The organism is Mesorhizobium cantuariense, from assembly GCF_042647205.1.
Classification (GTDB): Bacteria; Pseudomonadota; Alphaproteobacteria; order Rhizobiales; family Rhizobiaceae; genus Mesorhizobium; species Mesorhizobium cantuariense.
The window spans coordinates 6,237,158-6,294,828 of sequence record NZ_JBHRVD010000001.1 but is presented as its reverse complement, the minus strand read 5'-3'; the positions used below and the strand labels follow the sequence as shown (position 1 = coordinate 6,294,828).

Sequence of the window (57,671 nt, the reverse complement as noted above, 5' to 3'; positions counted from 1 at the left end):
GTTCGTTCGGGGCAAAAAGCACTCCTGATGGTGGAAACAAGCACATTAATTCCGGCGACCAATTCTTCATCCAAGATCGTCAGCGGCGGCATTAGCTTGATGACCTCGTCGGATGGCCCGCACAATTCAATGATGAGTTTCCGCTTGTATGCTTCGGCTTTCACCTGAGCAGCCAGCTTGTTGTCGACGATGTCAAGCCCAAGCATCAGACCGCTTCCTTTAACAAGGTAGCCGAGAGGAATAGCGAATTCCGACAACATTGCTCTGGCAATCCCGCCCTTGCGCCGAATCTCGTTCTCAAAGCATTTGTCACGCCAATACTCTTGTAGGGCCGCAGTGGCCGTGACGAAAGCATGATTATTACCACGGAATGTACCATTGTGTTCACCAGGACACCAAAGGTCGACGTTTGGAGCAAGCAAGACTAGAGACATCGGAAGGCCGAAGCCCGAAATTGATTTCGCCATCAAGACAATGTCCGGACGAATATCGAAGGCCTCGAAGGCAAAAAACGGTCCTGTGCGGCCGCAGCCGGTTTGGATCTCATCGACGATTAGGAGCGCGCCATGGCATCGGGCAATCTGCTCGATTTTTTTGATCCAGCGCTGTGTCGGCACATTTATCCCGCCTTCGCCTTGCACAATCTCGAGAATGATTGCGGCTGGTCGGTCTATCCCGCCGGACGGGTCACTCAACTGTTTTCGCAGCGATTCAGCCGTATCGCAGTTGGGCCCAAGATAGCCATCGTACAGCGCGCGATGAACGCCGTGGAGCATGGAAGCGGATGCTCCTCGGTGGTAAGAATTCGCCGTAATGGCTAACGCACCGAGCGAACAGCCATGAAAAGCGTTGGTAAACGCGATGATGTTGGTGCGACCGGTCACCTTGCGTGCGAGCTTGACGGCAGCCTCTACAGCATTGGCACCAGTGGGGCCGGTGAACTGAATGCGATATTCAAGCGATCTTGGGCGCAAAATCAAGTCTTCGAATGTGCCGATAAACTCCTGCTTGGCGCGTGTGCGGAGGTCGAGCCCAAGAGCAATGCCGTCGTTCGCGATATAGTCTTGAAGGGCAGCCTGCATCACCTGGTCATTGTGCCCATAGTTTAATGATCCACACCCGGCTAAAAAGTCGAGGTACTTGTCATCGGTTTCGGCGATCAAATAACTCCCCTTCGCCCCGGCGAACATTGCTGGGTAGGAGCGACAATAGCTCCGAGCTTCCGATTCAATGTCCTCCCTCATAGCATTTTCTCCATGGGAGGTTTTGATTCGAGCTCTGTCGACTCAGCCGCGAGTTGAAACAGAGAAACCGCATACCACTGGTTCGAATCCGTCCAATGCTGAACCGATCGGAAGTTATACTCGATGAACACGTCATGGAACGCATGCAGATCAACCTTCCGCATGATCTCCGTCCTAATCATCTCTCCCTGTTCGAGTTGGAAGGAGAATTTCAGCTTTTGGAGATTGATTAATTGATCCTGCATTGCTTCCAGGTGACTCTCCATGCGATGAAGCGATTTATTATGAAATGCCACGTGTCGAAATTTGAATAGATCGAAGTCTCCACTGAAACGCCAGTTCAAATGTTGAAGAACACAAAGGTTGGTCAGAATAGCGGTCTGATTGTTGTATGCCGCTTCCAGGATTTCTGTTTCTTTGTCCAAATCTATCCCGACCAAGAAATAATCGCCGGGAGACAAGGCCGAGCGAGCCTCTAGGAGGAGATTATGCAATTCGTCATCGTGCATGTTCCCCATAGTGCTGCCGAGGCAAACTAAAAGCTTTGGACCAATGAGGTTGGCGGCTTGCGCGAGTCCGGTTTGGTAGGTCCCAACAATTCCTAAAAAGTCCAAATCCGATGTCACGGAGAGAATGTTTTCAGCCGCCCTCTCCAAGATCGAGTGATTGATGTCGACGGCAGCGTAAGAAGTTTGGCCGTAGGCCTTCACGTATGCATCAATTAAAAGCCTTGTTTTCTCGGCGTTTCCAGATCCGAGTTCAACGAGAGGAATAGGACCCGTGATGTCGGCGATCGACGTTGCGTGCTGGGTTAGTATCTCCTTTTCTGTTCTGAACAAGTAATATGTTTCCTCTTCACACAGACGTTCAAATAACCGTGATCCTGTATCGTCGTAGTAATAAATGGAGTTCACGGTGCGCGGTGGGGCCGATAGGGACGCCACCAATAGATCGCCCTTGAATAACGTTTCATCCGGAACGTCCGCGCCGATGATGTTATATTCATTGCGTTTGGCCACTGCGGCAGTGCCAGGACGGTGTTGCACCATAGAGATAGCTCCAATCAATAACGGCGTACTGGCGATGCGTAAGAAATGGCATGCTTATCGACGTTGTCACCAACGACATGAATTTCGGTCGGCAGCTCCCGCCGTTTCACGAAGGAGCTTCAAGAGTCGTGCCGATTGCGCCGGGGGAGCGTTAGAAAGTCTTTTCTGAGTTTTGTTCAATGACTTAAACGGGAGTGCAGCGGGCAGCCAGGCCGAGAACATTGTGTCGCGGAGTCGACAGACCCGACAGTAGGTGTCGATTGCCCGGCGTTTTCCCAGGAAAGGCGACGGGGTTAACAACGGCAATGACCTGCTACGGGTAATTTCCTCCAACTGAGATTAGAGTCCGGCCTCGTTTGAGCCGATACAATTCTTTGGACCGCCGGAAGGTGAGCGTGCCGGCGTGCCAGCGGCGGCCTATCTCACCTGCGTATGGCCGAGAAGGCGCTGACAACTCTGTGGTCCAGAAAGGCTACATTCCGGGCCCGCTCGGTCGACGGCCCTGGTCAAGGGCATCTGGGTCGCTGTCATCATTGCCGTCACCGTCAAACACAGACGTCCGGCACCGGGTGTGTGGCGTGGAGGCGCGGCCGCGTGGCATCAAGCTCGTCGCCTCCGACTCCCTGAGGGCATAAGGCGGCGGTTTCCCAAGTTCTGTGCTTCACACGTGCTGGTGCACTCCGCAGGAGCGTCCGCCGCGTCGTTTCCGCCTTCATTGGCAATGCAAGAGTCGGTCGTTTGGATGGCCTGGTTCGTAAATTCCATCCTCATCGACGATGACCGCGCCAACCAGGCCACAAAATTCGATCAGCGTGTGCCAGTCGCGTCCGTTGCGCGCTAGACGTGACACTTCGATTGCGAACACAGCACCGACGTGGCCTTCGCAGATCGCTGTCAGCAGTTCCTCGAAGCCCGGATGCCTGACACCCGAACCCGAGCGGCCAAGGTCGTCATCGATGACTGTCACATCCGTCCAGCCAAGAGCGCGGGCGCGCTCCGCAAGGCCATATTGACGCCGCCGGCTCTCACGATTGTTGGCAAGCAGGTCGACAGTCGATTGGCGGATGTAGATGAAGGCCGCGCGCCAGGTGTCAGCTGTGGTCTTCATCGTCGGCCTCAGTCGCTGCGGCGATGCCCCAGTGCTTCCGACAGCAGCGCGCTTACCAGCGGCACCAGCTTCGTTCGGACGTAGCTATCGGCAACCGGTGGGATCTTGAATACGAAGAGATCCAGTTGCGGCGAGTGGGTTGGCGATGCTTCATGCTTGCCCCCTCCTTCGCGACGGGAATCGTCGCGCAGGAGGCTTAGACGGGCATCAAGCTCCAGACGAAGTTCGCGCAGATGCGCCGCGGCAGACGGGGACGCGCCATCACAATCATCGCCTCCGCCTATCTTCCATCATCCAGATCGGCAGATGCACCAGGGTGCCGTCAGGCTGGCGAATGATCAAAGAGATCTCGTCACCACGGCGATTGCGCCCAGCGACAACAACCGTTTCCCGTAACGCGGATGAAATCCGTAACGGATAATCGTCTCGCCCGACTGATAGCGGGCATTATGACGTTGTTGCACCAAACGCTGGGGATTGTCATCAACAGGCGGCAGATTTCATCGTCGCGTGCCAGATTCCAAAATCTTCTTGTGCAGCTTGGTGAACTCTTCGCGCAGCATACGCGCGGTCAGCAAAGGCTGCATGATTTCGAAAAAGGTCAGGCCTGTCTTCGACGAGATCGTCAATCCACTCCTCGAATTGACCTTCCCAACCAGCCCGACGTTCAGGCCGAAATTGCCGCAACAATCTGTGAATGTCATTCTCGATGGCAATCGCCTTTTCCTGCAAGAGCTTGCGCGCGGTCAGTACCGCCCGGCGTTTCTGGCTTGTCGGTGTCTTCACTTGTACGGCCAATAGAGATGAGCCGTATCATCTGTGCAATACCCGTCCATCATTGCGATCCGTCTTATTCGGCTGTGCTTTCAGGAACGCCTTGACATGCCTGGTCTCGATGCGGTTCATCGGCAAACCTGCTTTGGCAAGCCCCTCAAATAACCATTGTGACAGTGGCCCTGCTTCAAGGGCCACCCGTTCCATCTGCCACTGCGGATCCTCTTCAGAACCGCGGCCAGATCATCCCGGGTGCGTGGCTACCTTATTTCCCGACTTGTCTCCCATCCGTGTTCCCGGCGATGTGACGCTTCAAGCGAGCAACCGAATGGATAGACTCGTCTTCGTGTTCGACCCGAATGTTCTCTCCGAAAGGCTTTTCGTTTTGGAGGCAATCTTCGGCAACCCTTACTTTGCCCGTGGTGCTAGTAGTATCTAAGAAAGGAGGAAGAAGATGCATTTTCAATGCGCCCACAGCTTTATCCAAGCATCGGATTTTCGCCTGCGAGAACATGACAGGCTTTCTCGTGTTTAGGCCTTCCTCCTCCGGGCAACGCACGGAGACCACGTGCTCGCTATAGCTAGAGTTCCGGTAGACAGATCTCGTTGATGTTGACAGCCATGGAAGGGAGAACTCCACGGAACTCGTCAATCATTCACCAAATAGAAGAACATAGGGGAAAGGTAAAATCCATGAGCAAGAACTATCGCATTCTCGATCTCATCCGGCGCAACTGCTCGCCGCTCGAAAACCACGGAGGTTGAGATGCAGTATTTTACTAAGCATGGCAAGCCCACGCCAAAGGCCCTCGACAGTCTCGTCGAGGAAGCAAAAAGAGGCGGGATGGACAGGCGCGAATTCCTGGCGCTTGCTTCCATCTTCGGTGCATCGACAGCTACGGCGTATTTGATGCTTAATGCAACGCCGCCGGCGTATGCTGAAGAAGCGGCTAAGAAAGGCGGAACTCTGCGAATTGCAGCGCAGATTGCTGGTCCGAGAGATCCGCGCGTAAACGAATATACATCAATAAGTAACATTTATCGACAATTCCTTGAAACTTTGGTCAAATATACCGATCGATACACGTTCGAGCCGCGTCTTCTCGAGAACTGGGACGTCAACGAGGATGCCACCGAATACACGCTACTCGTTCGCAAGGGCGTACAATGGAACAACGGAGACGACTTCAATGCCGACGACGTGATGTTTAATCTGTTGCGCTGGTGTGAAAAGGGCGTGCCTGGAAACTCAATGGCCGCGCGCATGGCCACGCTAGTTGATGATAAGACAGGCAAGGCGCTAGAAGGCGCCATCACCAAAGTTGACGATTATACGATCAAACTCAAGCTGCCCAAGCCTGATATTACGATCATTCCAGGACTTGCCGATTATCCCGCGCTGATTGTTCACCGCGATTATGAAAAGAACGGGTCGGATATCATTGCTCATCCGGTAGGCACCGGACCGTTTGAGCTGGTGTCGTGGGATGTCGGCCAAAAGGCCGTCGTGAAGCGTCGAACAAACGGAAGCTGGTGGGGCGGTGAAGCCAATCTGGACGAAGTGCAATTCATTGACTATGGCAGCGATCCTTCCACTGTTCTGAGCGCTTTTGAATCAGGCGAGATAGACGCGAACGCTGGGACGGCTGCGAGTAATGTCGCGTTGTATGATAGCCTCGGTTTGGTAAAGTCTGAGGCGAAAACGGCAACAACGATTGTGTGCCGCACACACGTAGCAAATAAGCCGTATGATGATCAACGGGTGCGCAATGCACTGCAGTTGGCGGTCGATAACGATGCTGTCCTGCAAATTTCCTACAACGGCTACGGCACCGTTGCGGCGAACTATCATGTCGCGCCTCTACACCCTGAACACTACCCAGTCCCGCAAAAGAAGCGGAACGTCGAAGCTGCCAGGCGCCTCATGGCCGAAGCTGGTCAGATGGACTTCGAACATGAAGTCATCAGTAGCGACACCGAATGGCTTAGAAACACCGGCGATGCCATTGCCGCGCAGTTTCACGAGGCCGGTTTCAAGGTCAAGCGTACGACTATTCCCGAAGCCAGTTACTGGAATGGGTGGTTAAAGTATCCACTTTCGATAACTAACTGGACCATGCGGCCGCTTGGGGTCCAGACCTTAGTGCTTGCCTATCGCAGTGGCGCGGCATGGAACGAGACGGGGTGGTCGAACCCGGAATTCGACAAAATACTGGACAGCGCGGTGACGGTGCCAGATCCACAAAAGCGCCAGGCGCTGATGCAGGACATTGAAACGCTACTGCAGGACTCCGGCGTTATAATTCAGCCCTATTGGACTTCTTTGTTCAGTCACTCCACGAAGAAAGTCAGGGGCTATTCGGCGCACCCGACAAGCGAGATTGAACTCAGTAAGGTCTGGCTCGATCCAGCCGCATAGTTTTTGGGCGCGCTAGGGTCCAGCCAGACGCGCAATCACCGCTTACATCTGTGCGAGTGGCAGCAGTTTTGGCTGGACGCCTGCGATAAGAGCCCATCTAGGAATTCAAAGAAAATGAGAAGCCGAGAACCTATGGCAGAATACGGATTGCGTGCATCTCTCGACAACGTGACGGAGGGCGTGGTCGATTTTGGCGGACAGTGCTATCCCGACGGCCGCGCATCGGATCCATGTGCCCTGGGCTGGATGCGCGGTGTGCCGCCGCCGGCAGACAAGCTCGTCACGTTGGAGGGCGGCACTGCCTGGGCCTTTCCGCAGTTACGCTGGTCGCTGTCGCACATGCGCGAGCTACGGCCGACCGTGAACGTCTCGCGCGGGCGGGGTGCACCATCGCCGCTCGATCGCAACGACAAGTCCACCGATATTGACGCGCTCACCTTCGCCGACGCGGATGGCCGTACCCATCGCTTTGACGAGGCGCTGTTCGAAACTTACACCGACGGCATCGTGGTGCTGCATCGCGGGCATATCGTTTATGAGCGCTACTTCGGCGCGCTCGAGTCGCACCTACCGCATTCGTGCCAGTCGATCTCTAAGTCGTACACGGGCACGCTCGCCGCGGCGTTAGTACACGAAGGCGTACTCGATGAGTGGAAGATGATCCCCTATTACGTGCCCGAATTGCGAGGCACTGGATGGGAAGATGCAACTATGCGCCAAGTCATGGATATGCAGACTGGCTTGTCCCACCCGGAGGACCAAACAAAGGGAGCGGAGGCGTATGGGCTTAGGTATGACTACCTCCGCACGGTGCGTAAGCAGGGCGCGCACGGTGTGTTCAGCTACATGACCGTCAACACGGACGTGTTGGCTTGGGTCTTGGCGCGCGTAACGGGTCACTCGTTTGCACGCCTGCTGCACGAGCGCCTATGGGTACCGCTCGGTTGCGAGGAAGACGGCTATATCGAGATCGATCCGGCCGGCATGCCAAGGGTCGGCAGCGGCCTGAACGCGACCCTGCGCGATCTCGCGCGCTTCGGCGAATTAATGCGGTGCGAAGGCGCCTCGAACGGAAAGCAACTCATTCCCGCGTCCGTCGTATACGACTTTCAAAAGGGCGACCACCCGGCTAAGCTCCAGCTGCCCTTCGGCTACACGTACCGCAGCCAATGGTGGGTGTCGCACAACGACCTTGATGCTCTCGAAGCTCGCGGCATGCACGGTCAACGCCTGTATGTCGCGCCGAAAGCGGAGATGGTTATCGCGCGCTTCGCGTCGCACCCCGCCGTCGACCCGATTATTGAAGCACAGATGCTGGCCGTGGGGCGGGCGTTGCGGGCGTAGCCTTCGTTCGTGGAATGCACGCCTCTTGGCCTTGCCGCATCAATCAAAGGCAAAAATGGCAGGAATGCCGAGTTGAATGGTTGGCGCTAAAGCTTAACGCCCGGCGGACGCTTCCTCACATCGCTGTACGTCGAGTCCTCGCCTGACTGGGGCAAAGGTGATGTGTGGTTCGCACCCCTTCTAGCCTCGCGAAGCGTGCGGCACTGCTCGTTGAACGCATGTCCATAGACGGAAAAGATAATGTCTCGAAAAGTCACCATCGATCGCCGCAGTGTTAATAAGCTTGAGGACGAGGTCACGATCAACATTGATAGGTGGGGAGTTCCCCACATCAATGCACAAAGCTTGCACGACCTATTCTTCGCTCAAGGTTGGAATGCAGCCCGTGATCGCCTTTGGCAGATTGATATTGCGCGAAAACGAGGTCTCGGTCTCCTGTCACGGGACTTTGGTCCCGGCTATCTCGAGCAAGACAGGGCAGCGCGTCTTTTTCTGTTTCGCGGAGACATGAATGCAGAATGGGCGGCATACGGTTCTGATTCCGAGGAGATATGCTCCGCGTTCGCGGATGGTATAAATTCCTATATAGACAGCTGCAATGACGGTTTGCTTGCATTGCCGCCCGAGTTCGCCCTCCTCGGCCACAGACCGGACTATTGGAAACCGGAAGATGTCGTTCGCGTGCGAACGCATTCGCTTACTCGAAACGCGATTTCGGAGCTTCTACGCTGCAAGGTCATCGCATTGGCAGGTCTCGAACATGGCACTCGCCTAGACAGTTTGAGACAGGAATTGTCCCCTGCGATAGCGCCACGACTAGCTGAGGGCTTTGACCCAGCCGTTGTGACTGATCGAGTGCTGCGTGATTATCGCCTGGCAATCAGTCCAGTTTCATTCTCAAGGGAGCGCCTCGCAGCCGGTCTTCAAGAAGCGAACCTCTGGACCAACGTCACACCGTTTGATGAGATTGCGAAGGCGCCATTTGAACAGGGCTCAAACAATTGGGCAATATCCGCAACAAAAACCACAACTGGACGCCCAATCCTTGCGTTAGATCCGCACCGGAGACACGTTCTCCCTTCAATCAGATATGTTGTACACCTGAGCATGCCCGGCCTCAATGTCATTGGAGCAGGGGAACCTATGTTGCCAGGAATTTCGATGGGCCATAACGGAACCGCCGCGTTCGGCCTGACTATCTTCGGCGCTGATCAGGAAGATATCTATGTGTACGACATGGGTCACGCTGGGAAAAATGAATACCGCTATAAAGAGGCTTGGGAACAAGTAAAAATCGTTAAGGAGAGCATTCCAGTTCACGGCTACCCGGACCAGGAGGTCGATCTTCGATTTACGCGCCATGGGCCGATTCTTTACCAAGTCGCTGAAGCCGACCGTGCTTTCGCGTTGAGAACTGTGTGGCAGAATCCCGGCATGGCTCCTTACATGTCGAGCTTGGCCGTTATGCGCGCAAAGACTCATGCGGAATACATTTCCGCCTTAGCATCCTGGGGTTGCCCCTCGGTTAATCATATTTATGCGGACACTTCGAATACAATTGCTTGGAAGCCGTCAGGCGCGGCCCCGATTCGAAGAAACTGGGACGGCTTGCTACCAGTTCCTGGAGACGGCCGATTTGAATGGGACGGATATTTGCCGCCAGATAACAACCCCTTCGAGACAAACCCAGTAAAAGGTTTCGTTGCGACTGCCAATGCAATGAATGTGCCGGAAGAGTGGAGCAGATTGCAGCCTGCTTTTGGTTACGAGTGGTCCGACAGCAGCAGACATGATACCCTTCATTCAGCGCTTTCACAGCCAGAGAAAATCTCTCTTCAAGACTGTATGTCGCTGCAGTGTTCAGTTTATTCACCAATCGCAGCCCGTATTGTCGCGCGACTGCGAACCCTCCACTCGAGCCGGGAGACCCCCGAGGTTCAATTGCTTTCTAACTGGGACGGGCATTTAGGCGCGGGATCCGCGCCCGCTGCCTTTTTCGAAGTTTGGCTTAGCAAGTATCTTGGGCCGACAATAGCTCGATTGGAGGGTGCCGATGATCATATACTGGCGCTCCTGATGCCATTAGAGCCTTCAGCCGTAGCTTCTTGGCTCGAACAGGTACAGCCGAATGAAAGCCTGACTGACTCTATAAAGGCAAGCTTGGCTTCCGCCTGGAGTGAATGCATTGCAGTCATGGGGCATGACCCTGCAGAATGGTCATGGGGTAGAATTCATAGACTTACCTTACGCCACCCTCTACAAGACTTAACAACTGAAGAATGGTCATTGGAGCCAATCGCGGTTGGCGGTAGTGGCTCTACTCTGAATTATTCAAGTTATCGGCAGGACGAGTTCTCCGTCACCACAGGACCGTCGGTGCGTATGATTATAGATGTCGGAGCATGGGACAAAAGTGTTTTCATTAACAGTCCTGGCCAGTCCGGCGTTCCGCTCTCCAGCCATTATCAAGATCTAGCTCTAGACTGGCAGCGAGGTGACTATAAGCCGCTGCTGTATTCTGGAGAGCTAATTCAACGAGACCTTGACCATAGTATCATTATAACTCCGGCATAACATAACGGGGTGCATAAATGGGAGTGATTGTGTGCTGAGGGTTATTTCGCGCCGTTTCGGCGTCATGGCACTGACAATGGTTACTTTGACTATTGTCGTCTTCTACATGGTCAACTTGGGCCCGAACCTCAAGAAGCTTGCTCTGGAACAGACCAACAGTCGAGCCAGCGTCGCGGACGTGGAAAAATGGCTCCAAACCAACGGCTATCGCGAGCCGTTCTTCAAGCGCTACGCCGAATGGATCGGTATCTGGCCCAAGGATCCGACCCTCGATCCAAAGACGGGCAAGTCGACGCTCCAGTTCGGTTTCTGCCACGAACCTGAGACGCGCCAGTTGTCCGGCGTGCTCCAAGGCGACTTCGGTTGTTCGACTAGCTTCAGGACCGCGGTTTCCGCAAAAATTATTCCGGCACTGGCGGCCACCAGTAAGTTGATGTTCTGGGTGATGGTGGCGGTGGTGCCTATCTCGCTCCTGATCGGCATTCTTGCCGGCATGCGAGAGGGGACGCGAACTGACAGGACCCTTTCCGTTCTCTCGATTGCAACGACAGCCACGCCTGAATATGTTTCGGGCGTCATCTTCACTGTGATCTTCGCCTCTTGGCTCGGATGGTTGAACGGCTCGGCGGCCTCGGCGACGGGGCAGGGCCTTACCTTCTACAACTTCACCCTGCCTGTGATGACGATGGCTATCTACGATATCGGCTACATCGCCCGCATGACGCGCGCCTCGATGGTCGAAGTGATGACGCAGCAGTATATCCGTACTGCGCGACTGAAGGGTCTTTCCTTCTCGAGGGTGGTCGTCAAACACGCTCTGCGCAATGCACTGATTACACCCTTCACGGTGATTATGCTGCAGTTCCCGTGGTTGCTCACCGGCGTGGTAATCGTCGAGACGATGTTTCGCTACCAGGGATTCGGTTTTTTGTTGAACGTGGCGGCGGCCAACAATGACATCGACCTCCTGCTAGGCTGCTCGCTGGTGTCGGTCGTCGTCGTGCTGTTCACGCAGCTAATCTCGGACATAGGCTACGCCTATCTCAATCCGCGCATTCGAGTACAGTAGGGGACGACATGCAATTTGATACCATTGGGTGGTTCGGGATCGTTCTCGGCGTCTTCGGCCGGTTCTGGCCGGTCTGGATCGCGATGACGATCTGGCTGTCGCTCAGCTTCGGCTTCCGCAACAAGCTTGGGCTCTACGGCGACCTGTTCAAGACCGGCGTCGGGACCGCCGGCGTGGTCATCTGTGTATTCTGGCTGTCAACAGCTGCGTTCGCGCCCGTCATAGCGCCGTTTGATCCGATTAACCAGGTGGCGGTCATGAAGCACGCGCTGCCAGGGACCGTCATGCCCGACGGCAGCGGCATCTACTATTTCGGTGGCGACATGCTCGCGCGGGACGTGTTTAGTCGTATGGTCTACGGCTGCCGCATCGTGATGGTGATCGCGCCGTTCGCCACGGCCTGTGCACTGATTATGGGCATCGGGCTTGGCCTGCCGGCAGGCTACTACGGCGGTAGGATCGATTCCCTCCTGTCATTCCTTGCCAACTTGGTGTTGGCATTCCCCGTCATCCTGCTCTTCTACCTGCTGGTAACGCCGGAGATCCGCCAGTTGTCCTTCGACAATTGGTTGAGTGAGGTAACCGGCATCGGAGTGTCGATCCCGCGGCTGCTCGCGGCCTTCATCTTTCTATTCCCGATCATCTTCTCCCTTGCCCTGTTCCACACGCGCTTCGAGGGCCGGCCAGGCTGGCACCACCTGCTGATTGGGTTGACGATCTTGATTGGCGGCTGGATCTATGCCGGCCTCGTCTTCGATGCCGATCCGCTCGGGATCATGCATATCAGTCCGAACCTCCTCAACATCTTCATCGCGATGATGCTCAGCTCCTGGCCCGGCGTGTTCCGCATCGTGCGCGGCCTTGTCATGGACATCAAGACGCGCGATTACGTCGCGGCCGCCCAGACCCGCGGCGAGAGCCCGTGGTATATAATGATCTGGGAGATCCTGCCAAACGCTCGAGGCCCGTTGATCGTCGACGGTTGCCTGCGCGTCGGCTACGCCACAATCGCGCTCGGAGCGCTGGGCTATTTCGGGCTGGGGGTTCCGCCCGATAGTCCCGATTGGGGAACCGCCATCAAGGATGCGAGCCAGCTCCTGCGCGCCTATGTCCATCCCGCACTACCTCCGGCCATCGCTCTCATGTCTTTCGTGCTCGGGCTTAGTCTTCTAGCCGACGCGCTTCGCGAACAATCCCTGAAAGACTAAGAGGCCGGCTATGAAACAAGCTGTCGAAGCCACGAACGTGGCGAACGCTCGGCCCATCATCGAGATTGAAAACCTGTCGATCTCCTTCTTCACCAAGCGCGGTGAAATGCCGGCCGTGACGGATTTCTCTTGCACCGTCATGCCCGGTGAGGCCATGGGAATCGTGGGCGAGTCCGGTTGCGGCAAGTCCACCGTGTCGCTCGGTATAATGCGAGATCTCTCGAACGTCGGCAAGATCGTCGGCGGCCGGATCAGGTTCAAGGGCCGCGACATGGGCGAGATGAACGAGGAGGAACTGCGCTCGATCCGCGGCAATGAAATCGCTATGATTTATCAGGAGCCGACATCGTCGCTGAACCCGGCAATGAAGGTCGGCGAGCAACTCATGGAAGTGCCGCTGACCCACGGAAAGACTTCGAAGGAGGAGGCCTATAAGCGCGCGCTGGAGATGGTGCATGCGGTTAGGCTGCCGGATCCGGATCGCATCATGCGCGCCTATCCGCACCAGCTTTCCGGTGGCCAGCAGCAGCGCATCGTCATCGCCATGGCGTTGCTTTCCAACCCGGCGCTGCTGCTTCTCGACGAGCCTACCACCGCGCTCGACGTCACCGTCGAGGCGGGCATCGTCGAACTGGTGAAGGGGCTCGGCAAGAAGTTCGGCACCTCCATGATCTTCGTCTCGCACAATCTGGGTCTCATTTTGGAGACCTGCGACAGGATCACGGTCATGTATTCGGGCGAGGCGGTCGAGACCGGCAAGATAAAGGACGTGTTCGACCGCATGCGGCACCCCTACACGCAGGGTCTTTTCCGTTCGATCCCGCTGCCGGGCGCCGATAAGAACGAGCGGCCGCTCGTCGCCATTCCCGGCCAGTTGCCACTGCCGCAGGAGCGGCCGAAGGGCTGCAATTTCGGTCCGCGCTGTCATCACTTCGTCAAGGGCCTGTGCGACGCCGACGAGATCCCGATGATCCAGGTCGAGGGCCAAGAGGGTCATTTCTCGCGCTGCGTGCGCTTCAATGAGGTCGACTGGAACGCGCTGCCGCCAGGTGCCAAGGTGGCCAAGGAGCCGGTCAAGCCCGGAGCGCCCGTGCTGAAGGTGGACCGTCTGAAGAAGTACTATCACCTCGGTGCTAACGTGATCTACGGCGGCGGCGAGAAGTGCACTGTTAAGGCGATCGAGGAGATCACCTTCGAGGCGTGCGAATCGGAGACGGTCGCGATTGTGGGCGAATCGGGCTGCGGCAAATCCACCTTGGCAAAAGTGCTTTTGGGGCTGCAGACCGCAACTTCTGGCAAGGTTTCGCTCGACAACGCCGAGATACAGTCGAGACATGTCGAGGACCGGGACACTGAGGTGGTCTCGTCTATCCAAATGGTCTTCCAGAACCCGTTCGACACGCTCAATCCGAGCCACTCCGTCGGCTCGCAGATCATTCGCACGTTGGAAAAATTCCAGATCGGCAATACGGTCGAGGAGCGCAGGCAGCGCATGCTAGAGCTGCTCGACCTCGTCAAGCTGCCACGCGCCTTCGCTGGCCGCAAGCCGAAGCAGCTCTCGGGCGGGCAGAAGCAGCGCATCGGCATCGCGCGCGCCTTCGCCGGCCGTTCCAAGGTGGTGGTGGCGGACGAGCCGGTCTCGGCGCTCGACGTGTCGGTGCAGGCGGCCGTCATCGAGCTGCTGATGGATATCCAGCGGCAGAACAAGACGACGATGTTATTCATCAGCCACGATCTTTCGGTGGTGCACTACATCGCCGACCGAGTGGTGGTGATGTATCTCGGCCATATCGTCGAGCAGGGGACGACCGACCAGATATTCTCGCCGCCCTATCACCCCTATACGGAGGCGCTGCTTTCAGCGATTCCGATCGCCGACACGAGTGTGGCAAAGAAGCGTATCGTGCTAGAGGGCGATATCCCCTCGGCAATGAATCCGCCAACGGGCTGTCCTTTCCAGACGCGCTGCCGCTGGAAGAAACTCGTCCCCGAGAACCGCTGCGACAGGGAATTGCCGCCCTTCAGGGATCTCGGAAACAACCATGGCATCCTATGCTGGCTCGACGACGAACAACTCGCCACACAGGAGCCGGTGGTCAGCTTCACTGGGCCAGCAGTTCGATCCTGAGACGCATGGGCCATCGCGGCACCGCATAGGCAGCGGGCGAAAGGCAGGACGGTGCCTGGAGCGACCGGCTGGCAGTGCAGAAGCGGTATCGGCGATGGCGATGAAGGGACGGGCGCGGCCGAAGGTTTAGGTCTCCGAGAGCTATGTCACGGTAACGGGTTGTGAGGAGACATTGCGATAGACGCAGGTGGATGGGTCGATGAATACCTCGCCGATCAGCTACAAGCGCTATTGTCTCCCACCGCAGATCATCGCCGAAGCGGTTTGGCTCTACTTTTCGGTTTCCGCTCAGCCTGCGCCTTGTCGAAGAAATGCTGCTGGAACGCGGCATTGTCGCCTCCTACGAAACGATCCGCCGTTGGGCAAAGAAGTTCGGCCGCCGGCGCGAGAGGCCCGTTACCTCATCTAGATGCCGTAATGGGCCGGCCTTCGCGAGCATAGCCAGGTTGGGTGGCTGTCCCTCAGAATGATGGTGTTGAAACGGAGTCCGAGCGATCGGCTCCAAACATCATGAGAGGAACAGCCATGGAACATTATGCGGGAATCGATGTCTCTCTGGAAGAGAGCAGCGTGTGCATTGTTGACGCGACCGGAACGATCATGCGCGAGGTCAAGATCGCCAGCGAGCCGGAGGCGCTGGTCCGCTATTTCGACGAACGGGAATTGTCTGTTAGTCGCATTGGGCTCGAGGCCGGGCCATTGTCGCAATGGCTGCATGCCGGGCTTGTGGCCGCCGGACGCGATGCGGTTTTGCTCGAGACGCGGCACGTGAAGGCGGCGCTCTCGGCTATGACGGTGAAGACCGACCGGAAAGATGCACGCGGGATCGCCCAACTGCTGAGGATGGGATGGTACCGTCCGGTTCATGCCAAATCGGTGACTTGCAAGGATAGCCGAGCCCTTCTTGTTGGACGCAAGCTTCTGCAAGGCAAGCTTCTCGACGTCGAACTTAGCATCCGCGGGATCTTGCGCGGCTATGGGCTGAAGGTCGGAGAGGTCAGTCGTGGAAAGTTTGAGACGCGCATCCGGGAGCTGACAGCAGGCCACGTCACTTTGGAGACGGTGATTGGTGCGATGCTGGCGGCGCGGATGGCGTTGTGGTGCGAGTTCAGCAAGCTCCATCGCGAGATGCTGAAGATCGCGCGCGCTGATAAGGTCTGCCGGAGATTGATGAGCACACCTGGCGTTGGGGCCTTGGTCGCCCTGACCTATCGCTCGGCGGTGGACGACCCGATGCGGTTTGGAAAATCCAGTACGGTCGGAGCCTACTTCGGGCTTACGCCCAAAAAATATCAATCCGGTGAGACCGATCGGGACGGTGGTGTCAGCAAGGTCGGCGACGCCATGGTGCGAACTGCGCTCTTTGAAGCTGCGCACGTCATGCTGACGCGGGCGATCCGCTTCTCGAGCCTGAAGCACTGGGCGCTCGACGTGGCCAAACGTCGGGGCATGAAGCGCGCCAAGGTGGCCCTTGCCCGCAAGTTGGGCGTCGTGCTCCATCGCATGTGGGTGGATGCGACCGACTTCCGCTGGAGCAAGGCCGCAGCGATGGCATAGGAGATAGAGCGTTCGGAGCGAGCCGAAACGGCACCGCTCTCCTGAGGTCCCGTCGCCGGGACGAGGGCTTGGCAAGGTCGTGTGTAGTGCTGTGAATGCTTCGGCAAACCACGCTTCCTAGATTGACCTGTCAGCTCTGGATCTGATGGCATAGTGTGGCGGCCTTCGCGCTGACCACGGACAGAAGCATGATCCTGGCGACGAGATATCGTTCAGAGGGGACTTGACGAACGAAGGCCCATTACAGAAGCACTACAGTTGCGTATTTTGTTGATCTCTGAATCCATGGATCACCATGATTCTGAGATCATGGATGACGGGCGCATCGATCGAGACGACACTGGAGCTTTGGGCATCATCGTTGCGCGATGTGAAGGCACGGATCGCACCGTTGTTCACGCAGGCGCGGGTGGCGGCGTCGGCAGGCCTGTTTCTCGATGGCCTGCTGGGTGATGAGCGGCGCAAGACCGGCTGGATGCGGGCGGAGGCTGCCGGCGATCCTGGCCCCTGGCGCCAGCAGGCGCTTCTTGGACGGGGTCGCTGGGATGCCGATGCGTTGCGGGACATGGTGCGCGACTACGCAATGGAGACCTTGGCCGACCCGGACGCCGTGATGGTTGTGGACGAAACCGGGTTCCTGAAGCAGGGCAAGGCATCGTGCGGTGTGGGACGCCAGTACACAGGTTCGGCCGGCAAGATCACCAACTGCCAGATCGGCGTGTTCGCAGCCTATGTGTCGCGCCATGGCCATACCTTCATCGACAGGGCGCTTTATCTGCCCAAGGCCTGGACGGGCGACGCGGATCGGATGGCGGCCGCCCATGTGCCGACGGAGACAGCCTTCGCGACCAAGCCTGCTCTGGCCCTGGCCATGATCGACCGTGCGCTGGCCGCTGGTGTCCCGTTCGGTTGGGTCGCCGCCGACAGCGTTTATGGTGTCGGTGACATCGAGATGGCGCTGCGCCACGCCGGCAAGGGCCATGTGCTTGGCGTCAACGCCAATCATCATTTTGGCTCCTGGATCGGCAAGCCGCCAGTCGCCGGCACGGCCGAGGAGATCGCAGGCGCGCTTGATCCCGCGCTCTGGAAACGCCTGTCGGCGGGTGAAGGGACAAAGGGCGAGAGGCTTCACGACTGGGCCTATTGCGAACTCGCCGACCTCGACGCGGCCGAATACGACGAAAGCCGCTCGGGCCTTTGGACGCGGGGGTTTTTGGTCCGCAAAAATATCGCCGATGGCACCCGGCCTTCTTCTCGACATGGTGCCCGGCCGGAACCGACATGGCGACACTAGAGCAGTTTCTGGATAATCACGGTTAGGCATCGTAGCCGGCGTGGGCGAACAGGTTTTCGCATTCTTTGGGGTGGAAACGATCGATGGCGACGGCCACGGCGTCCCATAATTCCGGGATGGACCGGGCTGCTGCCTTTCGCAGTAAAGCCTTCAGCTTGGCGAAGGCCATCTCAATGGGGTTAAAGTCCGGGGAGTAGGGCGGAAGATAGCGAAGGGAAGCCCCCGCAGCCTCGATGATTTCGCGGACACCGACCACTTTATGAGCAGGCAGGTTGTCCATCACGACGACATCGTCGGGTTGAAGCGTCGGCACGAGGACGCGGCGCAAGTAGACCAGGAATGCTTCGCCATCCATGGCGCCGTCCAGGAGCCAGGGCGCGACGATCCCGTCGAGGCGCAGGCCGGCCGTGAAGGTCGTGGATTTCCAGTGCCCATGAGGAACAGCCGCCCGGCAACGCTGTCCACGCGCAGAGCGGCCTCGTAGCCGGGCCATCTTGGTATTGAGGCCACTTTCGTCGATGAAGATCAGGCGGCTCGGATCGAGATCGAGTTGGCCTTCGAACCACTCTTCCCGCGCTGCCAAAACATCCGGTCGCTGCTGTTCGGCCGCGTGCGCTGTCTTTTTTTGTACGTGATGCCACGCTTTGCGAAGAACGCATGGACCGTCGTCAGGCTGGCTTTGACCCCGCGCTCTGCCGCAAGGCGATCGACGATCTCGGCAAGCGTGATGTCCCGCTCATCGGTCTCGACCAAGGCGAGAATGAAAGTCTCGTGCGCGTCCAGCTTCGATACCTTCGGCTTGCCCTGCCGCCCAGGTTCCAGATTGCCGCTCGAACGCCAGGCCCGATACCATGCACCAGACGTCGATATCCCGATGGCAAACCGCCGTGCCGCTTCTCGGGTCGACAGGCCTGCCTCTATCGCCTCGATAACACGCGTCCGCAAATCCAGGCTGTAAGCTCGTGCCATGCCGCTGCTCCTTCCGCAAATCACTTCGATCAGGGAATCAGAACAAGCCGTTCACTGCAAACAAACGACTCCGATTAAGGGAAAACCGCTCTAGTCAAAGTCGAAGGCCACCGCTGGGCGATCGAAGACGGGTTCGAGACTGCCAAGAACGAACTTGGGCTTGACCACAACGAAACCCGTTCCTGGCATGGCTGGAACCGTCACGTCTCGCTCGTCATGCTCGCATTCGCCATGATGGCGGCCATCCGCCATCGCGCCAACGCCGCACCTCCCCAAAAAAGCACCCGAACCGTCCAACCGAAACTCATGCGGCCCTGATCCGCTGGTCGGTCCAGGAGATCCGGCGCATCGCCGTCAGGCTCGCCCAACGGCGCATCGAACCCGCACATATCATTGCATGGTCGCTCTGACGAAGAGCACATCAGGCCGTCGCACGACAAGCGCATATCAAGTCAAATACGCAACTGTAATGCTAGGCTTCAAAACTGTCCGGTATCTAATCAGAATCCCGGCCGGTAAATTGTCGGACTCTGCAGGAAAAACTCAGTGGCAGTTTCAAATGGCGTTTTTATGCCCGTGACGCGCTTAAAATCGCCGTCACCAGCTGGAGCCTTTTAATTGGAGCAACTCCAAAGAAAGGACTTTCTCAAACGGCGGCCGAAAACAAAAACACTTATTACTCCCAGTTTGCTAGAATCCATCCCTATAATGAGCACTCATGGAGAAGTTAAAAATATGCCAGCCACACTATATGAACCCACAACTGGCTACACGTTTCCCCAGAGGGGCATGATCCGCGACGAGATTGAACAAGAACTAGAGCAGCTGCGTTCACAGGACGCGGACCCGCGCTCGACGTTCCCAGATCGTTGGCTCAATGACCGCGGGCTCCTGCTTGATGATGGCACGTTCGAAGTTGCCAAGGCCGCGCACCTTGCCTTTTTTACAAAGGGCAACAACTATCCTACCGTGGTAAAGTTTGAACGCGATCTAATACAGATGGCGCTTAGTTTGTTCCACGCTGGAAAGGAAGCAACCGGGGCCGTGACCAGCGGCGGATCTGAGAGCCTCTTTCTCGCTACTGCCGCTGCTCTAGCGAATGCCAAAGAAAGACGGCCTGATATCGCCCGATTGGAAATAGTCATCCCGCAGACAGGCTATCCCACATTCGAGAAATATGAGCGGTATTTCGGATACTCCATTCGTCGCGTTCCAGTGGATGCAAATTTCCGCGCAAACGTCTCGGCGATGTCCGATGCAGTTAGCGAAAACACAGTCATGATGCTCGCGTCAATGCCATCCTGGTCGCATGGCGTTTGTGACCCAGTTCGAGAATTAGCAGAAATTGCCAACAAACACGGGATTTGGTTGCATGTGGACGCTTGCGTTGGCGGGTTTTTAGCGCCTTTTGTGCGCGAGCTCGGACGGGACGTTCCTGACTTCGATTTTCGAGTCCCCGGCGTAAGCTCGATTTCGGCGGATTTTCATAAGTACGGCTATAGTGGCAAGGGAGTTTCGGGCGTTTTCTATAGAAATAAGGATTTTGCCCGCCACCAACCCTTCGTCTTCGACACATGGGCAGCAGGACTTTATCGTTCACCGGTTCTTACTGGGACACGTAACGGTGGCGCAATCGCCTCGGCTTGGGCGGTCATGCGTTATCTAGGGCGGGACGGATACCTCTCTCGCGCAGCTCAAATCCTCAAGCTGAGAGAGGCCATACTGGCATTCGTTGAACGCTGCCCTGGCTTAAAAGTAGTCGGCGAAGCTGAGCTTAATGTGGTCGGAATAGGCAGCGAATACTCGGACATCTATTCAATTGCGAGTAAGTTGAAGGAGTGCGGGTGGAAAATAAATTTACTAAAGGAGCCTGATGCAATACAGTTTGTTCTTGGACCATTGCGAGATGAATATATTGCGTTGCTTGTGAATGACCTCGAAAAATCAGTTGATGATGTACGGCGAGAAGGTTTTATGGCTCCTTCGCCAACCGTGATCTATTCCGACGAATTCTTAGACTGAAACTCGGATTATTTGTCATATGTTTCTACAGGCTTATTTTACTATGGCGAAACCGAAATACCGGGTACTTGAGAGGCCTGCCGCCGGCCCCGTGGCGATCGATCAGCCTGGGGTGGTTGCTTGAGGTCACTCTCTTGGTTCTGCAATCTGCCCATCCATTAACAATACAATGTCCGCTAGAGCGCTAAGTTCTATCTCTGGTAGGATATACGGCGGCTCTTGGGCTCGCACCGATACGGGAGAAACAAATGTCACTTTCTGAAACAGTTCTAGCGAAGTTGAAAGACAAGTCGTTAGTGACTGATAAAGCTCTTGTAGGGACCAGGTGGGCAGCGGCAGGTTCAAGGGGCCTCACATTCGAGGTCACCAATCCCTCAACCGGCGAAGTCCTCGCAACCCTTCCAGATCTCGGTGAAGAGGAGGTCAGGTCAGCGATTGAAGCTGCCCATGTTGCCCAGAAGAACTGGGCGAAAAGGACGGGCAAGGAGCGCGCCGCAGTCCTGCGAAAGCTTTACGACCTCATAGTCGCGAATGCCGATGATCTTGCCACCATCCTCACCTTGGAGATGGGAAAACCATGGCCGGAGGCGAGGGGAGAGATCCTTTATGGTGCGTCCTACGTCGAGTGGTTCGGTGAGGAAGCAAAGCGAGTTTACGGCGACACCATTCCAGGTCATCAGCCGGACAAGCGCATCATCTTGATCAAGCAGCCCATCGGAGTTGTTGGGGCCATCACGCCGTGGAACTTCCCGAATGCGATGCTTGCCCGCAAGATGGCTCCCGCAATCGCTGCTGGCTGCAGCATGGTGTCAAAGCCCGCGGCTCAAACACCCCTATCCGCGCTCGCTCTGGCTCTCCTTGCCGAACGCGCCGGGCTGCCACCCGGTCTTTTTTCTGTGCTGACCACGACCGATGCGGCGATGGTCGGTCAGGAATTCTGCGGCAATGAGAAGATCCGGAAGGTCACGTTCACGGGCTCGACCAATGTCGGAAAAATGCTGATGCGGCAAGGCGCAGAGCAGGTCTTAAAGCTAGGCCTCGAGCTCGGGGGTAACGCGCCCTTCATCGTCTTCGATGACGCGGATCTCGATGCTGCGGTCGACGGCGCAATGATTTCCAAATACCGCAATGCTGGGCAAACCTGCGTCTGCGCAAATCGGCTATATATTCAGGAGGGTGTCTATGATTCCTTTGCCGCCAAGCTTGCCAAGCGCGTTCGCCAGATGAAGGTCGGCGATGGCTTTGCCGAAGGGGTCACGACAGGCCCTCTCATCGACCGGAATGCGCTGAAGAAGGTACTGGAGCACGTCACCGACGCCGTCGCCAAGGGGGCTACGGTGGAGGTCGGTGGCAAGCCTGCGAGCCAAGGCGGCCTCTTTTTCGAGCCCACTATCTTGACCGGCGCAACGGGGGATATGCGCCTCTCCAGCGAAGAGACGTTCGGCCCTATCGCGCCGCTGTTCAAGTTTTCGACCGAGGAACACGTCATCGAAATGGCGAACAACACCGAGTTTGGCCTGGCTTCCTACTTCTATTCCAGGGATGTCTCGAAAATCTTCCGGGTGGCGGAGGCTCTCGAATACGGCATGGTCGGTGTCAACACTGGGCTGATCTCCACGGAAATTGCGCCTTTTGGCGGCATCAAGCAATCTGGCCTTGGCCGCGAAGGGTCAAAATACGGAATCGATGATTATACAGAGATGAAATACATATGCCTGAGCGTGTGATCGGCCTGTGCTCCGCATGAGAAAGTCGCCTTTTTATCGTCAGACTGAGGCTGTGCCGCCGCCTCACCAGACAGGCCGCTACGGGCTCTGCCGGTCTCGTACTTCCAATCCCGTCGGCGCCCCAATTCGTAAGATGACTGTAGCGCGCAAACATTGGCGCGGCGATACGCTTTGTCCCCGCAGCAGCTGTTCGCCTGGTGTCGGGCCGCTCGTCAGCCGGTGGCGGAAGCAACGATGGCGTCCCTGCCCTCACGCATCGAAGCATCGAGCGCCCTGAACTGGTGCTGGAAGAGCTCACGCTCGGCGGGGAAGAGGCCCTGCGACACGAAGTCCGATATGTCGGTGATGAGCTGGGGCGAGACGATTCCGCCGAGGATGAGCCATTCCGGCTCCGGCAGCACCTGTGGTGCCGCGACGGCGGCGATGTCACGCGCTGGCTCATCACCCCGGTGCCCTCCAGTTTCAGCTTCCGCAGCCTGAGCCTGCTCCCCAGGCGCGTCTTGAGGGGCGTTGGCGGAGATGTGAGACTGCTCTGCGGCCGCATTCATGTACGCCTCCGAGGAGAGCCGCCTTGTGAAGGGCGGCGGTTGGAATGATTACAGGTCGTATGGACACCATTACGACCAAGAATGATTTCAAGCTTCTGGAGATCGTGGACACGGGCCGGCGTCGCCGGTTCAGCACTGAAGCGAAGCGTCAGATCGTCGAGGAGAGTTTTGTGTCGGGGGACGCGGTCTCTGCGGTAGCTCGGCGTCACGGCCTTTTCCCGGCGCAGTTGTTCGCCTGGCGCCGGGCGGCGCGGGCAGGTGCATTCGGCATCTGGAACGGCGCCGGTGCAGGTTTGGTAGAGGCGCGTGTCGTGCCGGCGGTCGATGTTGATGTGGGGCATTCACCTCTCTGCGCCACCAACGGAGGGGGTCGGCTGGAGATCGTGAGCGTGAATGGCCGCAGGGTCATCGTCGAGCCCGACGTGGACGTGGAAGCGCTGCTTCGGGTCATGCGCGGCCTGGAAACGCTGCGATGATCCCAATTCCGACGGGGGTTCGAGTGTGGCTGGCGACGGGTCACACCGACATGCGCCGTGGCTTCCCGGGCCTGTCGCTGCAGGTGCAGGAAGTGCTTCGCCGAGATCCGCTGAGCGGACATCTGTTCTGCTTTCGGGGTCGCAGAGGCAATCTTTTGAAAGTGATCTGGCATGACGGCCAGGGGGCGTGCCTGTTCACGAACTAACTGGCTTCATACTACAGCCCTTTCCTTGAGATCGGAGCATTTTGAGGAGTTGAGTCGGCGGATGGCTTCTGCCCGATGGGCAAGCTGGTTCCATCGGCTGCACTGCTTGGCTGGGACGTGCGGTCCTGGCAGTTCATAGAGGCCGATATAGCCGTTGTAGGCATGTCTTTTCACGATGCCGTATTTCGCCCATCTGACCAGGGTACATTCGGTGATTCCGAGTTTTGCGCAGGCTTCTGCTTTTGTCAGCATTCCCCGCTCGCGCAGCCGGTCGTAGCGCGAGCGCAGACCATATTGCTTGACAAGATAGATGACGCGCAAGTCGGTGAACTGGGCGTCAGCCTTGCCGCGCCGCGCTGAGCCGCCGGGGCGGATTCCCCTTGCATTCAGGATGTCAGCGATTTCAGCGCAGATATGATCGTCGAGAAGCTTGTCGACCAATTCGACCACCTCGGGCCGGGTCTTTACCTGCTGTGCGGACGATTTCGGGTTCTGAGTGGTCAATGTTTCGGTCCTTCCGCCTCTGAAGCGGATGTGGATCCGGGTCTCTCCCTCGGCCTGGAACTTGAGCAATGTGACGTCTTCGACGAGATAGGCAAGGAGTCGCTTGCGTTCTCGGTTCGGCAAGGTGGGGTCGCACCAGACCGTTTTGAAGTCGGCCGTCATGGCGATCAATCGATCACGGATTGCATCGTCGAGTGTCGCTCGGTCTTCGCGTAGAGCGCGCGCTCTTTCTTCTCGTAGATCAGCCAGCATGCGCAGTTTGTCGTTCCATTCGCGTTCAAGGGTGTCGGCAACCAGGCGGTTGTTCGGATCGACCAGCATAAACCGCCGCTGTGCAAGATCGGCATCGATTTGGGCGCGTTCGACGGCGCGGAGCCGGAGTTTGTCCGCTTCGTCATAGCGCGCTTCGATCTCTTTTCGGATCTCCAGAGCTAATTCCACGGCGGCGGGCGTCATTGCCGCGGCGATCAGTTCACCGATCGCCGCGTCGACGGGCCAGCCTGCGATCGACTGGCAGTGAGGCTCACCCCGAGAGACGTAGGCGCGGCTGCAGACGTACCAAGTGTCCACCTGACCGCGCCGGGTGACGTAACGGGCCCTCATGTGGCAGCCACACCGCCCGCATATGACGCGCCCCTGCAACAAAGCCGCGCCTTCGCGCGGTGGCGAGACCCGCGCGGTCTGGTAGCCTTGGCCATTGGCCTCGAGCGCCTTCAGGTTGTGCTGGAACTGCTCCCAACTGATATAGCCGGGATGGGCGTCCGGGATGCATGCGAGCCATTCATTGGGCTCACGTTTACGGACCTGTTTCTTTCCGTCGACGGTCCTGCGGTAAAGACGCTGGCCATAGGCATAGACGCCCGCGAAGCGAGGATTGTGCAGCGTGCGTAAGGCTGTCGATGTGGTCAGGGGTTGGAAGACCACCCGCTTGCTGTTGCGGAACCGGGATGGGAAGAGCAGACCTTCGCTGGCAAACGCCTTGACGGTCTGCGTAGCCGACCCGACCCGCGAGAACGTCTCGAAGAAGTGGGTGATCATCTCCCGGATCTGAGCGTCTGGATCGAGGACCACATCGCCAACCTCATTATAGATGAAGCCGGTCGGAAGGGGGCAACGATATTCACCGCGGCGTGCTTTGTTGAGAATGCCACCACGCAACCGGGCTTTGATAACGTGCAACTCGGCCTCGCTCATCGTGCCCTTGAGGCCCAGCAGAAGCCGGTCATTGAAGTTGGCCGGGTCGTACACGCCATCTTCGTCGAGGATGAGTGTGTCGGCCAAAGCGCAGATCTCCAGCAGCCGATGCCAGTCCGCATTGTTTCTGGCGAGGCGGGATACTTCCAGCCCCATGACGATCCCCGCGCGCCCCATGCCGACATCGGACACCAAGTGCTGGAAGCCTTCGCGCCACGCCGCTGAAGCGCCGGATTCGCCCTGGTCGCTGTCGATGACGGTGATCTGGTCGTCGCGCCATCCAAGCCCGATCGCGCGACCACGAAGATCGTATTGACGCTTGGTGCTTTCGACGTTCTCCATGACCTGTCGCATCGATGACTGTCGGATGTAGAGGTAGGCGCCACGCTCGAGATGATGCGATTGGACCTTGAGCTTTTCGTTCATGCTGTTCTCCGTTCAGGGGCCGCCATCACGATGGTGGCGAGCAAGTGGATGATTGTGCGTCGCTCGGACGTTTCGTCTGCGATCGGCAGCCTGGCGACTGGCGGCAAAGCCGCGGGTGGGGACCAGCCCGGCATACGCAAGATCGCGCTAACCCAGGCCCACATGCCGCGATGCAGAAGGATGGTAAGACCGCTGCGTGCCTCCAGAGGGAGCGCGGCGCCAAGCGTGGCGGCGCGCAGTATTTCGTATCGCTCCGTGGCGCGGGACTGCATCGCGCAATGCAATTGCGCACCGCCACTGATGGTTACACCGTTTTTTTTTCGCCGAGCGCACGCTCGATTGTTCTGGGGTGGACATCGAGTCCGAACTCTGTCCGCAGCCGGTTCGTCAGTTCGCGTGCCCGAATGGGCTCGCCCGGAACCACCTGGGCCCTGAGGAAGGCCAGCACTTCGCTCTGGATCTTGTGCGGGCCGTGCGGGCCGCGCTTCCTCGGTACTAGGCCGGCCAGACCCGCGTCCTCGAAGTCGGCTTTGGCCTGGTAGAAGGTCGGCCGGGAGACGCCATATTCGTCGGACACCTCCGTTACCGACATTTTGTCGACCGATACGCGCCGCAGCATCTCGTACTTCACCTGCACGATGTCGCGCGGATCGAAGAAGCCGTCCTCCCGGAACTTCTGATCGCCGATTTTTTCCGGGGCTGGATTGAGCGTGCCATCCTCGGCCAAAGCGCTGGCTTTCGATTGCCTGTGTTTGACGCTGTCCGACACCTGCGCCGCCCCCGATGCCGACTCAATTGACGTAATTATAAATATGCCGCGTATGGCTAAACCGTCAAGCGGAAATCTGTCAACCAATCGAGTATAATCTCTGCTAATACGACACATTCAGCGAAGCCCCCATGGGTTTTGCGGCGTTATTTTCCTTACAGCGTCGGCAAAATTTCCTTTACAATCTTTCGGCGTTGCGCATCTCCCTTGCGATATGAGGCGCTCTACGAGACCGCTGAGTTCCAGTAGGTCGGTGAGGCTGCACAGTGCGCGCCCGTTTCCCGCGACAACCTCAAGGCTGGGGCCTGCTGCATCGGTCCATTGCGGCGGAACAGAGCAAATCCGGCCATCGTCAAAGCGCAGCAGCAATACCTTGCCCGCTCGGTTACCGCGCTTCCCAACGCAGGCACCTCGCTGCCCGGAATACGGATGAAAGGGGTGAGTCACCGTCACAAACTGCGACGGGGACGATGAACCGCTTGCATTTCCAAGTGAGTTACAAACGGCTGGAACGGGGGCGGTTCATCTGGCCGAGCCCGGCCGACGGCGCGGTTACGATCTCGACGGCGCAGCTCGGTTATCTTTTGTCCGGAATTGATTGGCGCAACCCGCAGGGAACATGGCGGCCGACGCGAGTTGGCTAGCATTTACCTTTTGAAATTGCAGGAAAAATCTGATTCACTGGCTTCATGACGTTGAAGCCGGATGATCTTCCTTCGGACCTCGTAAGCGCCCTGGTGGCGCTGCGGGTCGAACGCGAAGCGCGGCTGCTGGCCGAGGCGATGGCCGCCAGCGCGCAGGCGAAATTGTCGGACACCGAGGCGCTGATCGCGCATCTGCAGCTCATGATCGAGAAGCTGAAGCGCGAGAAATACGGCCAGCGGTCCGAACGCACGGCACGGCTGATCGAGCAGATGGAACTTCAGCTCGAAGATCTGGTGACCGCGGCGAGCGAGGACGAGCTTGCCGCAGCCACTGCGGCAACGAAAACCCACAGCGTACGCGTCTTCACGCGCAAGCGGCCGGTACGCAAGCCCTGGCCGGAGAACATCGAGCGCGAGCGGGTCGTCATTGATGCTCCCACCGTTTGCGCCTGCTGCGGCGGATCCAGGCTGTCCAAGCTGGGCGAGGATGTGACCGAGACGCTGGAAGAGATCCCGCGCCGGTTCAAAGTGATTGAAACGGTGCGAGAGAAGTTCACTTGCCGCGATTGCGAGAAGATCAGCCAGCCGCCGGCGCCGTTCCATGCCACGCCGCGCGGCTTCATCGGTCCCCAACTGCTGGCCACAATCCTGTTCGACAAGTTCGGCATGCATGCTCCACTCAACCGCCAGAGCGCGCGCTTCAAGGCCGAGGGGATCGACCTGCCGCTGTCGACGCTGGCAGACCAGGTCGGCCACGGAACCTTCGCCGTCATGCCTCTCTTCCAGCTGATCGAGCGCCATGTGCTCGCTGCCGAACGCCTTCATGGCGACGACACCACCATCCGCATCCTGGCGAAGGGCAAGTGTGCGACCGGGCGCATATGGACCTATACGCGCGATGACCGTCCCTTCGCCGGGCCTGCGCCGCCGGCGGCGATCTATTACGCCTCGAGCGACCGGCGCGGCGAGCACCCGCAGAAGCATCTGGCCGGGTTCGCCGGCATCCTTCAGTGCGACTGTTACAGTGGCTTCGAGCCGCTGTTTGACCCGCAGCGGAAGGAGCAGCCGATCACGCCGGCCTTTTGCTACGCCCATGCGCGGCGAGGATTCTTCGAATTGGCCGACATCGCGAAAAAGGCCCGGGATGGCAAGAAGGGCAAACCGATCTCGCCGATCGCGCTGGAGGCGGTCAGGCGCCTCGACGCGCTGTTCGAGATCGAGCGCGCCATCAACGGCCGCAGCGCTGACGAGCGGTATGCCGTGCGGCAGGAGAAGAGCAAACCTCTTCTCGACGACATGCACGCCTGGTTGCTCCGCGAGCGCGATACCCTCTCGCGCTCTTCCGAGGTTCTGAAGCCAATCAACTACATGCTCAGGCGCTGGGTCGACTTCGCCCGCTTCATCGATGATGGCAGAATCTGCCTCAGCAACAACGCGGCCGAAAGAGCGCTGCGTGGCATTGCTCTGGGAAGGCGCAACTGGACCTTCGCCGGTTCCCAGCGCGGCGCCGACCGCGCCGCCGTTATGCTTACCCTCATCACCACGGCACGCCTCAACGACGTCGACCCGAAAGCTTGGCTCGCCGATGTCCTGGCCCGCATTGCCGATCTTCCCGCCTCGCGTCTGCACGAACTACTGCCCTGGCAATGGAAGCGCCTGCGCGAAGCCGACAAGCCCGCCGATCAGCAAGCCGCCTGACCTTCACAAAATGCCATCATAGCCCCGGCACCGCTCGCGCGAGCGCACATCTCTCGCGGTCTTCAGCGTATGCGTACGCATTCATTGGCCCCACGCCGGCCGAAGTAATGCCGACCGATGCCAGGCCCTCCATATCGGAGTCCGCGATGAAGGACACGTCACCAATCTCGGCGACATCGTCCTTGCTGCTCAGTTCGCCCCTCGTCCAGCCCACGGCAGTACACGGACGAGTGCTTCTTGTTTGGTGCCGTTATCGATAGCGAATTCAAGATGGTGCGGGATCCATATGAGTCGAGGTGCGACGATACGGATACTTCGTCCCGTTGGGCTGTCAGTCACTCGCTGACGAGTCGTTGGGTCGTAAATTGAACCTTAGCGCGGTTGCGTGGACGAAGATGTCCTTGGAAGCAGCAATGCTCGAACGGCTCGATTTTATTGACTCGCCCGGATTCGCAGCCGCAAGGTATGTCGGCAGGTTATTGACCTTCTCAGCAACAGCAACTACTTGATGAATGTCGCTTAGCGACGATCAGCCTTAGGGCTATTAACATGGCGCACCTTGGGTGCAAACAGGGCGGGTTGACCCGCCCTATTTTTTTTGATGTGCGGTTACAGTTGCCTGCGTACATCCGTCAATTGCAAGCCTCGACCATAGCATTCGCAGCTTCCGCCACGCTGAGCGTGTCCACAATACGACTGACAACCAGCCTTGCTTGTACAGGCTTTGACAGGTTCTCGGCATGCACCGTGCATTCGACAATGCCGCGGGCTTCTCCCGTCTTTGTGAACATCACCTCGAACTCGAAAACCTGTTCTCTTGCCTGGTGACGCCAAAGGTCGCACGTCAAGCCACCTTGCTTCGTGATGTCGGCCGCCGGCCAGCCGTCGTCATAGTAGAAAGCTTCAGGGTCATGCGGATCCGGAATGAAGGTTCGTAAGGGCCGATATGAAATCGTCTCGGGCGATGCCTGACCGAACAACGCGTCGGGAATGAAGGTGCGAAGCGCATCATGCTGCAGCAGGCGGGCCGCGGCACTCACCGCGGAAGGATCCAAGCGCCCAAGCAGTTTGGACATCTCTGCGATATGCTGGGGGTTTTTGCCCAGTGCCCCTGAAGCCATCAGTTTCGAGATGTCTAGCCCTTGCGTCACCTTCGGTCTCGGTTCTGCAGGCGGGGGTATGCGCGTAACCTGCCTTTGAAAAGGCGGAGGTTTGGGCGGCGGCGGAAACTGTATCGGGGAGGTCGTCGGCAATCGCAAAGGCGCGCTACCAGTCGCGGAATCCTCGTCGTCATCTTCGTCCCTGCGAACGCGCCGAAGTGCCAGCGAACCTTTCGCTTCGAACTCGACGCGAACCTGCAGGGCAGGGCGAGTGCCGTCGTTCGATATGGGCCAGCGCACCACGATGGGCGGCTCGATCTCGTCACGGCCGCGGTGGAGCTGCACCAGGATGGCGTGGCACTGCTCGATCCATTGTGGATAACGCACCTCGTGATAAATGCGGATATCGTCTTCGGAGGGGGAGGAGTACTCGATCTTCGTCACCTCGCCGGAAGCATCGGCCGTGTTCGACGGAGGAGGCGGCGTGAACTCCGATACGAGGGCATGCTTGAGTTTGAGCGCCGCGACAAATCCCTCGATTTCCAAATCCGTGAGAGGGGCCGCGACCTTTCTAGTTGCGGCTATCGTATTCGAGCGGTCCGCGCCTTCGCAGGTGCCGATCGAAATTCTTGGCTCCTGCGCCTGATAGGCTTCAACTTCCTTCTTGAGCTCTTTGATCCTTTTGGCATCGTCCGTTTCCTGCGGAGGTCGCCGCCAGCTTTGGTCGATCATAAGGTAAGGGACAGCCAGGCCATCAGCGGTCATGGCCGGTCCTGCATCTTCAGTGAACAACACCGCGCGGTGCTCCGGGGACCGTGAGTTCAGCGTGGACACGATGCCGATAAGCCTTTCGTCGGTTTTCGTGTAATCGAGATGTTCCTCCAGCGTGGGATCCGGTTTCACGCTGGGCATGCGGCGCAACACGACCTTTGGCGAGGATGTCCGGATTTCGGACTCCAGCACCGAAGCCTTCAGCATTTGACGGACGCGCCGAAATATTTCGAGCGCGCGATCGCGTGTGCGGCTATTGGCATTCTTGTGCTTGTCGATCTCATCCAGGACGGGCTTCGCCAGGAGGATCACGACGGGGTCGTGGCCGAGTTCTTGCCACGGCAGCTGTTCGAGTGGCTTACACTCGAAGAAAAGGTTGGTGTCTGCAACCAGATGGATTTCCATTCAGTTCCCCCACGGCAGCCGACGCTCACATATTTGTTTTCCTCCAGGCGAAATCAAGCGTTTTCACCGCTGGTGAACCGACCTCGCTTGTGGCAGCCAGCACCGCTGGCGGCTAGGCTGACCTAATCGTCCTATTGCGGTCCGAGACTAGGCCGAATCGGCGATTTACCCGTTTGGGACTGTCTCTCTGCCGAGACAGCCCATAACCGAAATGTCGGTTAGCCGCTTTTGCCTCCAAAGATTCCGGCCGCGCCCGAGCGCATTGAGGCGCGACCGCTGAATCCTGTGTGGCGCACCGCAAGGACGAGAAGTGAATTGTCGGATTGAAACTCTCAGCCGGCCGCTATCCGGTCAGATTGCAGGCGATCAGTCCAATTGTTGCTTCGATCAGTCTAATCAATCAGCTCAAGCAATGCGGTAGGCCTAGGTAGAGTGAGATGCTACATTGAACGGAGAGGCAGAGGATATTGGAAGGTCTGCCCAGTGAGGCCGGGGGGCTTTCACGAATGGAAGTTGAGGACCTGAAGTCTCGGATCGAGGCAGCCTTAGTGCATGGCCGTCTGAGCCAATGGCAGAGGCACTTCCTGAATGATATGCATGACCGGGTCGAGAAATACGGTCCGCGAACGCGATTGAGCGAGAAGCAGTGGGCTAAGCTCTATGAGATCATAGGTCCACCGTCGCCAGGCACATACGCGCCTCAGCCGCCGCCACCAGGCAAGTTCCGGTCGTCATCACGCCGGCATCGGCGAAGCCTCCTCGAGCGTGAAGGTAGATACTTGGCGGCCAGATTTGCCAGGACCTTTGGTATCGCGCTTGCTTTCATCGTCGGGGCCCTCATTTACTCCTACGTCAAGGACTCCAACATCACTTGGCCGAGCCCATCAGCCTTCGCCTCTCGGGATGCCGGATCCAGAGCTCCGCTTAGGAGATCTCAATTCACTATAACGGACGGAGACACCATCCGGCTGATCAGTGCCGCAAAAGGCACCCGGCTGGTTGGCTTCAACGCACCCGAAAGCATCGAGCCTAGGTGCGCGGTAGAAGCAGATCTCGGTAGACGAGCGAAGGCACGCCTTACGGAGCTGGTGGCTTCCGCAAGGCTCGAACTGAAGGCTGTCCCCTGTTCCTGTCCATCGGGAACGGAGGGCACTGCTCGCTGCAACTATGGGCGAAGTTGCGGCACCCTGTTTGCCGATGGCATGGATGTGGGCGACGTGCTGATTTCGGAGGGACTGGCAGTGCCGTTTGTCTGCAGTTCCACGAGCTGTCCTCCTACACCGCGTCCTTGGTGCGCGTCGTAGTCGAAGACGCTACCGGGACTCGGCTGCGTGACCGGCTTTGATTGGCCGCGTCGGTGAAGCCGTCAACTAGCCGGGTTCAGGACGAGCCAGCTATTCGTGCAGCCCCCAGTTCCGCTCCGGGTCGTTTCGGCGGTTGTCGGCCTCCGGCGGCACTTTCTCTGTCAACCGTTGCTGGCCGTCACTGGCCGTCCATGAGAACGAAACCCGCCATCCAGTCGTCTTGCCGGAATTGCTCGAATACCCGGCAAGGCTCTTGGTGACCGAGATTCCTGCGAGGACGAGAGTACCTGCTCCCGCCCCCTTGGCTGCGAAGAACACACGATCGAGGAGTTGGTAGTTGCTGAGGTCCGCTTCCCTGAGGACCGACGGATCGCTGACGGCTCGCTCCAGGCGTCGCCGCTCCGCGATCTCCTCACGAAGTCGGGGAGCATCGGCCAGATAGGATTCAGCTTCGGGTACCGAGGAAGGCCGAAGCGAGGCTTTCTGCATTGGCAGCTTGCCGGCCTTGTAAGCCTCGATAATTGCGGTCGCCGCGTCGGGGCCGACCTCCAGCACCGTGTCGAATACGTTGAGATCCCTCATCCGGATATCCTTGCGCTGCTCACTGGTCAGAAGCGATCCCTCGAGGATTAGATGGCGAGCCTTCAATGGCTTGATGCCGGGGAGGAGATTTAGAAAGACTGTAAGGCTGAGCATCGGGTTTCCTGGTTTCGGGCAGGAGCTTGATCAAGCTTCTGGGGGTCTCGCTGCCTCGAAGGGGGCAAAGCTGATGAGCGTGGGCATCCGCGAAGCGGCCTTTGAAGTCAACCCGTCGCCTCCTCTTTCCGTATAACCGCAATCTCGGTTAGAGAGGAAGCCGTCGCGAGATAGATCGTGTCCCCATTTCAGCCATTTGGTGCGACTCACCTGATCTCTTTCGTGATAACGCTCAACCACGCTCCTGTTCGATGGTGAAGTGCAAGTCTCCGACGGTCCAGTCGCTGGGAGGCTCGGGGAGATAATCCTCCTCTTCGGGAACGCTCAAGCTCCTCAACTCCTTGATAAGATCGTCTATTGCGGCAGCCGGACCTTTCAGTTCTCGCAACCGAGCAACGGCAGTGACCAGCTGAGTCCAATTGGAAAAAGCCGCATCGTCGCCGCCGACGACCGGACGGAGCGAATGCGCGTAGTGGCGCGTCAGGACCAAGAGGCTTACCGTCGGCCTGTTCACGGAGGATGGGAGCCGGAGGGTCGCTCGGAGCTCGGAGGTGCCCACGGCAGCCAGCCATGAGCGCACCTTGCACAGCCAGTCTCCGACCTGCTGATTCAGCCGTCCAGTCCTTGCCTGCTTCGTGGCGAGGTCGTCACCGTACGGGTCTTGATGCTTTAGCTGAATGAGGATCACGCGACCTGTCCGCTGCTCCGCAAGCACCAAGTCGATATCCGTCAATATCTTCCGGCCCCGCCTCAATTTAATATTTCCTCGATACTCCAGCTCGGGGAGCACGGTCCGGAGAACTCTCTCGACCGCGCGCTGCATGACACCCTCGCGCGCCCGCTGGGCCCGATCGTAGTCCGTCGGGAAATTGTGCTGAAGCGAGTTGAGGAGGAACAGCATCACGTTGTCGGCGGTCGCGCCGGCCAAGGGTCTTATCACATGCTGATCGGAGCACTGAATCAGGGGAGGTACGGGGGCGCCGGGCCGATCCAACAGTGCCAGGTTGCGTCGACTAACGGAGAGGACATCGAAGATTGTCTGAATGCCTTCTTCCGTCACCGACACGTGACCTTCAAATTTCTCGCCGGCCTGGTTGATGAATTCTCGAAGGCCCTCGAGGAAGCTATCTGTGTTGACTGACACTGTGAGGATATCCTCGATCCGGATCGTAGGCACCTTCTCCATTAGCGCTTGCACGTAGGCCCGATGCTTCATTCCCACCGACACTATGAACATGGCCGCCAATTGATAGTGCTGGAAGGTCATGTTGCCGAACGTTGTGGAGAAGTGAAAAGTGTCGAAGCCTTTGGAAATCTGGATCTCGTTATAGGCATGCCCAAAGAAGTATAAGTCGAGCGTAGGGTCGGCCTCGTAACCTATGAAGTGCGTGTGAAACGGATAAACGAGCGCGGTGAGCAGCGACCTCACCTCGTCGCCCACCTGTACATCCACGAGCGCCTCGTATCCTCGCGCAAAAATCTCTCGTTGCCGCCTGACATGATATTGATCAAGCTCACGCTCATGCAGCTCGAGATCGATTAGATTGGCCGCAAGGACGATGCGGAAGCAGTCTTGCTGCCTCTCGATTCTGCCGGCTTTGGCGGCAACGCTCTGCGCCACCCGTCGGCCGTGCTCAATGGTCCCGACCTTGTTGATCAATGAAAGCGCAGGAAGCGAATACACCAAGTCGCGCTGAAACGTCAGCGTGGGTGCCTCAAACCGTGGATGCGCCTGCATTGCCAGCTTGATTATGCGAACCACGGCGATTCGCATGGTATACGTGCGCTCTTGATCGGCATCACCAACCGCATCGCCCCGATTCTCAAAATCAAGGTCAAGCTCGTTGATGGCAACGCGCATCAGAAGACCCAATCCATCAGTCGCGATTTCGGTCGCTAGAGCAGTTTCTGGATAATCACGGTTAGGCATCGTAGCCGGCGTGGGCGAACAGGTTTTCGCATTCTTTGGGGTGGAAACGATCGATGGCGACGGCCACGGCGTCCCATAATTCCGGGATGGACCGGGCTGCTGCCTTTCGCAGTAAAGCCTTCAGCTTGGCGAAGGCCATCTCAATGGGGTTAAAGTCCGGGGAGTAGGGCGGAAGATAGCGAAGGGAAGCCCCCGCAGCCTCGATGATTTCGCGGACACCGACCACTTTATGAGCAGGCAGGTTGTCCATCACGACGACATCGTCGGGTTGAAGCGTCGGCACGAGGACGCGGCGCAAGTAGACCAGGAATGCTTCGCCATCCATGGCGCCGTCCAGGAGCCAGGGCGCGACGATCCCGTCGAGGCGCAGGCCGGCCGTGAAGGTCGTGGATTTCCAGTGCCCATGAGGAACAGCCGCCCGGCAACGCTGTCCACGCGCAGAGCGGCCTCGTAGCCGGGCCATCTTGGTATTGAGGCCACTTTCGTCGATGAAGATCAGGCGGCTCGGATCGAGATCGAGTTGGCCTTCGAACCACTCTTCCCGCGCTGCCAAAACATCCGGTCGCTGCTGTTCGGCCGCGTGCGCTGTCTTTTTTTGTACGTGATGCCACGCTTTGCGAAGAACGCATGGACCGTCGTCAGGCTGGCTTTGACCCCGCGCTCTGCCGCAAGGCGATCGACGATCTCGGCAAGCGTGATGTCCCGCTCATCGGTCTCGACCAAGGCGAGAATGAAAGTCTCGTGCGCGTCCAGCTTCGATACCTTCGGCTTGCCCTGCCGCCCAGGTTCCAGATTGCCGCTCGAACGCCAGGCCCGATACCATGCACCAGACGTCGATATCCCGATGGCAAACCGCCGTGCCGCTTCTCGGGTCGACAGGCCTGCCTCTATCGCCTCGATAACACGCGTCCGCAAATCCAGGCTGTAAGCTCGTGCCATGCCGCTGCTCCTTCCGCAAATCACTTCGATCAGGGAATCAGAACAAGCCGTTCACTGCAAACAAACGACTCCGATTAAGGGAAAACCGCTCTAGTTCCGCCTCCTCGCGGTTGAGGCAGTCGTAGAACTCTCGCAGATCGCTGGCCACGAATCGCTAACCTCTTAATTAAGCATTGCAATATGCAGGGTAGCGTATCCACGGGTCAGCCGTAAGCGATCGTCATGTTGCCCAGTCTCGGAGGCAGGCGACCCAGCCCGATTCCAGTTGTGCGCACGCTAGGGCTGAGAACGCTTTCTCCTCGACATTCCGGTCGCAATGAGCGATGAGTGACAGCGTCGGCGTGCGCATGCTTGCGCGGGGTGCTGTTGACGATTGCTGCCATTTGCGAGGAGGCATTTGATGCTACTCAGCCTCTTCTGCGGGGCAGGTGGACTTGACTTGGGATTCGAGGCTACGGACTACGAAATCGGATTGGCTTTCGACCTTCGTACCGACAGCATCGCGTCCTACAATCATAACCGCAAAGGAGCGCACCGCGGCCACATCGGTGATGTCTCGAAGCTGACACTGGCCGAGTTCGACAGACTGCATGGGGCCACCTTCGAGCCTGAGGGCATCATTGGCGGACCTCCGTGCCAGAGTTTTAGCCGCGCCAATACCGTGTACCTTGAGGCCGATCCGCGGCACTCTCTGCCGCTGGCATACGCCGAGCTTCTGAAGTCGCTCAATCAGCGCAAAACGGTGAAGTTCTTCGTCATGGAGAACGTGACCGGCCTGATGAGTGACCGGCACGCGCATCGGCTCCGACGAATTGAGAAAGCTTTCAACGATGCCGGCTTCTCGCTCAGCCGTGCCGTCCTGTTGGCGACTGACTACGCCACGCCGCAGATACGCGAGCGCGTTTTCGTAATCGGGCTGAACCGGGAGCTATACGGCGAAGCGGCCTGGTCCCCGCCTGCCAAGGTAGTCACCGCAGATGGGCGGCGGCCCGATGTCAGAGGTGCCATCGGTGATCTGCCCGATGCTACGTTCTTTGATCGCGATCTCAAACCCTCCGGCATCGCACACCACCCCAACCACTGGTGCATGCGTCCGAAATCGCCGAAGTTCACGACACCGGGAGCGCTTCGGCCTGGCGATGGACGCAATCGCAGCTTCAAGACTCTGGCTTGGGAATCTCCAAGTCCAACGGTAGCCTATGGACACCGAGAGGTTCACATCCACCCCGATTGCCACCGTCGGCTTAGTGTCTACGAGGCAATGCTGCTCCAGGGGTTCCCCAAGAAGTACGAGCTCCTCGGCAGCCTCTCCTCTCAGATCATCCAGGTCAGCGAGGCGGTGCCCCCTCCGGTTGCCGCAGCAGTCGCGGCCTCGGTACGCGCGCGGGTCGCGGAGCTGGATGCCCAGATCGCGGCCGGGCGAGCTGAGAAGCAGCGCGCACGAGGTTGAGCCGACGCTTCGATAATCGCCCTGCCACTTGAAGATTTGAGGCTCACTGCCGAGCTTTGGGTAATGCAGGTGACCAAGAACGTGCTCGATGACGTAGCTCGTCGCAAGATGATGGCGCAGTTCAGATCGAAGGACACCAAGCCCGAGGTCATGGTGCGCCGCGCACTCCATAGGCTCGGATACCGCTTCCGGCTGCATCGCCGTGATCTCCCCGGCACGCCGGACATCGTGCTCCCGAGGCATCGGACCATCATACTCGTGCATGGGTGCTTCTGGCACCAGCACAACGGCTGCCGGGATGCTCGAATGCCCCGCACCCGGCAGGACTACTGGTCAGCGAAATTCCAGCGTAACAGCGAGCGGGACGTGAAGATCACCGCTGCCCTCACGGCGCTAGGGTGGAGGGTTCTGGTTGTTTGGGAGTGCGACGCAAGGAAGCCGGACCTGGCAACTTACCTTGCGTCTGTGTTGGGACACGTCCCCAGCCGCGCGGGACATACCGAGGACGAAGAGACAGCGGCGGTCTGACATGCCGCCCGCTACGCAGCATTGGCCTCCAACCAGCCCCGGTATCCGGCGGCACCATCCACGTCGTAATGTGCTGACCGGAGCAGATCTGTGGATTCGATCGTCAGGGACTCAAGCAGCTGAGCTTCCCGCCCAAGCATCTCGTCGAGATCGAATAACTCGCCGGTCGCGCCGATCAGGCTTAGGCCATGGTCCACTTCGTTTGCGATGGCGATCTCGGCGTCCCCGCCGACCAAGCGATAGCGGTCATGCGCGGGCACCTGCACGACATCGCAACGGAAACCAAGCGACAGCATGTCGGGATGATCCGGGATCACTGCGTAGAAGCAGCCCGGCAGCATCTGAAGCGTGCGCTCCGGATGAGCCGCTCCAACGAACCGCAGCAGCCACTTGCCGAACCCGAGTGCGAATAGGTTCATGAAGGCCCGCGGGTCCAGTGAGCCTGGATCGGCGAGCACGGCACTAAGCCTGTCGCCCTCGGCGCGGAGCAGCTCCCCAGTCCGTCGTCCGAACTCGTCGCTCGCTGCTATATTGTCCGAGATAGCCTCTATCAGCGCGGCAAGGTTCCGAGCGTCGATACGGTCCGGTGCCACGCGCGTGGTTATGAACAGCAGCCATGGATGGATCGCATTGGTTAGCTGCAGCTGGATTAGCTCGGCGAGCGCGTCGATTACGGTCGCTCGCCCGGCACCAGCCGCGCGCAACGCGATATGATCGCATAGATCGATGTTCACCAAATGAAAGGGTCCGCCGCCTCGTACCTCGGCGTATGCAAGCGATCCCCGGTTCGCGATAGATTCGAACCGCTCGCGCAAGATCATCGAGCCGCTGTGGATTCGCGCGAGACCTCGGACCTCGCTCTCAGAGATGTTCAGCTGCACGTCGTCCGCCGACCCCCGCCGCACTGAGTTGAGGCCAGTGAAGCGAAGATCGAGGCCCGCCTGCTCGCATGCCTGCCGGAGCACGCGCACGTCAAGGAGATCCTCGCCGGGCAGGCTGAGATAGCGCACCGTCCTTGCGTCGCCCGGAAAGTGCGTCTCACGAAGCATGAGAAGAAGCGAGTCGTGCCACTGGTATCGCCGGACCCACTGCTTGCGTGGGCGGTGCCAAGGCTTGAATGGATGCAGTGAGGGCTCCTCGTCGGTCGGTTTGCGCAGGATCCGGCCGAGAATCTCGTCGTCGTTGAACTCCTCCATCAGGGGCGGGCTCCGAACACTGCTGCGATGTCCGCGACAAGCGACTGCTGGTCCTCCCACGAGAGGTTGTCGAGCAGGCCCCAGGCGCTCAGCACCTTCACCAATGCTTCAAGCTGGGTGTTCTCGACGGTGCTGTCGCGCGCTGCCGCCTCAACCTCGAAAATGTCAGCGTTGAACACCAGCACGCCGCGTTCGCGGTCCGCGAGGAGGGCTTGGCCGCCCGGCGCTAGCCTGACCTCTGGTGGGGGCTCGGCATCCGAGCCCCTCCGGTCGCGCCAGACGCGCTCGACGAGGCTCTCAAGGCGAGAGACACGATTGTCGGCCACGGCCGCCCGCCGTGCCTCAAGCAACTCCTTATTGAGCTGCTTGAGCCGGTTGGTCGTCTGGCGGACGGCGAAATGCACCCACTTCTGGAGATACTGGTAGTGCGGATGGCTGTAGTTGAAGGACTCACGGTCAATGTTGAGCGCGGCATCGAGCCCCTCCGTGATGAAGACCTCCGACATGAGCTGACGCAAACGGGTCAGTTCGGAAACCTGGTAGCCTAAGAACGACGGATCGAAGAGGACACCGCTCGCGTTGTTCACGCGGACGAGGCAGCCGTTGTTCTCCTTGGGGGTGATCTTCTGGTTCCAGTATAGATATGCTTCGAAGGACAGTGCCCCTCCGCCAATATCGGGGGGCACCGCTCCCAGACCAGATGTCACCTTGCCGAAGAACATCAGCGGGCGACCGATATCGCTAGTGCCGTGAAGATCCTTGTCGAACGAGATCGGCCGCAGCAGCTCGACCTCGTCGAGGAGCACGCGGAACAAGCCGACTGGGTCGACGGTGCTCGTCAGCCCAAGCCGCTGCCCGATGGTCTCTGTACCTGTCAGCTCCACAGGATCCGCCGACCTGCTAGTGAGGCTGTAGAAGCCGATCCCGTCCCCGGCCGTCAGCTCGAACGGATGCCGGTCAATGTAAGGGACGGGCACCGCCAGGCTGAGCAACCAGATCATTCCGAGATAGTGATCGAGAGACTCCTCGATGTTGGGCGTAGCTTTGCGTGTGCGGATTTCTTGGCGCACCGCTGCATACAGCTTCCGGAACCTGGCACCCGGGGCATCGGACGCGTCCCATGGCAGCCGGGGTTGCTCGAGATATACATCGGCATCGTCGCGTGCGACCCGCCCGATATGGTAGCTCGGTGGCATTGGGGGAGTGCCATCCACGTCCCCGGCCTCTGCTCGGTCGAGAAAGGTCCACCTGTCGAGGCCCTGGAGCAGCTCGCGCGCCTGTGGCGTAATCTCCATCAAGACAATCTCGGTGCCCTGCGTCTCGATGTCGGTCGCGGGCTCGCTCATGATCGTGACGGTGCCCGTCTCGAAGGCGTGCCTGTCAGAGGCGGCGGCGAGCATCTCCTCTGTGTGAGTCTTCAAGACAACGACCGCAGAGGTCCGGAAGTCGTCCCCGCGACGCTTTGTGATCACCTGGAAATGCTGCGTCAGCTGTGCGACCGAGAAGAGCCCGATCCCAATCTTTCCAATAAGCCGACGCCCGCCGGGGGAGAGCGTCGGGTCCGATAGGTTCGCCGTCCCGAGACGCTTACCCTTGGCGGTCCGCTTTGAGCTGCCACCGATGTGGGTCACGAGATCAGCCAGGACCTCGGGCGACATCCCGAGGCCGTTATCTCGGACGACAATGCGCTCGAAGCGCGGCGCATCGGTCTGCAGGATGACCTCGGTGGCATCCGCATCATAGGCGTTCGAGATCAGCTCGCGGAACGCGGACGACGGCCGGCGGTAGATGCCGTCGGTGACGCGGGCGAGCACGCGGTCGTCGACACGGAGCGTCGTTCGGACGATGTCTCCGCTCTGACGGCCACGACGTATCTCAAGCGCCAGTTCTTCAGCGCGATCCTGCATCAATCCCCCTTATCTGTGCTGGAGCACGCTGCGGCTGCATGCTGCCCGGCGAGTGCCGTTTTGCCGCGCCCCTCCCCCTGTGTCCAGCAGTTTCAGATCGGCCTCCTGATCGCCATGAACGTGGAGCGGAACTCGACGGTTAGCCCATTTTGCATGCCAGCGACCTCGGCGGCGGTCAGCGCAGGGTGGGTCATGCCTTGGCGGACATCCCAGAGCGGATGTCCGATTACGATCGCGCGGCTCGCGATGACGACCGCCTCCAGTCCTGCGAGGGTCGTCCGCGACGATCCCGGAAGCGCGGCATGCACCCGATCTGCTGCATACTGCGCAACGCCGGTCCAATAGGGAGGCGAGAAGTCGATGGGAGCCGCCACGTCTAGGCAGAGCCGCGCAACATCCACCGCGAGACGCCAGTCCAAGATGCTGTGGTAGGCCAGGTTTCCATAGTCGCGCATGCACTCGTGGCAGGATGTCTGGCACACCGTGCCATGGTCGCGCGGGTTGGCCATAACCTGGAACCGGCCGAGGAGGCCGGGTCCAAGTACATCGTGCAGCACCGCTTCAAACTCGGTTGGCGCTCCCAGGAAGGTGCTGTAACCCGCACCGTTCTCAAGCGTATCCGAGAGGAATACCTGGCCGACGACGTTCCCCGCCGCAACTGTCGTGCGCAACCCGACCTTGAGCTCGCTATCGCTAACATCCAAGCGGACCGCCGCAGCCCGCCTCAGCAGGAACCCGAACGAGTATAGTGCCGCCCGGCCCTCGACACGCAGCGGATCCGCAAACACGCCGGATGGCCACACGTCGACCCCGGCGACGAGCACGTCGGTGCGGCTTATCGCGGCCAGCGCCCGGCGGTCGGGACCGCCTGTGGGTTGGGTCCGAGGTGTCGCGTCGACTTTGCTAAGGGCCTGACGCGTTGCCCAGGTCTCATCCCAGAACCTTTCGAACTCGAACAGCTGCCCGTTGTTGTCGTTGATCACGTGGACCGTCTGGCCGCCGCTGTGGATGCCGAAATTGCAGTGCGGCGCGAGCGGAGGCCCCGCAAGGCCAAGCTTTGGCCGCGTCGCGCGCGGTGTCCACTCGAAGGTCCCATCATAATCCCGCTCGGACCCGAACCGAGTTCGGAAGCCGCGCGGCTCCGAGAGATCGACGACCTGGTAGTCGGCGGCCCCCGCGCCGCACACCTGACAGGAGAACGCAGGGACGGCGGCTGCGTCGATCGACTGACACCGCCGGCAGATGCCAGTGGGGATCGGCGGTCCGAGTGGGTTTGCTATCTCTGTGGGGATGCCTCCCCGAAGCTGATAGTCCACCACGCCGATTGCCGTGTGGATCATGCCTTCCTTAACGGTCTCCGACCCAGGAGCGAACTGGCTGATCGCCAGATCGAGGGGACGATCAACGACATCGGCTGGCGGCCACTGTCCCCGGCCCGGTCGACCGTGAAATAGATAGCGCGTCCTGGTCGGGAAGCCGAACATCGGAAGAATGCCGGCATTGGCCAGCCGCTCGCTCAGCTGCGTCTGCATCAGGTGAGGGCTGGCCACGGCTGCGTCGATTTCCCCCACGAGGTTCGCGGCGACCCAAGCCTCCAAGCTGCCCTGGCGCCCCTGAAGAACGGGAGCAGCTGCTTGAAGAAGCACACTGCAGATCGCGGATATCCTAGGCCCGTTCGCACCGATCCAGGCGGAGACTTGAGCACGAACTGTCGAGCCAGCCCCACCGCCAAAACCGGCTAAGGGCTGCGCCCATGCGGCGGTCTCCCCGAACTCCCCATGAACGCTGTCTGCGGATGCCGCGGGAAACAGCTGGAGTGCTGCAAACGCCTCGCGGAGAACCTCTTTCGCCAGGACGCGCCGGACTATCGGCTCCACCGTGAGGTCGACATAAGGCTGCGGCGGAGGATCGGCCGTGATCTTCTCGGGCCGCTGGAAATAGTAGTCGTCATGGCTTCGACCGCGGCAGAGCGTCAGCGCGATGGAGAGCGCAGTGCCGCGCCGGCCGGCACGACCGACCCGCTGCTGGTAGTTAAACCGCAGCGGCGGCATGTTCGCCATCATGACTGCGAGCAGCGGTCCAATGTCGACACCAGCCTCCATCGTCGTCGTCACGCTAAGGAGATCGATAGTGTCGACGAGCGGAATCTCCTCGGGAGCGGGTAGGCAGACACCTTGGAAGAGCCGTTGACGCGCGCGTGCCTCGGCCTTGCCGGTCTGTCCCGTCATCTCCTCGCAGTTGAGACGGAAAAGCGGTCCCGCGCCCCGTGCCAGATATAGGTAGTAGTCCTCTGCTGTCGCGCCGGCCCCAAGAGACTGAGGCCCTACCAGCTGGCCTTGGCAATCGGTGCATACCGACGCACTCGGATGGAGATGGACGCGTCGGCAGGCACCGCATTCCCACGATCCAGCACCAACGCGGGCGATCCGCAGGCGGTTCGGCTGGATCAGCCAGCTCGTGACTAGCCCGCCATGGGACAGCCGGGTCTCAACGGCCGTCACCAATGCCGCGGCGGACCTCCCGTTGACCCTTGCGACCTCGTCCAGATAGTCTCGGACAAAGCCCGGGGCGGTCGGCGCACCTAGCGCGGTATAGGGCTCGCCATCGATGCGGCGGCGCTCGCCAAGGAGCCGAAGCGTGCTGTCTGCCGCTTGGACAACGACCGCGTCGCCGTCTCCCGGCGCGCCCGACCCGACGGCGGCGTGGGCGATCTGAAGCGCCTCCAGTCCACGGCGTCCCGAGGCGAAAATCACGTTCAGCACCACCGCATGAGCATTGCGGCGCAGCCGCCGAAGATGCTCGTCCTGCTCGATCGACAGCCCTCCTGGCAATGGCGATGGCGGCGAGGTTGCCCAGTCAAACAGCTCCCGCCAGTTGCCCGTCTTCCGATCTGGATCGGTCCAAAGGCTGTCTTGGACGTACCCTCCAGGGTTGATGCCGGCTGCAAGAAGCCGGAGTTCTGCATCGCGAAACAGGTCGCCGACGAGGAACGGCCCCGCTGTCCGGGCGAGGATCGCCGCCGCCGCCTGGGCGAAAGTGGAACCGGGCGAATAGGGGCACGGCTGCCCCGCCAATGGGCCAGTAGCCGATCCGATGACCACTGCGTCCTGCGGCGAACTTAGCACAAAGGCTGCTGCTGCTGCGGCCTCCTCCGGTGTAAGCTGCGCACCAGCGACCTGCCTTTGGAAGGCGGCGGGTCCCTGGCCTGCGACTTCCAGTGCAGCCACCACCGCCTGGCGAGCCGCGTCGAGATGGTGCGCCTGGCGCATGCCGACTGAAAGCTTGGCCGCATCCTGCCTGCTGTCGGAAAAGACGACCAGCTTCCGGTTCCGCTCGCTGCCCGGAGGAGCGATGTCGCGCAGGAGCGAATCCGCAAGGACTTGGGCGACCTTCTGGAAACCCGTGCGCTGGCCGCGAATTGGCGAGCCGACGTTGCGGCCCGCCCAGTCCGCGTCGCAGCGCGGGCAGCGAGATGGAAATGCGCCCGGTGACGGCGGAACTGGGCTGCCGGCGCGCTGCGGTTGGTGTTGGGAACGAACATAGTAGATGTGCCCATTGCCAGTCACGCCCGCTGTCAAGATACCGGAGGCCGGATCCAAGCGCGCCCGCCGCCATTCCCGCTGGGCGTTCCCCTGTCTCCACGTCGCCGAACGCGGGGTGCGCCCGGCGGACGGCCAAAATACCGCGTAGTTGCCGTAGTCGCGCTCCGCGCCGGCACGGTCCGGCACCTGTTCGAGATCGGGGAAGTCCGGTGTCAGCCGCCACTGGTTCGGATTGTTGGTAGCACCGCGATATCCGCCCAAGAATACCTCGCCGCACGGCTCGCAATACAGGAGCTCAAGCACACGCGAGCCGCATCCGCACCCGGAAGCCGGAACGTGATGGAGCGCACCGACAGGTGGCGCGTCAGAGCGCTGTGGGGTGTGCCCGCAGGCGGGGTCGGCGCAGGCCCAGAGCCCCTGCACGTTCCTGAACATTATGTGGGCGCGGACCGGCAGCAATGAATCCCGATTCGGCAGCTCGGCGCTGGCGAGCGCAGTCACCAGGCCCTCCGCCGCAGCCGCCGCTACCTGCGGAGTCTCGGCAGGAAACAGGCGGGCGCCGATGTCGGCGGTCTGTCTTGGCTCCAATCTTCCAGAGCCATCGTCGGATCTGCACACCGATCGCAGCGCATCGGCCGCCTCAACGTGCGCGAGAGCGCGGCCAAGCCTGTCCCCGGCCAGAAGATGGCCGTTCTGGCTGACCCCGATCGCGGCTTCGAGCGCGCCGGCTGCTGCCTCGGTCCCTGTCGAGGCGGCTGCAGCCGGAAAGGCGGCAAGCGCGGCCGCGTGCGACGCGATGGATGACATCGCAGTCGCTGACAGCGGTCGCTGCGTACCGCCGATCACGGCGAATCGCGACCTGTCGCGGCCAAAGAATCCGTGCAGGTAGTCGCGACCGGCGACATCGTCAGAGAGGGAAGCGGACGACGCGATGATGCGGAGCTGATCGTGGTCCGGGTGAAGCCCCAGGCGATCGAGCAGCACCCGCAGAAGATACGCCACCTCCGTTCCAGGAGTGCCGCGGTAAGTGTGCAGTTCGTCGACTACGAGATGGAACACATTCCGCGTGTCGAGCCTCAGCCAATCACGCGTAGCATCGAAGATAGGTGCCTCGATGCCTCTCATCAGCATGATGTTCAGCATGCTGTAGTTGGTGATCAGGATGTCAGGCGGGCTGTCTTGCATGTCCCACCGGGACCACATCTCCGCACCGTCCATGCTCTGGAAGAAATGGGCAGCTTCGGGTGATCCGGCGACAGCAAATGCATCCCGCTCAAGCGATGCTAGCTCGCGCCGCAGCTCCCCTGCCTTGCTCGTGGATGACGGATCGCCAGAAACCGGCGTGCGACCAGTATAGCGGCCAAAATAGAGGCGGTTGCCGTGGCGGTGGCTGTCGAGCCAGGTTCTGGCACCTACGCTGTCAAAGCCCAGGCGAAGGCGCACGAGCTGATCCTCCGCCAGCGCATTCAGCGGGTACATCACCAATGCGCGCATCGCCGGCGGCCGTGTGACGGAATTCTCGTGGCCTCGCTGCGAGATGCGCGGGTGGTATCGCTGTCCCTGCGGGCCGTCGTGGTTCCACCAGTCGTGCTCGGCCGGCAGGGCTCCTGGGGCTCCCCAGCGCGCGGATTCGGCGACAAGTGCCGCTGCAAGCGGAAGGAGGAAGCATTCGGTCTTGCCCGAACCCGTGCCGCTGGTGACTATGACGTCCCTGCGCTCACGCATCGAAGCATCGAGCGCCCTGAACTGATGCTGGAAGAGCTCACGCTCGACGGGGAACAGGCCCTGCGACACGAAGTCCGATATGTCTGTGATGAGCTGGGGCGAGAGGGATCCGCCGAGGATGTCGGATGCCGCGGCGGCGAAGTTGCGGCCGCTCATAGCATATGGCGGTGCCGGCTCGATGAGTGGGCGGCGGTAGAGGCGCCCGTCGGCATCGAGAAGCGCGCGGCGCTCGGCGACCAGGCTGTCATATCGAAGGTCGAAGGGGCTATCGAGGTAGCGCAGATAGATGTCGCGCATGCGCTCGAAAATCGAGACCGGGTTCGTCAACTACTTAGCTCCCTCTCCAATGTTTCGCAGGGCGGCTGATACTGCCGCAGCAACCGGGGCGGTCACCCCGGAGTAAACGAGGTGCCGCTCTGCAACGGACGGCAGCGTGCCGGAGCAGACCACCAGCGCGCGGTCGATGAGGCCTGGCGGCCGGACCGTGATCGGAAAGCTGGCGATGCCCTTGGACAGGTCAAGCCGCATCGCACGCTGTCGGCGGCCAAGGACCCAGAACTTCGCCACGGCCGGAGGTGCGTCGCGGGAGATCCCGGCGTGCCTGACGATATGGCGGGTGCCGTAGTCAGAGCTGAATCGGAAGAGACCGCGCTGCGCACACCCGGCCTCCGCCAGAGTCGAGGCAGTCCAGTCCATTCGCGAGCGGGAGAAACGCGACACCTTCCACCCGCCACTGGGCAGTGCCGTCTCCGGAAAGCTCGCAGGCGAGGGGACTCGATAGGCTGCAAGCACGGCCAGCGCGGCGTTCCATTGCACGGGGATGCCCACTTCACGCGCAAGGCTGATCATCTCTCCGGCCGATGCTGTCTCGACGCGCACTAGATCAGGGGCTCCTCTCTGCGGAAGCGTGAACATCCTTCCGGCTGCCGCGGAAGCCAGGCGCTCGAGGAGCGCGTCGCTGCGCGCACCGCACAGGACAGCGGTCGCCGATGTCGCGGGATCGCCGGCGGCAAGCACCGGCGGTACCACGCGCCACCCGCCTCCGGCTGCCTGGCCGAACTCACAGTGCGCCAGGCTGCCGAACGCCCACATCGCCCGGTTGTGAGCCGCTGGCCCGCCACGCAAGGAAGGAAGAAGCTCCGCTGCTTTGCGCTTGAAAGTAGCGTCGGTGCCGGATGCGACCGCCGACACCCATTGGAGAAGCTCGTTCATCGCAGCGGCCTTCGTTTTCGCTTGGCAACCGCCAGATACTGGTCCCACAACCGCCGCTCTGCAGATCCGCGTGCTCCGGCGCGTCCCGCGGAGCAGATTGTCCGTGCCCACCGGATGATCGCCGAGGTCGCCGCGTCGGCCGACGCGGAGGGCGCGAGCGGTGCGCCGATCAGGGAGGGCTTTGAGCTGCGCATGCTCGCGGCGCGAGCCAGAAGCCATACCGGAGTGAATTCCGGCCTGGCGACGTAGATGCCGTCGATCGCTGCGCTAAAGCTACAAATCTCACCCGGCACAGCACCGAGCAGATGTGCGAAGGGATCGACATGGAAGTATTCACCTCCATTCGCCGAGGCGAGCGCACCCGCCACAGCCGTCGTCTCACCCCACGCGGGCCACCAATCCCAGACCAAAGAACCCGGTTCGACCTCGTAGGTGGCAGTAATGCCGCCATATTCGATTCGATGACCACCTCGGCGGTCCCAGCCCTCTGCGGCCCAGGTACCATCGCCTTCGAGCGACGCGGTACGGCCGTCGATACGCACGGGTTCGCCTGGCTCCAACAGCCCCAGCAAACGGATCGAAGGCGGATGCCCTTCCAGCCACCTTCCACGAGCAAGCTGCAGGCCTCCCGCCAATTCGATCGAGACGGCAGGCAGCGGATCGAGTGCATGGAGGATCGCCGGGCCATCCTGGGGAGCTGAGGGGCGGGCCGGGCGGATGCCGCGCCAGCAGAACCAATCGGCCGGAACTCCCGGACCCTCGATCCTTATGGGAGCGCTGGCACCCGTCGCTGCGATCTGGGCGAGTGCCACGCCAGAGAGCTCATCCTTGCAGACGACCACATTCTCGCGCCCAATCGCAACACGAGGCTGGCTGACGAATCCTGCGACGCTCGGATGCTCCCCGAAGATGTGAATGTCCCGCGACGAGCGGTGCCACCGGACGGGCAACCCCACAGCAGCGATTGACAGCCCTTCCGAAAGGACACGGGCACCATCCGCTAGCGCAAGCGGCTCGAGGAGCCGGTCATCCAGTGCGCCCAGCCAAGTTTCGTCTCCGCCTTCCAATACCGCGACTTCTTCAGCGCCGACCGGCTGGCGCAGCAGCGCGCTCAGTTCAATCCCCCAATCACCCGGGCCGAATAATAGCTGAAGGTCCGCCTCCAGATCCTGATACTCACGTTCCGCGTTGGCAGCGGTAAGCCCGGGTTCGCGCCTAGTCCGCGACCGTTCGAGTCTTGGGCGGTAGGTCGGCGGCCGGCCAGGCCCCGATTCTCGGCCGGCTTCATTCTCGGTGGGCACCACCCCGCCTTGGGGGGTGGACCGCTCGGGTCCTGAGGACGCTGTATCGATGATGTCCGGAGCTATCTCCGGATGGGGGACCTCGATTGCATCAGACTCGGCATCGAATACCGTCACGTCCGGGACACCGCCATCCGGCGACGCGCCGGCTCCCACGACGGCAGCCTCGGGCCTCCCAGTGGGCGCATCGGCCTCTGGAACTCCTCCGGTCGTCTCCGTTCTGGTGATCGCGAGCCGCCCAGGATCTCCGGTCGAAGGCTCGCGTAGAATAATGTGGTCGTCCCCATCGGAGCTGTCTGGCAAATCGGCGCAGCACGCAGGATCGACCGCGGGCTCGTCATCCGGTCCCTTGACCCTGGCACTCTTGTGAGCATCGGTTACGTCCGGAAATAGCTCCTCCGTTACGCTAATGGGAAGCGGAGCAGTCGAGGCGAAATCCATCAGCGCGCTGCAGGCAACCTCCGAGCTTGCGATCTCGGCTGCAGCGATAGCCGGCACCCCCCCGTCTCCGATGCATTCAGCCCATGCGACGCTTATCGGCTCATCCAGAGGGGGGCGGGCATCAGCCCCGGGCGCGAGCCATTCCGACTCCGGCAGCACCTGTGGTGCCACGACGGCGGCGATGTCACGCGCTGGCTCATCACCCCGGCGCCCTCCAGTTTCAGCTTCCGCAGCCTGAGCCTGCTCCCCAGGCGCGTCTTGAGGGGCGTTGGCGGAGATGTGAGACTGCTCTGCAGCCGCATTCATTGGCCCTACGTCGTACGAAGTAATGCCGACCGATGCCAGGCCCTCCATATCGGAGTCCGCGATGAAGGACACGTCACCAATCTCGGCGACATCGTCCTTGCTGCTCAGTTCGCCCCTCGTCCAGCCCACCGCCGATGGCTCAACGCGAGCCGGATGAGAAGGTCCTTCCGGCTTAGCCGCCGCTACCTCATGTGCTGGACCTGGCGCGAACGGCTTAGTTTTCCGGCCGCCGAACAAAGTTAGCGTGTGACGGAGCAGCGCCCCAGCGAAACGGCTGGCCGAACGGAGGAACTCCAGCACCCGTCAGCTCCACCCCTCGGCGGGGCAGCGCAGCGCGAGTCGCAGCTGTAAGAGTCCGTTTTGAAATTCAGGGATGAGCGTTTCTGCGGATGAGATTGCCGCCCATAGCGACAAGGATCATGGCGTGAGAGACGTCGATGCGCTTCTCGTAGTCGCGCACGAGGCGGCGCCATCTTGTCATCCAGCCGAAGGTGCGCTCGACAACCCAGCGGCGGGGCAAGACTTCGAAGCCCTTCTGGTCGGATCTGCGGATGATCTCTACCACGAAGTCCAGATAGGCGGCCTTATCCAGGAGCTTCAGCCGGTCGTAGGCGCCGTCGGCGAACAGATGTTTCACCCAGGGCCAGCGCTTGCGGATACCATCCAGGATCGCCTGAGCGCCGGCGCTGTCGGAGATATCGGCCGGCGTCAGGTTGACCATCAACAGCCGCCCATCCGTATCGACGGCGATGTGGCGCTTGCGGCCGACAATCTTCTTGCCGGCGTCATAACCTCTTGTTTCAGCTTGCGGAGCCTTGACTGACTGGCTGTCGATCACGCCCGCCGTGGGACTGGCCTCGCGCCCGGCTCGCTCGCGGTCCAGCATCAGCGCCACGTCGTGGATGGTCTGGAACAGAAAGCGCCGCGCCAACTCGCGAAACCAGCCGTAGACCGTCTGCCAGGCGCCGAAATGGATCGGCAGCATCCGCCAGCCGCAACCCGAGCGCACAAGGTAGCGCACCGCGTTGATCACCTCACGGAAATCAACCTCGCGCGGACGGCCACGCCGCCCGGGCTTGGGCATCAGCGGCGCGAACTGCTCCCACTCCTCGTCCGTCAGATCCGACGGGTAGCGCTTCGTCTTCTTGGCAATCTGGGCCATCCGCCCACGGCTCTGCTTTGTCCACATCCACAGCTTGAATCATAACCCAGCCTCAGACGAAACCCCACCAAGCCGATTTTCAAAACGGTCTCTAAGATGGCAGGCACCGATTGAATCCCTTTAGAGAAGCTGACGCAGCCTCGAAGATTCGCTCCCGCAATTTCCCCCGAAATCCTCAACATTCCGACAATTCCCCCCAAGCCGAGGCACAAACTAAACCAAACCTCACGTCGCGCAATACTACTTGGGCATTACTTGCCGTGTGCGCAGCCAGCGCGATCGATTGTCGCGGGCAAGAGGCAACAGAGAACCCAGGCCACTGGTCGAAATAAACGATTGTATAGGGCATTCTGACGTGCCTCATCGACGAGGCCTTTGCGCAGAGTTCTAGATTTGTCGATGTCGAACAAGCAGATGAAATCCGAACGCATGACCACATCACTTCGACAAATCATCGCTCAGGCTGTGCGCGGAATGTCGCTTTCCATCCCCAGGCTGGATGCGCTTCGCGCAGGGATCAACTTTTATGGCGCGACAGGCTTTTCGGTGTTCTCGATATTCGCTCCAAACGAGAATGCCTTGAGCCGTGTCATCGTCGAGCTCTTCGATCCAGCAGGAAGCCATGGGGGTGTTCGACTGGCTGCAGTTCGACTTGCGGTACGTCGATATCATTGGGCCTCGAGAGCAAGCCTTTCCCGAAGACCTCTGCATCTGGACGAGCTAGGATGAGAAGGAACGGGCCAAGGCACTATGCCGGATATCGGCGCGTTGATTTAACCTCGTCATCATCCAACTCACCGAGGATGAGTAGTAGACGCTTCCTCCGGACAATGTCGGAATCGTCCTCGCTCAATCCTCTGCTCACCGCCTCCACTATCTGATCGATTCTCTCCTGCGAGGTTGCTCGTGAAGATTGGAGGCCACCCTCCTCGATCAGAGCGATCTTCTCGGGACTGGAGGGTAGCCCGTCCCTTATCTCCTGGATGAGATTATCGACGCGAATGGATAAGGCTCTGAGGTAAGCGGCGATGCGATCGGCCCGCTGTCCAGGTATGACCAGCCCAACGACCTCGGCCACGACACCGCCTGCTAGTGGAATGGGGCCTGCAACTCCCTTGCCGATTGCTACCAGCTTGTCGCGTAAATCATCGTCCAAGCCATCGCGCATGGTGCCACCATCAGCCATCCTTCGCATTCCTCACATTGCCGAATTTGATTCAGCTCGTAGGCCAATATGGAACTCGCGCGAACTGACAACAACGCGGGTACGCTCCAAAACATTGTGCAACCTCAGCCAATGGCCCGGCATCCGCGTGAGCGATCTCAGTTGGCTGCGCGTCGAGAACGGTGCTTCCAATTTGCGCGCTCTTGATGTACATAATGTCGTCACTATGTACATAGTGTCATCAACGGATGGAAAGGCGAACTGAAATGCCCATCAGGATGGAAAAAGAGTCAGCGACACAGAACAAAGAGATTTCGTTCAAATCCCTAGCCGACGGGGTTGGCCGCGAGTATGCGGAAATCATCTGGCGACACCTAGCACCCGAAGTCCTCAATGAGGGTTCGGCAGCAGCTATGTGCTACCCGGTAAACGAGGCACGCAAACGCTTCTCGAGCAAAGCGGTTGCGCAAGGGCTCAGGCTATTTGCGGTCGACCGAGGTAAAGTTCATGGAACGCCAGCCGCAATGATGAGCGTCGCAACTCTCGTAGAAATGCTTACGGAAGCCCGAAGCAGACGATCGATAGTTGGTGCGCTTGCAGCGACTGAAGATCTGCCTGTTGCTCCACTCCTCACGGCTTCCGCAGGACGGCGAAGCATGCTTCCGGACCTGGAAGCCCCCAGCGTGAAACGAGAGGACCTACCTTCATTTAGAGCGGGTTGATCGTGTATTTATTGGACACCCAAGCGCTCACGGATCTGGTCAGCGGGAGCGAGAATGCGATCCGTGATCGCGTCGAGCGTGCGGAAATGCAAGACCACGACGTGAAGGCATCTGTTGTTTCGTTCGGATTGCTCAAGGCTCGAATCCTAGCCATGAGCGACCCGAGCGCCAGAGACGTTTGGGAGCGACGGTTCGAAGTGGCTCGACGGAAGATGCGCGCTTCAGGCGATCTGCTGGAAGTTTCGGAAGCGACAGCAATGGAGTTTGCGTTCCTCTATGGCCTCGATCTTTTCCGCAGCAATGCGGCAGGCCAGGCGATTCCATTGGGTGACGGTGATCTCCTAGTGCTGGCGACAGCCATCAGCGAAGGATTCACGCTTCTTACAAATGATGCGCAAGGTTACGCGGAAGCCATTAGAAATCGGGGTCTCTTGGTTGAGCAAGTCTGACGTGATGGATGAACTCCCTCCGGCCGCGCCTCTCCAGGATCACCTCCGCACGCGTATCTTGTCGTTAACAGGAGGCGGGATCAGAGGATATTTCAGCGCTCGCGCACTCCAAATGCTCGAGACCGAAGCCGATACGAAGATACAGGACAGCTTCAATACATAGCCGTTACGTCGGCAAACCTGCGGCAGCTGAAAGGAACGATCACGCCGCTGTTTCTGATGTCTAGGAAGTGTCGAGCGATTTGGAATTCGGAGAGGATGTGAATCCTTGTCGCGCTGCTCCTCGCTGCAAGAGCGAGAATGAATCCTCGGATTCGAAATTGCGACCTCCATTCGACAAGAGACATAGGATCAACGCAGCTGCTCCTGCGGTGTCGGCGGAGAGGTGTTTTTTGGGGTTGCGGGTGTCACCAATCGACGTCAGCATTCTTATTAAGCCAAGTCGGTAACGAGCAAAGCGCGGCCGATACCAACATAGGAAAACGCTATGAACCGCAACGCCAGGCGTGCCGCTCGAGCGCAGGCACGGACGAGAGCTGTTGACCATATCACGGCAGTGCATGAGGCGGGCCATGCAGTCGGTCGCCTTCTTACTGCCGAGGAAATGGGCTTTCCTTTCGACCAGGCAGTGCACAGCATCGAAATCGGAACTGGGCCTAGTTGGCGGAGTGCCGATGGTAGAGCCGTGTTGAATTCTCAGGCGATCTGCTATGGGCCAGCTGTATCTCTGGACCTGCAGGTTGCCTACCGACAGGCGTATCCGGGTCGCGAGGTGATCTCGGCGGATGAACTCAATGCGCGGCTGTTGGATGTCGGTACGACTGAACAGCGCGCCGTCTCAGCGCGTGCGAAGATGATCATCACAGCCATGGGCGCGGCTGCCGAAGCGCGACTGAGCGGTGCTTCGTGGGACGAGGTCTTCTTCAGCGAAGCCTGCTTTGCCGATCGAATGGATTTCAATCGCGCAGCGCGGCTTCACGGCCTTGGTGATGGCCACATCGTTGATGCACTGCAAGATGTGGGCTCCAAGGTGGTCGAACTCGTCTGGCGGGCGGATGTCTGGAGCTCGATTGGAGCGATAGCAGCCGCAGCCATGAAGGGAAGCCTTTCGGGGAAGCAGGTCGCGATGCTGGCGGTGCCCTGTTTGGCAGGAAGAGCCTATGAACAGCATCTCGCAATGGATGCATAAACGCTCTCTCCCATAGTCGCATCGCTGACCAGTTTATCGCTCCACAGGTTGCCCCTTCAGGAAATCATCCGAGAAAGTCGGGACTGGTCAATTATGTGTGGGGAACGAGGGCGCTGCCTTCCCAAGCGTTCTCGCTAGTCGCGCCCGGTCAGCACAAACCGCCTAGGCGGTGAGCCTCAAATCGCCACAGAGCCCAGAAAAATAAAAAGGCCTCCGAAGAGGCCCTTTTTGGTTTGTTTAGACTCGTTCGCGTCGTCAACGACGTACAGCTCTCATGAGGGCACCGCAACAGAGTAGTAGGAACATAGAGAAGCGGTTCGGGATCGTCAACCCACATCGCACAACTTTTCAGTAGCACATTCCCAGAATACCCATCATAGGTCTCATACGAGAAAAAGGCATGAAAAGCAGGCAATGCAAGACGTTATAAAATCCTACGCAGAGGGCATGCTGAAGGAGTATCTGGATCACGAGATATCAACGCCCGAAGCCGCTGCTTACTATGCATTCTGCCGCCAGGCCAACAGCGATTTGATACGCCACTCCCTCAAAGAGCTGAAAGGTTTTGCCAAGTCAGCCAAAAGGCTGAAAGCCGCAGGTAAGGATGCGCCTCCATTTCTTCCGAAATTGACTCGCATATATTTCCGGAAAGTCGAGGAACAGGCGCGCCTATTTACAGCGCTGAGCATATTCGAAGCGGCGTACCGCGTTCATCTCGCGACCTGGATGGAGCAACATTACGGCGTCAAGAAGTGGTGGGATCCAGTATATACCACGCTGATTGGTGGCGGAGGATGCGCCCAAGTAACGAACATCAGCGGTGTTGAACTCACGCCCGCAGTGGCGAATGCGATCGACAAGCTTCTCAAGGGGATCGACGGCTACGACCTAAAGGGCGCAACTGTGGTAAAGCAGGCCAATGGTCACAGTCTTTTGTGCTACAGCAAGCTCTCAGACCTGGAGGAACTCATTAAGGAACAATGGGTTTCATTCAAGGCATCTCTACGCATTCATAACCCTTCGCTTACTGCGCTACCTAGTTTTATCTCTGCTTTCAAGCGCATTAGAGACTCTCGCAACTCCTGCTTCCATCACCGCGAAGTTTCTGACCGACCCGGGTTACTCAGAAGCATTGAGAACATGCTGGATCTTATCGATATCCATCTCGATACCGCTTCCATCAACGCACGGACGTCGGCAGTCAAACCGATGACAACAGGAATTCAATGGCATGAACGTCACAACTTCGGCCTGGTGCAATCGCTGACTTACGACATCGAATTGCATTTCGAGGATCAAAAATCGAGATCGACTATCGATGGGCGGACACAGTTCGAGGCAATTCAGAGGGCGATTGATGGCGTTGCGGCCGATGACCGGTTGAAGCTGAAGGGCATCCAGATCCAAACAAGGGCAGCTGACCTTGCCAAGACGGACATCGAGGAGGCTATCAAAAAGGTCGGGGTAATCGAGACAAGATTTCAACAATAGTACCTGGGCGCTGCTCTCCCGAGACGCGATCCCGGTTTGGATTTACGCGAATAACCGAAGGGACAGTGCCGCAAAGTCGAGCGCCACATGGCATCAATCTCGCGAGCATCTTCGAGACCTTCGTTGGAGCCTGGACCTCGTTGGAAACAGAGAGTCTCGTGCCTCGATAGGTTCGCGAATTCGCTAGCTCTTCCAAATTTCTGCCAGAGAGTGCTTATTGAACCTAGCTGGTGCCATTACAGGGTCAGCACTATACCGGAAAGCCGTCCGAGTTCAACAAGACGGTCAAGCAAAGCTGGCGAGCTGGCAAAACCATCTGAATTGACGACATCGATCGAGGATTCGTCGACGCGCGTCCCAAAAAGAATCAGGCATTTCTCTTCGTCGAATCGCCGAGAGGTCCAGATCATGCCGTCGAGCGTGGGGTTGGCATCATGAATCGCTTGCGCCCAAGCGCTGGTCGATGGGTACGACGAGGGCGGAGTGTCGATCAGCAACTGACGCGTGATTCCCCACTTGTTGAGATCAGGTTCGAATAGCCGCGCGAGCTGCAAGTCGCGGTCGATCCTGATGAGCGAGCCGGAGAGTTCCTCGACATTACGCATTGGGACGGTCTTGAAGGCCTCGGAGGGATCGATATCGTGGAACACCGACTCGTAAGCGGCGCATCCAAACGAAGTTCCCGCGTACATCGTAGGAACCTGTTTGCCGAAACTAGTGAAGGGAGCGAACCTGGAGGAGCCGAAGCCTGGATTGAACTCGTGTGCCCGTCGCTTCCGCGAGTGTATGCGATGCAATTCCGTGCCGGCCGGAAACACTAGTACATTGCAGGTTGGAGACGGAGGAGGTGAGGGGACGACGATCAATCTGCCGTTGTCTCCCCCAACTTATGCGCAGCCTCGACGACCGAGGCTACCTGCTCGAGATTCTCCGACGGAACTCTTCCGTCGAGCCACGGGTTCGACGAAACAAACCAAAAGGCGACCTGCCACTGGGTCATCTTGGGCGGCAGCGCCTGCAACACCTGCGCGACCGCAGGATGGGGCTTTCCGTCCCTGAATTGGAAGGCTGGGAACAGTTCGCGGCCACGCAGCTGCACCGAGAATATCTTCTTCTCAGCCTTCCATCTCGATCCTGTCGCGCTCTTGTTGCGAGCGTTGTGACCTGCCAGTTCAGCTAGGTCTGCGCTCGTCAGGCACGGGACATCCTCCGCGAACTTTACACGCGCCCGCGCATTGTCGGCCTCGATCTTGGATCTGACTGCCGACATGGGGTCATTGGCGGGAAGCATGGCCTCCACCAGGAGCTCCATGTTCCGCTCCGACAGTTCTACTCGCTTCCTAGCAACCACCGCGCTGAGCGGCTCGAGAAGCCGTGCGGTGGCCGGATCCAAGTTCCGGAAAGGCGACACATCCTCGAAGACATCTCTCACAACCTTCCTCACGGTCGCCTTGAAACGCACGGACCGAGCGGTCCCGAACTTGCGGCTTCGAGGCGCTTTCTTATTAACCGCTTTGTCCTTTCCCGGCTCTTCCACATAGCGAAGTCTTTCCACCAGCGCGTCTGCCATAAGTCGCTCAATCTCGGTCTCGGTGAAAATGTTAGACGGCGCATTCGGCATTGCAGCCTCCAAGAAGTGAGATCAGTGATGATCTATGCATCTTACTTATATCACATCAGAGCACTCTTCAAGCGGAGGGTACCGGTGGCAGCGCTCATCACGGCGCGGTGGAGGCCTGTTGGCGCAACGGCCTATCAAAAGCGTAAAAATAAGACGAGCTTGTATCTT

Annotated in this window: 42 protein-coding genes and 3 pseudogenes (1 of these 45 cut by a window edge); 22 read left to right on the top strand and 23 right to left on the bottom strand. The window is 59.4% G+C overall.

Annotation, left to right across the window (positions count from 1 at the left end; translation table 11 throughout):
- The 5 genes from ectB to ACFOJ9_RS30750 all read right to left on the bottom strand — a co-directional run.
- Positions 1–1,244, bottom strand: the 5' portion of a protein-coding gene (ectB, locus tag ACFOJ9_RS30770) for a diaminobutyrate--2-oxoglutarate transaminase (protein ID WP_378984685.1). The gene continues 55 nt to the left of window position 1, outside the view; 1,244 of the gene's 1,299 nt are visible here — the first part of the coding sequence; the start codon lies at positions 1,242–1,244; its stop codon lies off the left edge, out of view.
- Positions 1,241–2,293, bottom strand: coding sequence for an L-histidine N(alpha)-methyltransferase (locus ACFOJ9_RS30765; protein WP_378984683.1), 1,053 nt, complete (start codon positions 2,291–2,293; stop codon positions 1,241–1,243). Before ACFOJ9_RS30765 ends, ectB begins: the two co-directional genes overlap by 4 nt.
- A gap of 712 nt (positions 2,294–3,005) precedes the next feature.
- Positions 3,006–3,401 carry a recombinase family protein gene (locus ACFOJ9_RS30760; protein WP_378984681.1) on the bottom strand — a complete coding sequence of 132 codons (396 nt, stop codon included), beginning with the start codon at positions 3,399–3,401 and terminating at the stop codon, positions 3,006–3,008.
- A gap of 483 nt (positions 3,402–3,884) precedes the next feature.
- The gene (locus ACFOJ9_RS30755; protein ID WP_378984679.1) at positions 3,885–4,187 is read right to left on the bottom strand and encodes a hypothetical protein; all 303 of its coding nucleotides are present in this window, start codon (positions 4,185–4,187) and stop codon (positions 3,885–3,887) included.
- Between the two features lie 27 nt (positions 4,188–4,214).
- Positions 4,215–4,382, bottom strand: coding sequence for a hypothetical protein (locus tag ACFOJ9_RS30750; protein WP_378984677.1), 168 nt, complete (start codon positions 4,380–4,382; stop codon positions 4,215–4,217).
- A gap of 559 nt (positions 4,383–4,941) precedes the next feature.
- Here ACFOJ9_RS30750 and ACFOJ9_RS30745 point away from each other — a divergent pair.
- From ACFOJ9_RS30745 to ACFOJ9_RS30705, 9 genes and pseudogenes are all read left to right on the top strand, one after another.
- Positions 4,942–6,594, top strand: coding sequence for an ABC transporter substrate-binding protein (locus ACFOJ9_RS30745; protein WP_378984675.1), 1,653 nt, complete (start codon positions 4,942–4,944; stop codon positions 6,592–6,594).
- Between the two features lie 132 nt (positions 6,595–6,726).
- Positions 6,727–7,938: a serine hydrolase domain-containing protein gene (locus tag ACFOJ9_RS30740; RefSeq protein ID WP_378984673.1), complete on the top strand. Its 1,212-nt coding sequence runs from the start codon at positions 6,727–6,729 to the stop codon at positions 7,936–7,938.
- A 240-nt stretch (positions 7,939–8,178) separates the two neighbouring features.
- Positions 8,179–10,512 carry a penicillin acylase family protein gene (locus ACFOJ9_RS30735; protein WP_378984671.1) on the top strand — a complete coding sequence of 778 codons (2,334 nt, stop codon included), beginning with the start codon at positions 8,179–8,181 and terminating at the stop codon, positions 10,510–10,512.
- Positions 10,513–10,576: 64 nt separating this feature from the next.
- Positions 10,577–11,581 carry an ABC transporter permease gene (locus ACFOJ9_RS30730; protein WP_378988154.1) on the top strand — a complete coding sequence of 335 codons (1,005 nt, stop codon included), beginning with the start codon at positions 10,577–10,579 and terminating at the stop codon, positions 11,579–11,581.
- Between the two features lie 8 nt (positions 11,582–11,589).
- Complete coding sequence (locus ACFOJ9_RS30725; protein WP_378984669.1) at positions 11,590–12,789, top strand: ABC transporter permease; 1,200 nt, start codon at positions 11,590–11,592, stop codon at positions 12,787–12,789.
- 10 nt (positions 12,790–12,799) lie between these two features.
- Positions 12,800–14,917, top strand: coding sequence for a dipeptide ABC transporter ATP-binding protein (locus ACFOJ9_RS30720; RefSeq protein ID WP_378984667.1), 2,118 nt, complete (start codon positions 12,800–12,802; stop codon positions 14,915–14,917).
- Positions 14,918–15,116: 199 nt separating this feature from the next.
- A pseudogene (locus ACFOJ9_RS30715) lies at positions 15,117–15,294 on the top strand (IS6 family transposase); the annotation flags it as partial.
- 148 nt (positions 15,295–15,442) lie between these two features.
- On the top strand, positions 15,443–16,474 hold the full coding sequence (locus ACFOJ9_RS30710; protein ID WP_378984665.1) for an IS110 family transposase: 1,032 nt from the start codon (positions 15,443–15,445) through the stop codon (positions 16,472–16,474).
- Positions 16,475–16,769: 295 nt separating this feature from the next.
- Positions 16,770–17,767, top strand: a pseudogene (locus ACFOJ9_RS30705) (IS701 family transposase); the annotation flags it as partial.
- Between the two features lie 23 nt (positions 17,768–17,790).
- On the opposite strand, the gene ACFOJ9_RS30700 reads toward ACFOJ9_RS30705, so the two are convergent.
- Positions 17,791–18,737 (bottom strand): IS630 family transposase gene (locus ACFOJ9_RS30700; RefSeq protein ID WP_417568608.1). Its coding sequence is split into 2 segments (ribosomal slippage): positions 17,791–18,393 and positions 18,396–18,737, totalling 945 coding nucleotides; the frame shifts between segments, so codons are not numbered across the junction.
- Between the two features lie 90 nt (positions 18,738–18,827).
- Between ACFOJ9_RS30700 and ACFOJ9_RS30695 the strand changes: the two are divergent.
- The 3 genes and pseudogenes from ACFOJ9_RS30695 to ACFOJ9_RS30685 all read left to right on the top strand — a co-directional run.
- A pseudogene (locus ACFOJ9_RS30695) lies at positions 18,828–19,055 on the top strand (IS701 family transposase); the annotation flags it as partial.
- 471 nt (positions 19,056–19,526) lie between these two features.
- The gene (locus tag ACFOJ9_RS30690) at positions 19,527–20,759 is read left to right on the top strand and encodes a pyridoxal phosphate-dependent decarboxylase family protein (protein WP_378984663.1); all 1,233 of its coding nucleotides are present in this window, start codon (positions 19,527–19,529) and stop codon (positions 20,757–20,759) included.
- A 248-nt stretch (positions 20,760–21,007) separates the two neighbouring features.
- Positions 21,008–22,486 (top strand): NAD-dependent succinate-semialdehyde dehydrogenase, encoded by a 1,479-nt coding sequence (locus ACFOJ9_RS30685; RefSeq protein ID WP_378984661.1) that lies wholly within the window; start codon positions 21,008–21,010, stop codon positions 22,484–22,486.
- A gap of 212 nt (positions 22,487–22,698) precedes the next feature.
- Here ACFOJ9_RS30685 and ACFOJ9_RS30680 read toward each other — a convergent pair whose 3' ends face one another.
- Complete coding sequence (locus tag ACFOJ9_RS30680; RefSeq protein ID WP_378984659.1) at positions 22,699–23,034, bottom strand: hypothetical protein; 336 nt, start codon at positions 23,032–23,034, stop codon at positions 22,699–22,701.
- A 59-nt stretch (positions 23,035–23,093) separates the two neighbouring features.
- On the opposite strand from ACFOJ9_RS30680, the gene tnpA reads away from it, so the two are divergent.
- Complete coding sequence (gene tnpA, locus ACFOJ9_RS30675; protein WP_378984657.1) at positions 23,094–23,510, top strand: IS66-like element accessory protein TnpA; 417 nt, start codon at positions 23,094–23,096, stop codon at positions 23,508–23,510.
- The gene (tnpB, locus tag ACFOJ9_RS30670) at positions 23,507–23,716 is read left to right on the top strand and encodes an IS66 family insertion sequence element accessory protein TnpB (RefSeq protein WP_378984655.1); all 210 of its coding nucleotides are present in this window, start codon (positions 23,507–23,509) and stop codon (positions 23,714–23,716) included. The genes tnpA and tnpB (ACFOJ9_RS30670) overlap by 4 nt, the downstream gene beginning before the upstream one ends.
- Before the next feature lie 6 nt (positions 23,717–23,722).
- On the opposite strand, the gene ACFOJ9_RS30665 is transcribed toward tnpB (ACFOJ9_RS30670), so the two are convergent.
- The 3 genes from ACFOJ9_RS30665 to ACFOJ9_RS30655 form a co-directional block, all read right to left on the bottom strand.
- Positions 23,723–25,840, bottom strand: coding sequence for a recombinase family protein (locus ACFOJ9_RS30665; RefSeq protein ID WP_378984653.1), 2,118 nt, complete (start codon positions 25,838–25,840; stop codon positions 23,723–23,725).
- A gap of 304 nt (positions 25,841–26,144) precedes the next feature.
- Positions 26,145–26,567, bottom strand: a complete 423-nt coding sequence (locus ACFOJ9_RS30660; RefSeq protein ID WP_245331263.1) for a helix-turn-helix domain-containing protein — start codon at positions 26,565–26,567, stop codon at positions 26,145–26,147.
- Positions 26,568–26,726: 159 nt separating this feature from the next.
- The gene (locus tag ACFOJ9_RS30655) at positions 26,727–27,056 is read right to left on the bottom strand and encodes a DUF5372 family protein (protein ID WP_378984651.1); all 330 of its coding nucleotides are present in this window, start codon (positions 27,054–27,056) and stop codon (positions 26,727–26,729) included.
- 23 nt (positions 27,057–27,079) lie between these two features.
- Here ACFOJ9_RS30655 and tnpB (ACFOJ9_RS30650) point away from each other — a divergent pair, with 23 nt between their 5' ends.
- Complete coding sequence (tnpB, locus tag ACFOJ9_RS30650) at positions 27,080–27,253, top strand: IS66 family insertion sequence element accessory protein TnpB (RefSeq protein WP_378984649.1); 174 nt, start codon at positions 27,080–27,082, stop codon at positions 27,251–27,253.
- 45 nt (positions 27,254–27,298) lie between these two features.
- Entirely contained in the window at positions 27,299–28,951 is a 1,653-nt protein-coding gene (gene tnpC, locus ACFOJ9_RS30645) for an IS66 family transposase (protein ID WP_378984647.1), read from the top strand.
- Between the two features lie 632 nt (positions 28,952–29,583).
- On the opposite strand, the gene ACFOJ9_RS30640 is transcribed toward tnpC, so the two are convergent.
- The 4 genes from ACFOJ9_RS30640 to ACFOJ9_RS30625 form a co-directional block, all read right to left on the bottom strand.
- Positions 29,584–31,227 (bottom strand): PIN domain-containing protein, encoded by a 1,644-nt coding sequence (locus ACFOJ9_RS30640; RefSeq protein WP_378984645.1) that lies wholly within the window; start codon positions 31,225–31,227, stop codon positions 29,584–29,586.
- Between the two features lie 1,394 nt (positions 31,228–32,621).
- Positions 32,622–33,227, bottom strand: coding sequence for a hypothetical protein (locus ACFOJ9_RS30635; RefSeq protein ID WP_378984643.1), 606 nt, complete (start codon positions 33,225–33,227; stop codon positions 32,622–32,624).
- Positions 33,228–33,459: 232 nt separating this feature from the next.
- On the bottom strand, positions 33,460–35,088 hold the full coding sequence (locus tag ACFOJ9_RS30630) for a hypothetical protein (protein WP_378984641.1): 1,629 nt from the start codon (positions 35,086–35,088) through the stop codon (positions 33,460–33,462).
- 61 nt (positions 35,089–35,149) lie between these two features.
- Positions 35,150–36,096 (bottom strand): IS630 family transposase gene (locus tag ACFOJ9_RS30625; RefSeq protein ID WP_417568608.1). Its coding sequence is split into 2 segments (ribosomal slippage): positions 35,150–35,752 and positions 35,755–36,096, totalling 945 coding nucleotides; the frame shifts between segments, so codons are not numbered across the junction.
- 400 nt (positions 36,097–36,496) lie between these two features.
- Here ACFOJ9_RS30625 and ACFOJ9_RS30620 point away from each other — a divergent pair.
- Together ACFOJ9_RS30620 and ACFOJ9_RS30615 are read left to right on the top strand one after the other, a co-directional pair.
- On the top strand, positions 36,497–37,546 hold the full coding sequence (locus ACFOJ9_RS30620) for a DNA cytosine methyltransferase (RefSeq protein ID WP_378984639.1): 1,050 nt from the start codon (positions 36,497–36,499) through the stop codon (positions 37,544–37,546).
- A 69-nt stretch (positions 37,547–37,615) separates the two neighbouring features.
- Positions 37,616–38,074 (top strand): very short patch repair endonuclease, encoded by a 459-nt coding sequence (locus ACFOJ9_RS30615; RefSeq protein WP_378984637.1) that lies wholly within the window; start codon positions 37,616–37,618, stop codon positions 38,072–38,074.
- A gap of 11 nt (positions 38,075–38,085) precedes the next feature.
- Here the strand turns inward: ACFOJ9_RS30615 and ACFOJ9_RS30610 are convergent, their stop codons facing one another.
- The 6 genes from ACFOJ9_RS30610 to ACFOJ9_RS30585 all read right to left on the bottom strand — a co-directional run bounded on the left by ACFOJ9_RS30610 (position 38,086) and on the right by ACFOJ9_RS30585 (position 50,893).
- Complete coding sequence (locus ACFOJ9_RS30610; protein WP_378984635.1) at positions 38,086–39,270, bottom strand: PP_RS20740 family protein; 1,185 nt, start codon at positions 39,268–39,270, stop codon at positions 38,086–38,088.
- On the bottom strand, positions 39,270–41,177 hold the full coding sequence (locus ACFOJ9_RS30605) for an ATP-binding protein (protein ID WP_378984633.1): 1,908 nt from the start codon (positions 41,175–41,177) through the stop codon (positions 39,270–39,272). The genes ACFOJ9_RS30610 and ACFOJ9_RS30605 overlap by 1 nt, the downstream gene beginning before the upstream one ends.
- Positions 41,178–41,269: 92 nt before the next feature.
- Positions 41,270–46,771: a DEAD/DEAH box helicase gene (locus tag ACFOJ9_RS30600; protein ID WP_378984631.1), complete on the bottom strand. Its 5,502-nt coding sequence runs from the start codon at positions 46,769–46,771 to the stop codon at positions 41,270–41,272.
- Positions 46,772–47,656, bottom strand: coding sequence for a hypothetical protein (locus ACFOJ9_RS30595; RefSeq protein WP_378984629.1), 885 nt, complete (start codon positions 47,654–47,656; stop codon positions 46,772–46,774).
- Entirely contained in the window at positions 47,653–49,833 is a 2,181-nt protein-coding gene (locus tag ACFOJ9_RS30590) for a hypothetical protein (RefSeq protein WP_378984627.1), read from the bottom strand. Before ACFOJ9_RS30590 ends, ACFOJ9_RS30595 begins: the two co-directional genes overlap by 4 nt.
- A gap of 238 nt (positions 49,834–50,071) precedes the next feature.
- Positions 50,072–50,893: an IS5 family transposase gene (locus ACFOJ9_RS30585; protein ID WP_378976432.1), complete on the bottom strand. Its 822-nt coding sequence runs from the start codon at positions 50,891–50,893 to the stop codon at positions 50,072–50,074.
- Positions 50,894–51,265: 372 nt separating this feature from the next.
- Here ACFOJ9_RS30585 and ACFOJ9_RS30580 point away from each other — a divergent pair, with 372 nt between their 5' ends.
- On the top strand, positions 51,266–51,595 hold the full coding sequence (locus ACFOJ9_RS30580; protein WP_378984625.1) for a hypothetical protein: 330 nt from the start codon (positions 51,266–51,268) through the stop codon (positions 51,593–51,595).
- 19 nt (positions 51,596–51,614) lie between these two features.
- Here the strand turns inward: ACFOJ9_RS30580 and ACFOJ9_RS30575 are convergent, their stop codons facing one another.
- Entirely contained in the window at positions 51,615–52,052 is a 438-nt protein-coding gene (locus tag ACFOJ9_RS30575; RefSeq protein ID WP_378984623.1) for a hypothetical protein, read from the bottom strand.
- Between the two features lie 703 nt (positions 52,053–52,755).
- Between ACFOJ9_RS30575 and ACFOJ9_RS30570 the strand changes: the two genes are divergently transcribed.
- From ACFOJ9_RS30570 to ACFOJ9_RS30560, 3 genes are all read left to right on the top strand, one after another.
- The gene (locus ACFOJ9_RS30570) at positions 52,756–53,202 is read left to right on the top strand and encodes a type II toxin-antitoxin system VapC family toxin (RefSeq protein WP_378984621.1); all 447 of its coding nucleotides are present in this window, start codon (positions 52,756–52,758) and stop codon (positions 53,200–53,202) included.
- A 487-nt stretch (positions 53,203–53,689) separates the two neighbouring features.
- On the top strand, positions 53,690–54,391 hold the full coding sequence (locus ACFOJ9_RS30565; protein WP_378984619.1) for a hypothetical protein: 702 nt from the start codon (positions 53,690–53,692) through the stop codon (positions 54,389–54,391).
- Between the two features lie 447 nt (positions 54,392–54,838).
- A complete protein-coding gene (locus ACFOJ9_RS30560) occupies positions 54,839–55,882 on the top strand; it encodes a hypothetical protein (protein ID WP_378984617.1) in 1,044 nt (347 codons plus the stop codon).
- A 236-nt stretch (positions 55,883–56,118) separates the two neighbouring features.
- On the opposite strand, the gene ACFOJ9_RS30555 is transcribed toward ACFOJ9_RS30560, so the two are convergent.
- Together ACFOJ9_RS30555 and ACFOJ9_RS30550 are read right to left on the bottom strand one after the other, a co-directional pair.
- Positions 56,119–56,700, bottom strand: a complete 582-nt coding sequence (locus ACFOJ9_RS30555) for an RES family NAD+ phosphorylase (RefSeq protein WP_378988151.1) — start codon at positions 56,698–56,700, stop codon at positions 56,119–56,121.
- Between the two features lie 44 nt (positions 56,701–56,744).
- A complete protein-coding gene (locus tag ACFOJ9_RS30550) occupies positions 56,745–57,503 on the bottom strand; it encodes a hypothetical protein (protein WP_378984615.1) in 759 nt (252 codons plus the stop codon).
- Positions 57,504–57,671 lie beyond the last annotated feature (168 nt).

Coding starts and splice junctions, on each gene's coding strand:
- ACFOJ9_RS30765 (WP_378984683.1), bottom strand. CDS start 2,293: ATGGTGCAACACCGTCCTGGCACTGCCGCAGTGGCCAAACGCAATGAA.
- ACFOJ9_RS30760 (WP_378984681.1), bottom strand. CDS start 3,401: ATGAAGACCACAGCTGACACCTGGCGCGCGGCCTTCATCTACATCCGC.
- ACFOJ9_RS30750 (WP_378984677.1), bottom strand. CDS start 4,382: ATGGAACGGGTGGCCCTTGAAGCAGGGCCACTGTCACAATGGTTATTT.
- ACFOJ9_RS30745 (WP_378984675.1), top strand. CDS start 4,942: ATGCAGTATTTTACTAAGCATGGCAAGCCCACGCCAAAGGCCCTCGAC.
- ACFOJ9_RS30740 (WP_378984673.1), top strand. CDS start 6,727: ATGGCAGAATACGGATTGCGTGCATCTCTCGACAACGTGACGGAGGGC.
- ACFOJ9_RS30735 (WP_378984671.1), top strand. CDS start 8,179: ATGTCTCGAAAAGTCACCATCGATCGCCGCAGTGTTAATAAGCTTGAG.
- ACFOJ9_RS30730 (WP_378988154.1), top strand. CDS start 10,577: ATGGCACTGACAATGGTTACTTTGACTATTGTCGTCTTCTACATGGTC.
- ACFOJ9_RS30725 (WP_378984669.1), top strand. CDS start 11,590: ATGCAATTTGATACCATTGGGTGGTTCGGGATCGTTCTCGGCGTCTTC.
- ACFOJ9_RS30720 (WP_378984667.1), top strand. CDS start 12,800: ATGAAACAAGCTGTCGAAGCCACGAACGTGGCGAACGCTCGGCCCATC.
- ACFOJ9_RS30710 (WP_378984665.1), top strand. CDS start 15,443: ATGGAACATTATGCGGGAATCGATGTCTCTCTGGAAGAGAGCAGCGTG.
- ACFOJ9_RS30690 (WP_378984663.1), top strand. CDS start 19,527: ATGATCCGCGACGAGATTGAACAAGAACTAGAGCAGCTGCGTTCACAG.
- ACFOJ9_RS30685 (WP_378984661.1), top strand. CDS start 21,008: ATGTCACTTTCTGAAACAGTTCTAGCGAAGTTGAAAGACAAGTCGTTA.
- ACFOJ9_RS30680 (WP_378984659.1), bottom strand. CDS start 23,034: ATGAATGCGGCCGCAGAGCAGTCTCACATCTCCGCCAACGCCCCTCAA.
- tnpA (WP_378984657.1), top strand. CDS start 23,094: ATGGACACCATTACGACCAAGAATGATTTCAAGCTTCTGGAGATCGTG.
- tnpB (WP_378984655.1), top strand. CDS start 23,507: ATGATCCCAATTCCGACGGGGGTTCGAGTGTGGCTGGCGACGGGTCAC.
- ACFOJ9_RS30665 (WP_378984653.1), bottom strand. CDS start 25,840: ATGAACGAAAAGCTCAAGGTCCAATCGCATCATCTCGAGCGTGGCGCC.
- tnpB (WP_378984649.1), top strand. CDS start 27,080: ATGAACCGCTTGCATTTCCAAGTGAGTTACAAACGGCTGGAACGGGGG.
- tnpC (WP_378984647.1), top strand. CDS start 27,299: ATGACGTTGAAGCCGGATGATCTTCCTTCGGACCTCGTAAGCGCCCTG.
- ACFOJ9_RS30640 (WP_378984645.1), bottom strand. CDS start 31,227: ATGGAAATCCATCTGGTTGCAGACACCAACCTTTTCTTCGAGTGTAAG.
- ACFOJ9_RS30635 (WP_378984643.1), bottom strand. CDS start 33,227: ATGCTCAGCCTTACAGTCTTTCTAAATCTCCTCCCCGGCATCAAGCCA.
- ACFOJ9_RS30630 (WP_378984641.1), bottom strand. CDS start 35,088: ATGCGCGTTGCCATCAACGAGCTTGACCTTGATTTTGAGAATCGGGGC.
- ACFOJ9_RS30620 (WP_378984639.1), top strand. CDS start 36,497: ATGCTACTCAGCCTCTTCTGCGGGGCAGGTGGACTTGACTTGGGATTC.
- ACFOJ9_RS30610 (WP_378984635.1), bottom strand. CDS start 39,270: ATGGAGGAGTTCAACGACGACGAGATTCTCGGCCGGATCCTGCGCAAA.
- ACFOJ9_RS30605 (WP_378984633.1), bottom strand. CDS start 41,177: ATGCAGGATCGCGCTGAAGAACTGGCGCTTGAGATACGTCGTGGCCGT.
- ACFOJ9_RS30595 (WP_378984629.1), bottom strand. CDS start 47,656: ATGAACGAGCTTCTCCAATGGGTGTCGGCGGTCGCATCCGGCACCGAC.
- ACFOJ9_RS30585 (WP_378976432.1), bottom strand. CDS start 50,893: ATGTGGACAAAGCAGAGCCGTGGGCGGATGGCCCAGATTGCCAAGAAG.
- ACFOJ9_RS30580 (WP_378984625.1), top strand. CDS start 51,266: ATGTCGAACAAGCAGATGAAATCCGAACGCATGACCACATCACTTCGA.
- ACFOJ9_RS30575 (WP_378984623.1), bottom strand. CDS start 52,052: ATGGCTGATGGTGGCACCATGCGCGATGGCTTGGACGATGATTTACGC.
- ACFOJ9_RS30565 (WP_378984619.1), top strand. CDS start 53,690: ATGAACCGCAACGCCAGGCGTGCCGCTCGAGCGCAGGCACGGACGAGA.
- ACFOJ9_RS30560 (WP_378984617.1), top strand. CDS start 54,839: ATGCTGAAGGAGTATCTGGATCACGAGATATCAACGCCCGAAGCCGCT.
- ACFOJ9_RS30550 (WP_378984615.1), bottom strand. CDS start 57,503: ATGCCGAATGCGCCGTCTAACATTTTCACCGAGACCGAGATTGAGCGA.